Origin of the sequence: Flavobacterium glaciei, assembly GCF_003350545.1 — a bacterium.
Classification (GTDB): domain Bacteria; phylum Bacteroidota; class Bacteroidia; order Flavobacteriales; family Flavobacteriaceae; genus Flavobacterium; species Flavobacterium glaciei.
On the sequence record NZ_QQBA01000004.1, the window covers coordinates 1 to 57671 of the forward strand.

The 57671-nt window shown below is 33.2% G+C and carries 56 protein-coding genes (1 of these 56 running past the window's edge); 14 read left to right on the forward strand and 42 right to left on the reverse strand.

Translation table 11 applies throughout. The annotated features are described in order from the left end of the window. Positions 1–453 precede the first annotated feature (453 nt). Both DFR66_RS04780 and DFR66_RS04785 read left to right on the forward strand, forming a co-directional pair. Entirely contained in the window at positions 454–1221 is a 768-nt protein-coding gene (locus tag DFR66_RS04780) for a DpnI domain-containing protein (RefSeq protein ID WP_114753712.1), read from the forward strand. Next, on the forward strand, positions 1218–1421 hold the full coding sequence (locus DFR66_RS04785) for a hypothetical protein (protein WP_114753713.1): 204 nt from the start codon (positions 1218–1220) through the stop codon (positions 1419–1421). Before DFR66_RS04780 ends, DFR66_RS04785 begins: the two co-directional genes overlap by 4 nt. On the opposite strand, the gene DFR66_RS04790 is transcribed toward DFR66_RS04785, so the two are convergent. Further along, entirely contained in the window at positions 1416–1898 is a 483-nt protein-coding gene (locus DFR66_RS04790; RefSeq protein ID WP_114753714.1) for a DNA N-6-adenine-methyltransferase, read from the reverse strand. The two genes, DFR66_RS04785 and DFR66_RS04790, sit on opposite strands and share 6 nt — an antisense overlap. 400 nt (positions 1899–2298) lie before the next feature. Next, positions 2299–3279: an HNH endonuclease gene (locus tag DFR66_RS04795; protein ID WP_114753715.1), complete on the reverse strand. Its 981-nt coding sequence runs from the start codon at positions 3277–3279 to the stop codon at positions 2299–2301. Between the two features lie 251 nt (positions 3280–3530). Here DFR66_RS04795 and DFR66_RS04800 point away from each other — a divergent pair, with 251 nt between their 5' ends. Both DFR66_RS04800 and DFR66_RS04805 read left to right on the forward strand, forming a co-directional pair. Then, complete coding sequence (locus DFR66_RS04800) at positions 3531–3920, forward strand: Dabb family protein (protein WP_114753716.1); 390 nt, start codon at positions 3531–3533, stop codon at positions 3918–3920. A gap of 262 nt (positions 3921–4182) precedes the next feature. Beyond that, the gene (locus DFR66_RS04805) at positions 4183–7404 is read left to right on the forward strand and encodes a WD40/YVTN/BNR-like repeat-containing protein (protein ID WP_114753717.1); all 3222 of its coding nucleotides are present in this window, start codon (positions 4183–4185) and stop codon (positions 7402–7404) included. 105 nt (positions 7405–7509) lie between these two features. Here DFR66_RS04805 and DFR66_RS04810 read toward each other — a convergent pair whose 3' ends face one another. After that, positions 7510–7923, reverse strand: coding sequence for a DUF2452 domain-containing protein (locus DFR66_RS04810; RefSeq protein ID WP_114753718.1), 414 nt, complete (start codon positions 7921–7923; stop codon positions 7510–7512). Between the two features lie 359 nt (positions 7924–8282). Here DFR66_RS04810 and DFR66_RS04815 point away from each other — a divergent pair, with 359 nt between their 5' ends. The 3 genes from DFR66_RS04815 (at position 8283) to DFR66_RS04825 (ending at position 12394) form a co-directional block, all read left to right on the forward strand. Next, positions 8283–10613 (forward strand): glycoside hydrolase family 3 protein, encoded by a 2331-nt coding sequence (locus DFR66_RS04815; protein WP_114753719.1) that lies wholly within the window; start codon positions 8283–8285, stop codon positions 10611–10613. Positions 10614–10822: 209 nt separating this feature from the next. After that, positions 10823–11947, forward strand: a complete 1125-nt coding sequence (locus DFR66_RS04820) for a PQQ-dependent sugar dehydrogenase (protein WP_114753720.1) — start codon at positions 10823–10825, stop codon at positions 11945–11947. A 3-nt stretch (positions 11948–11950) separates the two neighbouring features. Continuing rightward, complete coding sequence (locus tag DFR66_RS04825) at positions 11951–12394, forward strand: c-type cytochrome (RefSeq protein WP_114753902.1); 444 nt, start codon at positions 11951–11953, stop codon at positions 12392–12394. A gap of 22 nt (positions 12395–12416) precedes the next feature. On the opposite strand, the gene DFR66_RS04830 is transcribed toward DFR66_RS04825, so the two are convergent. After that, positions 12417–14495, reverse strand: coding sequence for a TonB-dependent receptor family protein (locus DFR66_RS04830; RefSeq protein ID WP_242008629.1), 2079 nt, complete (start codon positions 14493–14495; stop codon positions 12417–12419). A 328-nt stretch (positions 14496–14823) separates the two neighbouring features. Between DFR66_RS04830 and DFR66_RS04835 the strand changes: the two genes are divergently transcribed. Together DFR66_RS04835 and DFR66_RS04840 are read left to right on the forward strand one after the other, a co-directional pair. Further along, positions 14824–15852 (forward strand): hypothetical protein, encoded by a 1029-nt coding sequence (locus DFR66_RS04835; RefSeq protein WP_114753722.1) that lies wholly within the window; start codon positions 14824–14826, stop codon positions 15850–15852. Between the two features lie 15 nt (positions 15853–15867). Beyond that, positions 15868–16716 carry a polysaccharide deacetylase family protein gene (locus DFR66_RS04840; RefSeq protein ID WP_114753723.1) on the forward strand — a complete coding sequence of 283 codons (849 nt, stop codon included), beginning with the start codon at positions 15868–15870 and terminating at the stop codon, positions 16714–16716. Positions 16717–16900: 184 nt separating this feature from the next. Here the strand turns inward: DFR66_RS04840 and DFR66_RS04845 are convergent, their stop codons facing one another. The 25 genes from DFR66_RS04845 to DFR66_RS04965 all read right to left on the reverse strand — a co-directional run bounded on the left by DFR66_RS04845 (position 16901) and on the right by DFR66_RS04965 (position 39425). Next, positions 16901–18118, reverse strand: coding sequence for a murein hydrolase activator EnvC family protein (locus tag DFR66_RS04845; protein WP_242008630.1), 1218 nt, complete (start codon positions 18116–18118; stop codon positions 16901–16903). A 59-nt stretch (positions 18119–18177) separates the two neighbouring features. After that, complete coding sequence (locus DFR66_RS04850) at positions 18178–18966, reverse strand: DUF4292 domain-containing protein (RefSeq protein ID WP_114753725.1); 789 nt, start codon at positions 18964–18966, stop codon at positions 18178–18180. Further along, positions 18963–20339, reverse strand: coding sequence for a tetratricopeptide repeat protein (locus DFR66_RS04855; RefSeq protein WP_317048669.1), 1377 nt, complete (start codon positions 20337–20339; stop codon positions 18963–18965). Before DFR66_RS04855 ends, DFR66_RS04850 begins: the two co-directional genes overlap by 4 nt. A 59-nt stretch (positions 20340–20398) precedes the next feature. After that, a complete protein-coding gene (locus DFR66_RS04860; protein WP_114753726.1) occupies positions 20399–21409 on the reverse strand; it encodes a sugar nucleotidyltransferase in 1011 nt (336 codons plus the stop codon). Positions 21410–21664: 255 nt separating this feature from the next. After that, positions 21665–22099, reverse strand: coding sequence for a dUTP diphosphatase (gene dut / locus DFR66_RS04865; RefSeq protein ID WP_114753727.1), 435 nt, complete (start codon positions 22097–22099; stop codon positions 21665–21667). A 219-nt stretch (positions 22100–22318) separates the two neighbouring features. Then, positions 22319–23785, reverse strand: a complete 1467-nt coding sequence (locus tag DFR66_RS04870; RefSeq protein ID WP_114753728.1) for a lipopolysaccharide biosynthesis protein — start codon at positions 23783–23785, stop codon at positions 22319–22321. Positions 23786–23907: 122 nt separating this feature from the next. Next, positions 23908–24369, reverse strand: a complete 462-nt coding sequence (locus DFR66_RS04875) for a hypothetical protein (RefSeq protein ID WP_114753729.1) — start codon at positions 24367–24369, stop codon at positions 23908–23910. A gap of 10 nt (positions 24370–24379) precedes the next feature. After that, positions 24380–24823: a GNAT family N-acetyltransferase gene (locus DFR66_RS04880; RefSeq protein ID WP_114753730.1), complete on the reverse strand. Its 444-nt coding sequence runs from the start codon at positions 24821–24823 to the stop codon at positions 24380–24382. Positions 24824–24912: 89 nt separating this feature from the next. Further along, positions 24913–25773, reverse strand: coding sequence for an ATP synthase F1 subunit gamma (gene atpG, locus DFR66_RS04885; RefSeq protein ID WP_114753731.1), 861 nt, complete (start codon positions 25771–25773; stop codon positions 24913–24915). Positions 25774–25871: 98 nt separating this feature from the next. Continuing rightward, on the reverse strand, positions 25872–27449 hold the full coding sequence (atpA, locus tag DFR66_RS04890; RefSeq protein WP_114753732.1) for a F0F1 ATP synthase subunit alpha: 1578 nt from the start codon (positions 27447–27449) through the stop codon (positions 25872–25874). Between the two features lie 38 nt (positions 27450–27487). Beyond that, entirely contained in the window at positions 27488–28021 is a 534-nt protein-coding gene (atpH, locus tag DFR66_RS04895) for an ATP synthase F1 subunit delta (RefSeq protein ID WP_114753733.1), read from the reverse strand. A gap of 2 nt (positions 28022–28023) precedes the next feature. Then, positions 28024–28515, reverse strand: a complete 492-nt coding sequence (locus DFR66_RS04900; protein WP_113664745.1) for a F0F1 ATP synthase subunit B — start codon at positions 28513–28515, stop codon at positions 28024–28026. A 76-nt stretch (positions 28516–28591) separates the two neighbouring features. Then, a complete protein-coding gene (gene atpE / locus DFR66_RS04905) occupies positions 28592–28792 on the reverse strand; it encodes an ATP synthase F0 subunit C (protein ID WP_031453874.1) in 201 nt (66 codons plus the stop codon). A 41-nt stretch (positions 28793–28833) separates the two neighbouring features. Beyond that, positions 28834–29985, reverse strand: a complete 1152-nt coding sequence (gene atpB / locus DFR66_RS04910; protein ID WP_114753734.1) for a F0F1 ATP synthase subunit A — start codon at positions 29983–29985, stop codon at positions 28834–28836. A 130-nt stretch (positions 29986–30115) separates the two neighbouring features. After that, complete coding sequence (locus DFR66_RS04915; protein WP_114753735.1) at positions 30116–30499, reverse strand: hypothetical protein; 384 nt, start codon at positions 30497–30499, stop codon at positions 30116–30118. Beyond that, complete coding sequence (locus DFR66_RS04920) at positions 30496–30735, reverse strand: AtpZ/AtpI family protein (RefSeq protein ID WP_317048670.1); 240 nt, start codon at positions 30733–30735, stop codon at positions 30496–30498. Before DFR66_RS04920 ends, DFR66_RS04915 begins: the two co-directional genes overlap by 4 nt. Then, entirely contained in the window at positions 30710–31108 is a 399-nt protein-coding gene (locus DFR66_RS04925; RefSeq protein ID WP_114753737.1) for a bactofilin family protein, read from the reverse strand. Before DFR66_RS04925 ends, DFR66_RS04920 begins: the two co-directional genes overlap by 26 nt. Before the next feature lie 2 nt (positions 31109–31110). Beyond that, complete coding sequence (gene porW / locus DFR66_RS04930; protein ID WP_114753738.1) at positions 31111–33738, reverse strand: type IX secretion system periplasmic lipoprotein PorW/SprE; 2628 nt, start codon at positions 33736–33738, stop codon at positions 31111–31113. Between the two features lie 325 nt (positions 33739–34063). After that, positions 34064–34759, reverse strand: a complete 696-nt coding sequence (locus DFR66_RS04935) for an ABC transporter ATP-binding protein (RefSeq protein WP_114753739.1) — start codon at positions 34757–34759, stop codon at positions 34064–34066. Positions 34760–34807: 48 nt separating this feature from the next. Further along, positions 34808–36277, reverse strand: coding sequence for a DUF5687 family protein (locus tag DFR66_RS04940; protein WP_114753740.1), 1470 nt, complete (start codon positions 36275–36277; stop codon positions 34808–34810). Positions 36278–36324: 47 nt separating this feature from the next. Continuing rightward, positions 36325–37032, reverse strand: a complete 708-nt coding sequence (locus tag DFR66_RS04945) for a hypothetical protein (protein ID WP_114753741.1) — start codon at positions 37030–37032, stop codon at positions 36325–36327. Between the two features lie 10 nt (positions 37033–37042). Further along, positions 37043–37717 (reverse strand): hypothetical protein, encoded by a 675-nt coding sequence (locus DFR66_RS04950; RefSeq protein WP_114753742.1) that lies wholly within the window; start codon positions 37715–37717, stop codon positions 37043–37045. A gap of 10 nt (positions 37718–37727) precedes the next feature. After that, positions 37728–38396 (reverse strand): hypothetical protein, encoded by a 669-nt coding sequence (locus DFR66_RS04955; protein WP_114753743.1) that lies wholly within the window; start codon positions 38394–38396, stop codon positions 37728–37730. After that, a complete protein-coding gene (locus DFR66_RS04960; protein WP_114753744.1) occupies positions 38393–39073 on the reverse strand; it encodes a hypothetical protein in 681 nt (226 codons plus the stop codon). The genes DFR66_RS04955 and DFR66_RS04960 overlap by 4 nt, the downstream gene beginning before the upstream one ends. 10 nt (positions 39074–39083) lie before the next feature. Beyond that, positions 39084–39425: a PadR family transcriptional regulator gene (locus DFR66_RS04965; RefSeq protein WP_114753745.1), complete on the reverse strand. Its 342-nt coding sequence runs from the start codon at positions 39423–39425 to the stop codon at positions 39084–39086. Positions 39426–39596: 171 nt separating this feature from the next. Between DFR66_RS04965 and DFR66_RS04970 the strand changes: the two genes are divergently transcribed. Next, entirely contained in the window at positions 39597–40649 is a 1053-nt protein-coding gene (locus DFR66_RS04970; protein ID WP_114753746.1) for a ferredoxin--NADP reductase, read from the forward strand. Positions 40650–40778: 129 nt separating this feature from the next. Here DFR66_RS04970 and DFR66_RS04975 read toward each other — a convergent pair whose 3' ends face one another. Both DFR66_RS04975 and DFR66_RS04980 read right to left on the reverse strand, forming a co-directional pair. Continuing rightward, entirely contained in the window at positions 40779–41795 is a 1017-nt protein-coding gene (locus tag DFR66_RS04975) for a glycosyltransferase family 9 protein (RefSeq protein ID WP_114753747.1), read from the reverse strand. Between the two features lie 118 nt (positions 41796–41913). Further along, a complete protein-coding gene (locus DFR66_RS04980; protein ID WP_114753748.1) occupies positions 41914–42519 on the reverse strand; it encodes a DUF4254 domain-containing protein in 606 nt (201 codons plus the stop codon). An 87-nt stretch (positions 42520–42606) separates the two neighbouring features. On the opposite strand from DFR66_RS04980, the gene upp reads away from it, so the two are divergent. Then, the gene (gene upp, locus DFR66_RS04985) at positions 42607–43260 is read left to right on the forward strand and encodes a uracil phosphoribosyltransferase (RefSeq protein WP_114753749.1); all 654 of its coding nucleotides are present in this window, start codon (positions 42607–42609) and stop codon (positions 43258–43260) included. Here the strand turns inward: upp and DFR66_RS04990 are convergent. After that, positions 43255–44184: a DUF6427 family protein gene (locus tag DFR66_RS04990; RefSeq protein WP_114753750.1), complete on the reverse strand. Its 930-nt coding sequence runs from the start codon at positions 44182–44184 to the stop codon at positions 43255–43257. The genes upp and DFR66_RS04990 overlap by 6 nt on opposite strands. Positions 44185–44316: 132 nt before the next feature. Here DFR66_RS04990 and DFR66_RS04995 point away from each other — a divergent pair, with 132 nt between their 5' ends. Beyond that, on the forward strand, positions 44317–44547 hold the full coding sequence (locus DFR66_RS04995; protein ID WP_114753751.1) for a DUF6341 family protein: 231 nt from the start codon (positions 44317–44319) through the stop codon (positions 44545–44547). A gap of 32 nt (positions 44548–44579) precedes the next feature. Here DFR66_RS04995 and purD read toward each other — a convergent pair whose 3' ends face one another. Further along, complete coding sequence (gene purD, locus DFR66_RS05000; RefSeq protein ID WP_114753752.1) at positions 44580–45854, reverse strand: phosphoribosylamine--glycine ligase; 1275 nt, start codon at positions 45852–45854, stop codon at positions 44580–44582. Between the two features lie 132 nt (positions 45855–45986). Here purD and DFR66_RS05005 point away from each other — a divergent pair, with 132 nt between their 5' ends. Continuing rightward, positions 45987–47297, forward strand: a complete 1311-nt coding sequence (locus DFR66_RS05005; RefSeq protein ID WP_114753753.1) for a phenylacetate--CoA ligase family protein — start codon at positions 45987–45989, stop codon at positions 47295–47297. Here DFR66_RS05005 and DFR66_RS05010 read toward each other — a convergent pair. The 5 genes from DFR66_RS05010 to DFR66_RS05030 all read right to left on the reverse strand — a co-directional run bounded on the left by DFR66_RS05010 (position 47287) and on the right by DFR66_RS05030 (position 52798). Continuing rightward, the gene (locus DFR66_RS05010; RefSeq protein WP_114753754.1) at positions 47287–48054 is read right to left on the reverse strand and encodes a glycosyltransferase family 2 protein; all 768 of its coding nucleotides are present in this window, start codon (positions 48052–48054) and stop codon (positions 47287–47289) included. The two genes, DFR66_RS05005 and DFR66_RS05010, sit on opposite strands and share 11 nt — an antisense overlap. 1 nt (position 48055) lies before the next feature. Next, positions 48056–49423: an undecaprenyl-phosphate glucose phosphotransferase gene (locus DFR66_RS05015; RefSeq protein WP_114753904.1), complete on the reverse strand. Its 1368-nt coding sequence runs from the start codon at positions 49421–49423 to the stop codon at positions 48056–48058. A 342-nt stretch (positions 49424–49765) separates the two neighbouring features. Continuing rightward, a complete protein-coding gene (locus DFR66_RS05020; protein ID WP_114753755.1) occupies positions 49766–50749 on the reverse strand; it encodes a UDP-glucuronic acid decarboxylase family protein in 984 nt (327 codons plus the stop codon). Positions 50750–50937: 188 nt separating this feature from the next. Continuing rightward, a complete protein-coding gene (locus tag DFR66_RS05025) occupies positions 50938–51666 on the reverse strand; it encodes a class I SAM-dependent methyltransferase (protein ID WP_114753756.1) in 729 nt (242 codons plus the stop codon). A 16-nt stretch (positions 51667–51682) separates the two neighbouring features. Then, positions 51683–52798, reverse strand: a complete 1116-nt coding sequence (locus DFR66_RS05030; protein WP_114753757.1) for a glycosyltransferase — start codon at positions 52796–52798, stop codon at positions 51683–51685. Between the two features lie 228 nt (positions 52799–53026). Between DFR66_RS05030 and DFR66_RS05035 the strand changes: the two genes are divergently transcribed. After that, positions 53027–53413: a hypothetical protein gene (locus DFR66_RS05035; RefSeq protein ID WP_114753758.1), complete on the forward strand. Its 387-nt coding sequence runs from the start codon at positions 53027–53029 to the stop codon at positions 53411–53413. Positions 53414–53429: 16 nt separating this feature from the next. Here DFR66_RS05035 and DFR66_RS05040 read toward each other — a convergent pair whose 3' ends face one another. The 4 genes from DFR66_RS05040 to DFR66_RS05055 form a co-directional block, all read right to left on the reverse strand. After that, a complete protein-coding gene (locus DFR66_RS05040) occupies positions 53430–54563 on the reverse strand; it encodes an O-antigen ligase family protein (protein ID WP_242008631.1) in 1134 nt (377 codons plus the stop codon). Positions 54564–54696: 133 nt separating this feature from the next. After that, complete coding sequence (locus DFR66_RS05045; RefSeq protein ID WP_114753760.1) at positions 54697–55767, reverse strand: hypothetical protein; 1071 nt, start codon at positions 55765–55767, stop codon at positions 54697–54699. Positions 55768–55795: 28 nt separating this feature from the next. Continuing rightward, positions 55796–56809 (reverse strand): glycosyltransferase family 2 protein, encoded by a 1014-nt coding sequence (locus DFR66_RS05050; protein WP_114753761.1) that lies wholly within the window; start codon positions 56807–56809, stop codon positions 55796–55798. Then, positions 56810–57671: the 3' portion of an MATE family efflux transporter gene (locus DFR66_RS05055; RefSeq protein ID WP_114753762.1), read on the reverse strand. It continues 443 nt past the right edge of the window; only the last 862 of its 1305 coding nucleotides appear in the window; its start codon lies off the right edge, out of view; it ends in the stop codon at positions 56810–56812. It lies immediately after the preceding gene.

Consider the following 57671-nt stretch of genomic DNA (forward strand, 5'->3'; position numbering starts at 1 on the left):
ATTAAATCATATAACGAAGAATACGGACTGAACTGAATTTTTTGTTGCTGAACTAACATCTAAAAAGCCTTATGGTTACAGTTAAAAATACGAAAAAAGGAGCAAAAAACTATAGTTTTCTACTCCTTTTTTATTATATAATTAATTCTTAAAAAGACTTTTTCAGTGCCCTCCAGTGATGTAAGGTCTTTTTTGTTTTAAAGCGGTAGTGAAAGCGAGGCTTGCAAATAAAAACTAAAAAAATATATTGCAATCCTTTATCATTGTTCCCTTTTACTCCAAAACTAAACTGTAGCTCAGAGCAATATTCCTTGCAAAAAGAAAAACGAAATAAATTATAATAAAACAGTATTTTTGATAAAAGAGAATAGAAGTAAAATCTTTGTTGAATAGACGAATTATAAAAAATATTTTCTGACTCAACTAGCTTTTTTATCCATAAATATCACTTTAATGAACTTGAATTTTAATTTAGATCTAGCTGTAGGATATAAAAGCAATTCACAGATTGCAAGAATTTTAACTGAAAACTGGGTTAAAGAAAATTCATACTGTCCAAACTGCGGTCAATTACCATTAAACGATTTTGAAAACAATATGCCGGTTGCCGATTTCTATTGTTTAGGTTGTAGAGAAGAGTTCGAATTAAAAAGTAAAAGCGGGAAGTTAAGTACCATAATTAATGATGGTGCTTATGAAAGTATGATTAAAAGAATTACTTCAGATACCAATCCTAGTTTCTTCTTTTTGACTTATGACAATAATACGGTTAATAATTTCTTGGTAATACCAAAACATTTTTTCACTCCAGAAATTATTATAAAAAGAAAACCTTTATCTATTACTGCTAAACGAGCAGGTTGGATTGGTTGTAATATTGACATTTCGAAAGTTCCTCAAAGTGGAAGGATTTTTATAGTAGAAGATTCAAAAATAATTGAACAAGAAAAAGTATACATAAAATTAAAAAACACTGATTTTTTAAAAACTAAAAATTTAGAAACAAGAGGTTGGATTTTAGATATTTTAAATTGCGTTGAAGAAATTAAAAAGCAAACATTTACATTAGATGAATTATATGCATTTGAAAATAGATTAAAAATTAAATATCCAAACAATAATCATATCAAAGACAAAATCCGTCAACAATTACAGTTTTTGAGAGATAGAGGATTAATAGAATTTAACGGAAGAGGAAATTATAAAAAAATTGAAATATGAAAAAATATATATTTATTTCACCCGAAGGCTCAACTGAAGCCCCAAACAGTTTATACGAAGTAAATAACATGCAAGTAATAGGAATAGTTGAAAATGTCATCAATGAGGATGAAGCATTAAAAAAACTTCTAATTGAAAACGAATGGATAATTGATGCTGAATTCAATATTGCTGAATTTATTATTTATGAAATCTCATGATTTTAATTCCAAATATCGACCTATAATACCCGAATTTTTTAAAGCCAGCGCATTCTCTTTTCCATATGCAACGAATACACTCGGAGCTCCAGGAGTTCCTGCTTGAATACCTGAAATATGGTAAAATCTTATTCTCCCTTTTACAAATAATATTGCATCTGCATTATTCCAAATATGCTCAAAGAAACATTTTGTCTCTGTTCTTGCAAAAATTAATGCAATACCGTTTCCGTGAAATTTTAATTTTTCAAGCCATAATTCCATTCCCCTTCCATAAGGAGGGTTTAAATAAACTCTACCAAACCAATCTTTTGACAAACCATCATCAATAATTGTAAAATTATTTTTTGCATGTAAGAAAGGAGCATCTATTGGAATACAAGGATCTAAATCAAATTCACCTAATTTTAATACTAAATTGGGTGGAGTTAACCACTCAACTTTTGTGTTTTCGCAACGTTCAAACGATGTATTCATAAAACATTTATTTGCTACAAATATTAGATCAATATTTGGATTTTACAAACGTAATATGATCATTTTCAATAAATTATAAAAAAAAACAAAATCTATTGAATTACAATGTGTTATATTTTTCCTTGTAAGAATGAAATATTATTGTACGATGATAATCGTTATATTTTGATAAAACACTTTTTAAAAACAAACCAGTAAAGGTAGCTTTAAAAGCTTTACAGCAATGTAAGGTCTTTTTTGTTTTAAAGCATTTCGAACTTTGGTTCGAGTCCGCCGCGGCAGAGGAGCTTTTGCAATAATTTATTAATGAAACTTATTGATTTAACATGGTCTTTTCAAGAGACGGTAACCAAAAAAAGCAATAAGTAACAAACAACACATCCAAAAATAATTATAGCATCTAAAACACAAAAACCTCTTTTTTATGCCAAATAAAATTTTCCGGCGAAGGATATTTTTTATTGTCCTCTGGTAACAAAATTCTAACACCTGCAAATTGCGTAATCGAAAAAGGCGAATCGTTTTCTTTGATAGTTGGTGAAACTCTAACAATATAATCTTCATTTATTGTAATCAAACCTCGATCATATGCTCTATGCAAATTTGGCGATAGCGAAATCCCATTTGATACTGTGTCATCATTAGATAAACTAAATGGGATTATATGACAAGCATCTATCATTTGAGCGTTAGTAGTTGTTTCAATTCGCATACCAGAAATACAGCATTGATTTTGATAAATTTTTGGAATTTCACGTTTAAAAATACTCCCTCTGATATATCTTTCTTCCTCTATTTCATTATCCGTTAATTCTAGTGATTTTTCAATCATTAAAGTGCGATATTCCTCTTTAGTGTCGTTGAGTATTTGCTCTTTAATTATGTTTTCTAAATCATATCTGTCAATGATTCCAAATTGATAATTAGCTTTTGTATTTGGAAAATAGAAATCTAAAATTGTATTCTCTAATTCTGTTCGATATATTGGATTTATTATTAATTCAAATAAATCTTTATCTATTTCTGCGAAAGCAATTCTACTCTTTAATTTACCAAGACTACTGATTTTTTCTTTTTTATCTGACAAACCATTTATATAAACTAAACGCCAAAAGGGTTCTGAATTTAAGTGAAAAAAAGGAAGTGAAAAATTCTGAGTATGATTCGTTTCTACGAGGCTAATCCAATTACTTTTAAATGCGATAACCAATTCACCAGTAATAAAAACTTTGTTTATCTGGATTTCCCCTTTATGTATTAACTGTATTATTGAAAGCAACAAAATTGGCTTATGGGGAGCTTTACCCAAATTTGTGTTTGTAGCTCTTTTAAGTGAATGAAACTGCTTCCTATACTTTTCAAAAACTTCATTTGGTACCATGTTCATCTAAATTTTAGTAAATCTAAACAATTATATTTTTTACCAATATATCAGGTCATGATTATTCTTTAATTCAATGCTCAAAAAATTAAGTTTATTCAAATCTGTTTTGAATTAGTTCGACAATTAAATATTAAAAGTAGCTTCCAAATAATCTTTGCTTACATTTTTATACTATCATTTGAACCAGAACAATTTGTGTTTATCTTCCCAATATTTTTCTTAATTTCCCGTACTAAAATTACAGCAACATGTTACGACGAAAATTTATTGGAGCTACTACAGCGATGGGTTTGGCAAGTTTGATGGGATTAAAAACCAAAACAGCATCGCAATCCGTGCTGCACCAAGTTTACTTTTGGTTAAAAAATCCAGATTCTGAGGCAGACAAGAAACAACTCATCGCAGGCTTAAAAACGCTAGAATCAATACCAACGGTGAGACAAATTCACGTAGGCACTTTAGCATCGACTGAAAAACGCGAAGTAGTTGATACCTCTTGGCAGGTATCAGAATTATTGTTTTTTGACAATGAATCCGACCAAAAAATATATCAGGACCATCCCATTCATTTAGAATTCGTAAAAAAACACCAACACCTTTGGGAAAAAGTCCGCGTTTTCGATAGCATTACACAGTAGCTTTTCAAGAATTTTCTTCAAAAGCAAGTTGTTAATAACCTGTTATTTACGAGCAATAAATAGTTGGAAAAGAACGGAATTTCAAAAACAGCTCATCTGCAAACAGTTCACAACCAAACCAATTGATTATTCACTATATTTGAACATTAGTCAAAATACAAAACCACTTTGATCAAGGCTTTTCATTGTAACAACAGTTGAAAATAAAGTTCTAAATTGTGTTTTCATTTTAAAACTATAAACTAACTAAAAACCAAACCATATGAATCGAACGCATTGCAAAAAAGTCTTTCATGGTCTTATCATTGCAGCAGCATTAGTGTGTAACGCACCAAGCGGCTATGCTCAAAAAAAGAATGTAAAAAACAAAACAACTTCAAATTTTGTATCAGATAGCGTATTTAATGCGCTCAAATGGCGCAACATCGGGCCGTTTAGAGCCGGTAGATCGTTGGCTGTTGCGGGTCACGCCAGTCAACCGCTCACATACTACTTTGGGGCAACCGGTGGCGGTGTCTGGAAAACCATTGACGGCGGAAACGAATGGTTTCCTATCTCTGACAGTGTTTTTAAATCGTCTTCCGTTGGTGCTATTACCGTGGCGCCTTCTGATGCTAATGTAATTTATGTAGGAATGGGCGAGGCCGATATGCGCTCTAACATTTCCTTTGGCGATGGCGTTTATAAATCTGTAAACGGCGGAAAAAGCTGGACAAAAGCAGGACTAGATAAGGCAGATGCTATTGGTAATATTGAGGTACATCCTACTGATGCCAACATTGTTTTTGCAGCAGCAATGGGAAATCCTTTTCAATCGAACCCGGAACGTGGTGTTTACCGCTCACAAGATGGAGGAAAAACATGGCAATTAGTTCTTTCTAAAGATGAAAAAACCGGAGCGATGTGCGTACGCATTGATCCTTCTAATCCGCGAATTGTGTATGCTACCTTATGGGAAGCTTATCGTAACGGACACTCGATGTCGTCTGGAGGAAAAGGTTCTGGACTTTACAAATCTACCGATGGTGGCGATACTTGGGTTTCTTTGAACGAAAAACCAGGAATGCCAGTTGGTTTGCTTGGGAAAATAGGAGTTGCTGTGTCTCCTGTAAACTCAAACCGTTTGTATGCTTTAATCGAAAACAACAAAGGTGGTTTGTACCGCTCTGACGATGCTGGTGAACACTGGCAATTGATAAACGAAGACAAAAATCTATGGCAACGCCCATGGTATTACATGAATTTACAAACCGATCCTAAAAACGAAAATGGATTAATTGTTTTGAATGTGGATGCTTGGAAAACTGGCGATGGCGGCAAAAGTTTCAAAAAAATAAATGTAGGTCATGGCGATACACACGATGTTTGGATTAACCCGAACAACCCTGATAATTTTATCATTGGTGATGATGGTGGTGGAGAAGTTACCTATAATGGCGGCGAAACTTTTACTGCCCTTGATGTACCTACGAGTCAGTTTTACCACGTTTCGGTAGACAATGAATTTCCGTATAACATCTACGGCGCACAACAAGACAATTCTTCTGTTCGTATCGCTTCAAGAACCAATGGTTATGGTATCGGTACAGAATCTTGGTATCCGGTTGCGGGTGGCGAAGCGGGTTATATCGAAGCTGATCCAACCAATTCCGACATTACTTTTGGTGGTGAATACGATGGACAATTAAGTACTTTCAACAAGAAAACAGGACAGTCAAAAGATATCTCTCCTTATCCAGAATCGAATATTGGAGCGCCATCTAATGCTAAAAAATACCGTTTTCAATGGACGTACCCGATTGTTTTTTCGCCCCACAATCCAAAGAAAATGTACGTGACCTCACAAGTGGTGCACGTTACCGAAGATCAAGGAAACTCTTTTCAAATCATAAGTCCTGACTTGTCGCGAAATGATCCTAAAACTACTGGCGAAACAGGAGGTCCAATTACTTTAGACCAAACCGGTGCCGAAGCCTATGCTACTATTTTCACCTTATCAGAATCGCCTCTTGAAGAAGGTGTTATCTGGACAGGATCTGATGATGGTTTGATTCACATCACGAAAAACAATGGCGCCAAATGGGATAATATTTCATTGCCAACAACGCTTTTACCTGATTTTTCATTGATTAGTATGATTCATACTTCTGAGCATCAAAAAGGGAAAGCTTACGTAGCGGCCAACAAATACATGTACGGCGATCGCAATCCGTATTTGTTTAAAACGTCTGACTACGGAAAAACATGGACTAAAATAACGAACGGAATTCCGAGTGACGAATATTGTCGTGTATTGCGCGAAGACCCAAACAAACCAGGATTGCTTTACGCTGGTACGGAACGAGGTATTTATGTTTCATTCAATGATGGCGACTCGTGGCAAAAACTCAACTTAAACCTTCCCTTGACACCAATTCGTGATTTGCGTGTTCACAAAAGAGAGAAAGATTTAGTAGTGGCTACACACGGTCGTGCGTTCTGGGTTCTAGATGACATTACTCCATTATACGAAATCAAAGACCAAGCGGTAAAAGCGGACAAACACTTATTCAAACCGCGCCATGCCTACCGTATGTCAGGTGGTCAACGCGATGACACTAGCACCGGAACCAATGCGCCAAATGGTGTAATTGTGCGTTACTACTTTAAAAAGAAACCTACGAACGAGATAAAACTGCAATTTGCTACTCCAAAAGGAGATACCATTATCACCTACTCGTCTACAAAAAACTTGAAAGGCAAAGAAATGACACCTTCAAAAGAGTTTTATACCGATACTAAAAAAGCACAACCAGGAACAATTTCAGCACAAGCTGGTATGAATTCCTTTGTATGGAACATGAGATATCCTAATGTGACCGAAGTAGAAGGTACCAATGTAATGTGGGCTGGTTCTGGAGCTGGCGCAAAAGTAGTTCCTGGTACTTATACCGTTAAACTTTTAGAAGGAAAAAATGTAATTGGTGAAGCAGCCTTCGAAATTAAATTAGACCCAAGAGTTAGTACAAGTGCAGCCGACTTACAAGAACAATTTGATTTGCATCAAAAGGTGAACAAAAAAGTGGACGAAGCGCATAAAGCGATCAACAAACTACGCAAAATTAGATCGCAAATCAATTCTTATATCGGTAGCGTAAAAGATGCTGCGCTGTTAGAAGAAATGAAAAAAATGACAAAAACAACTTTAGAAAGTCTAGACGCTATCGAAGGAACTTTAATGCAACCCAAAGCCAAAGCACCGCAAGATGTATTGGCCTACCCTATTCAATTAAATGATAAAATGGCTGGTTTGGGGTCAAACATTTCTTCATCAGAGACAAAACCTACACGCAATGCCTATGTAGTTTACCAGGATTTAGCTCAAAAAATAGATGCTCAAATCAGTAAATTGCAAGAGCTGATGGATAAAGATGTCAAAGCTTTTAATAGCTATGTGATGCAACAAAAAGTACCCGCTATTATTTTAGATGAGGATAAAAAATAAGTTGTAACGAATACAAATTTTTGTAAAACTAAAAAAGGGACCGTTCATTGTGAGCGGTCCCTTTCTTCTTTTAAAATATTTCTTTTTGAAAAATAAAAGCAATTATTAAAAGCTGGTATAGCCGTCTAAATGCATCCATTTTTTATCACTGTTGAGTTTAAAAGTACCTATGTGTTCTTTGTTCCACTCGTTCGGACCTATTAATGATAGAAAATTCACACCTTCAGCGTCTCTATACAAATGATAGATTTCGCCTATAACGGGTTCAAATGAAAATTTAGCGCTATATACTAATTCATTCCATTCGTATTCCTGCATCAATTTCTCATATTGCAGTTTGAGTTCATTAAATTTATTTCCTAGCTCTTTATTTACATTATCAATCCCTCTACTTTTCCACGAAACCACATCGTCAACTCTAATTACTGGTGCTCCAACGCCAGTTGCGTAAGGCAAAACATTGGCATTATACCCTGCTTCGACTGTATATACAACATTATCTGGTTTTTTATTTTCCATTTACTTTTTTTTATTTTAAGGTAATTAATTAATACTGACTGGTTTCATAGAGGATTTTTTTATGATGAATCCAAAATGATTATTGAATCAATATATTCTAGTTTACCAAATTTTGCTGAATGCAAAAGCGGATTTACAAATTTTAAACAACAATTATTTTGTTTAAATAATTTGTCACAAAGTTAAACAAAAAATACAAATCTTCAACACAATCTAAACTTTAGTGGGCAATATTTAATTTAGTTTTCATCAACTTAATAACACAACTAAAAAATAATTTTTCATTGTGTCGTAATAACACAATTATTTTTTTACATTTGGAAACTATAAAATGCTACTAGACTGATAAATAAACCATCATGAAAACAAAAATTCTATTATTCCCTTCTATATTGTTACTAGCTGTATCATTGAAGGCACAATCTAAATGGACCGAAACCACAAAAGACTCCCACGCTATTATCCAAAATAAAGGTGGGCAAACATTAGGCTACTCCCCAAAATCTGGAATTAAAATCATACAAGTTGATGGTTATGCATTTAAAGACTTAAACAAAAACGGCAAGCTAGATATTTATGAAGATTGGAGAAAACCAGTAGCGGAACGCGCCAAAGATCTTGCTGCTAAAATGACGGTAGAGCAAATGGCCGGATTAATGTTATACAGCAGGCACCAAGCAATTCCTGCCGCGGAAGCCGGAATGTTTACAGGGACATACAATGGAATACCATTTTCTAAAAGTGCTGCAAAATCATCTGATTTATCTGACCAGCAAATTGCATTTTTAACCAAAGATAATTTACGACATGTACTAATGACTTCTGTTGAAAGTCCAATAGTTGCAGCAACATGGAATAATAATATACAAGCATTAGTTGAAGGCATTGGAATGGGAATCCCTTCTAACAACAGTTCTGACCCAAGAAACGGTGCCAATAAAGATGCCGAATACAATGCGGGTTCTGGTGGCGCTATCTCACAATGGCCAGAAGAATTAGGATTAGCGGCTACTTTTGATGCCGCTATCACGGAACAATTTGGCGCTATTGCTGCCAAAGAATACAGAGCGATGGGAATCACCACTGCGCTATCACCTCAGATTGATTTGGCAACAGAACCAAGATGGAATCGTTTTGTGGGTACTTTTGGCGAAGACCCAAAGCTGGCGACAGCTATGGCAAGAGCTTATGTAGATGGATTTCAAACATCACCCAAATCGATTAAATCGTATGAAGGATGGGGCAATCAAAGCGTCAACGCAATGGTTAAGCACTGGCCAAGTGGTGGTCCAGAAGAAGGAGGTCGTGATGGACATTTTGCGTACGGGAAATTTGCAGTATATCCGGGAAATAATTTCGAAACACATTTAAAACCGTTCACAGAGGGTGCTTTTAAATTAAAAGGCGCTACTAAAAAAGCCTCCGCAGTAATGCCATATTATACGATTTCGTTTGATCAGGATAAAAAATATGGGGAGAATGTGGGTAACGGATTCAGTAAATACATAATTACGGATTTATTAAGAAACCAATATGGGTATAATGGAGTAGTTTGTACCGATTGGTTGATTACTGCAGATGAAGGAGCTAAACCAGATATTTTTTCGGGAAAATCTTGGGGTGTTGAAAAACTAAGTGTAGCCGAAAGACATTATAAAGTCCTGATGGCAGGAGTCGATCAATTTGGTGGAAATAATGACATTAATCCTGTGCTTGAAGCATACCAAATGGGAATACAAGAACATGGCGAATCATTTATGCGAAAGCGTTTTGAGCAATCTGCAGTACGTTTGCTTTTGAATATTTTTAGAGTGGGATTATTCGAAAATGCCTATTTAGACCCTAATGAGACCAAAGCTATTGTAGGGAAACCAGAGTTTATGAAAGCTGGATACGATGCGCAATTGAAATCGGTTGTGATGATTAAAAATCAGAATAAGACCTTGCCAATTGTAAAAGGGAAGACGGTTTATATCCCAAAAAGGGTTACTCCGGCAGGAATCAACTTTTTTGGTCAACCATCACCAGAAAAAATTGAATATCCGGTTAATTTAGAATTGATTAAAAAATATTATGACGTAACGGAAGATCCTACTAAAGCTGATTTTGCGATTGTATTTATCAAAAGCCCGATAAGTGGCGGATACAGCAGAGCCGACAGAGAAGCCGGCGGAAATGGATATGTGCCAATCAGTTTACAATTAAAAGATTATACCGCAATTGATGCCAGATCGCAAAGTATTGCTGCCGGTGATCCTGTGATTGACCCAACGATTACCAACCGTTCGTATCTCAATAAAACGTCAAAATCAAATTCGTACCCAGATTTAAATACTATTCTGGAAACGAAAAAAGCCATGAATGGAAAGCCTGTATTGGTATCTATAAATATTTCTAATCCGATGGTTTTTGCGGAATTTGAAAAAGAGGTGGATGCCATCGTGGGCGAATTTGGCGTACAAGTAGAAGCATTGCTAGATATTGTTTCGGGTAAAACAGAACCTTCCGGATTGTTACCTTTACAAATGCCATTGAATATGTCAACCGTTGAAAAACAACTGGAGGACGTTCCTCACGACATGATTCCGTATACAGATTCTTCTGGAAATGTGTATGATTTTGGTTTTGGATTGAACTGGAAAGGGGTAATCAAAGATGCAAGAACTGCAAAATATAAAATCAAAAAATAATTAAATTTGTTACTAAACCACCTAGATTTTTAGGTGGTTTTTTTATTTCCAATTTCAACTTTACTTAAAAACAGGCCTCACAAAAACAGTTCACTAATCGCTCCATTTTGTTAATTCTAAGCAAAAATAAGTTCCTAATTGAATTTTTAAGTCCTCTTTTACTACCTTTAAAAAAGATTTATATCCTAAAAGGATTAAAAACCAAAGTCATGAAAAAAATCACATTAGTTTCACTTACAATTATATCTTTTCTCTCTTTCAGTTGTGATGCTCAGGTAAAATCCAATGACATTCCTATCAAAGACGAAGTAAAAAATTACAAACTCGAAACCGTTGCTTCAGATATTGCTATCCCGTGGGGAATGACTTGGTTGCCAGACGGAGCTCTATTAGTTACCGAAAAAAGCGGAATTTTATATCATGTCAAAAACGGTACAAAAACAGAAATCAAAAATGTTCCTAAAGTATATGCTCGCGGACAAGGTGGATTGTTAGACATAGCTTTACACCCTGAATATGCTAAAAATGGATGGATTTATATAACCTACGCTTCTGATGAAGGTGAAGGAACTGGTGGTAATACTAAACTCATTCGAGCAAAATTATTAGACGGAAGTCTGACACAAATCGAATCGCTTTACAAAGCCACTCCGAATACTACAAAAGGACAGCATTTTGGTTCCCGAATTGTATTTGACAACGACGGCTATTTGTATTTCTCTGTTGGGGAACGCGGGGAACATTATGTAAATCCACAAGACATTCAACGTGATGGCGGGAAAATATATCGATTAAACGACGATGGCACCATTCCTAAAGACAATCCATTTGTAGGTCAGACAGGAGCCAAAGAAGCTATTTACACCTATGGCAATCGCAATCCGCAAGGAATGGCAAAAAACCCAGTAACAGGAGCAATCTGGGCACATGAACACGGTCCTAAAGGTGGAGATGAAATCAATATAATCAAGAAAGCGGCAAATTACGGATGGCCTGTAGTTACTTATGGAATTGATTATGACGGAACAACAATCAGTAAACAAAACGAAAAACCAGGTATTGAAAAACCTATATATTACTGGCTACCTTCTATCGCACCAAGCGGAATGACATTTGTAACCGGTGATAAATATCCAGACTTGAAAGGACATTTATTAGTAGGTTCTTTAAAATTCCAATATCTTGAATTGCTAAAATTGAAAGGCAATGAAGTTGTGGGAAGACAAAAAATTGCAACTGATATTGGGCGTGTGCGTAATGTAGTGCAAGGTCCAGATGGTTATATTTATATGGGCGTGGAAGGAAAAGGAATTGTAAAAATTATACCAAATTAGATGATGTTGACAACGAAATTATTTTTAGGATTTGGAATGTTTGTATTGGGAAACTTCTCTTTCGAAAACCCATTTTCAGCAGAAAACTATAGAGACTTAAATACCGAAATTACTGCAAATTCAAAACTTCAGTCACCCGGAAAAGAAATTTATGCTGATTTTTGCATGCAATGTCATGGTGCAAATGGCAAAGGAGATACTAAAAATTTCCCTCCTCTTGATGGTTCTGACTGGCTGAAAACCAAGAGAAACGAAAGCATCGCTGCAGTAAAATTTGGACAAAGTGGCGAAATTGTTGTCAATAAAATAAAATACAATAGCAGCATGCCAACAATGGGTCTTACAAATCAAGAAGTAGCCGATGTGATGAATTACATCATGACTTCTTGGAGTAATAAACAAACTAAAATCGTTACTGAGGAAGAAGTCGCTGCCATAAAAAAATAAAATGTGGACTTAGGATTTCTATCTAAAAAACATAAGCTACTGAAAAGCCTCCATAATAATTGACAGGATTTCCCGGATAAAAATATCGTGGAGCAGCAGAGCCAAAACCAACAGCATTGGGCAAAATGTTTGCAGCGTATTTGGTGTCCAAAGCGTTGTTAATTCCAGCATTCAGCTCCGTTTTCAAGACTTTAAGAATTGTAAAAACATAAGTCGTTTTAATGTCAAGCAACGAATACCGCTCACTGTATTTAGTATTGGAATCATTCAACGGAATTTTACTCATCGTTCGGAAAGAAGTGTTGACACTAAATCCTTTTTTTGTATTTAAGTCCACCCCAAAGTTGAATTGTTTTTCAGGAACGCCCGTCAATTGGTTTCCCGAAAAATCTGAGTTACCATCCAAGAATTCTTTGAACTTAAAATCATTCACCGCTCCTGAAAAATAAGGTGTGATTTGAAATTGGGTTCGTTCTAAAAGTCTGTAATTAACCAAGAATTCTAATCCTGAATGTGAACTACTACCTGCATTAATACCTACAAACTGATCATTAGCGGTACGTCGTGCCACTAATAAATTTTTGATTTGTGTGGTATAAAACGTTACTTCGGTGTATACTTTATTTTCAAGCCAATTCCCTTTGAAACCCAATTCGTAATTCCAACCTATTTCTGGTTTCAAATCAGTGTTTATTTGACCTTCGGGAGTCAATGTTTCAGCAACTGATGGAACCGAAAATCCTTTACTGACAGATGTAAATATGTTTTTTCCTTTGCTAACTTGATACGACAAACCAACTCTTGGCGACCACACATTTCCAAAAGTAAAAGGCATCTTTTGATCGCTAGAATTATTCTCGAAAACATCTTCTAACGAATATTTTGTTGTGTTTAATGCCATTCCGGTTTCCAGATGCAGTTTTTCTGATATCCAAAATTCCATCTGTAAAAAGTAGTTAGTGTAATTTCTGTTTTGCATAATACTGCTAAATTCGTCACCTTGAATACTGCCCTGACCCGGTTGTGACTGGTATAAATTTCGATACAAGGTATAGTTGTATTTTTCCGTTAATAATTCGGTACCAAAACTCAATTCAAACGGCAAGGAAAACAATCGGTCTTTGTAATTCACATTAGAACGAAAACCCACCGAACTTGTATTATCGTCCAAAATATCAAAAGGTCTGGGTTCATAAGCGTCTTTAAAATTAGAAAAAACACTAGTTTGAATAGACCATTTCTCAGAAAATTGATGATCGTATCCCAACCCTAGCATGTATTTATCATACGACTCAAAACCTTGTGCAGCTGCCCAAGTAGCGGCTGCTTTCTCAGGATTATTTTTAAAATCCGTCTCATTGATAGAACTTGGAATAAATGCTTTCAATCGAGTGAATGTTCCTACAAATGACAAATCACCTTTTGAACTAATTTTTTGATTGCCGTGCAGATTAAATGATTTTCTGTTATAAGAACTGTTGGCTCTAAATCCATCGCTTTCTAAATCTGTATAACTGGTAAATACATTCGTTTTAGAATCGCTGTATCCTGCTGAAAGTCGTTGTTGCAACAATCCAAAACTCCCGAAAGTGACCGTTGATTTCCCGAACGATTCTAATAATGGAGTTTCTCTTGAAAACAGCTGAATTACTCCGCCCAAACCGGAACCAAAACTAGTGGAATTTGGTCCTTTTATGATTTCTATTTTTTCGATTGCTGCTAAATCAATATCGTCAATCGTAGTTTCGCCTTCACCCGAAGTTAGCGGAATCCCATCAAAATAAGCTTTAATTTTATTAGTCCCAAATTGCGATCGGGCGCCAATACCTCGAATTGTAATTCTATTGGTATTCAAAGCGCCTTGTTGCATTGTAACTCCGGGAATTTTATTAAAAACTGGAGTCAAGATAATTCCGTCACTTTTATTGATATCGGCGGTAGTAATCACTGAAACGGATGTCGCAACATTTTGAAGTACATTTTTAATCGGTGAACCCTTCAACGTGATTTCTGAAAGTGTAATAGTGTCTTTTTTTATTTGGCCAAAAACAGCAGCAATACTGCATAAAAAAAGGAGGAAAGAAAGGCGATTTTTGAACAATTGTATACTGTTTAAAGGAGTTAAAAACTTTTTATAAAGTTAGCTTTTTCTTTCTGTTTCCAAAACCATTTTAGAACAAAGAAGGAATCTATATAAATTCTAATATATCTGTAAAAATAAAATTTGTTTACTATTAGTTGTTGTTATGAATTCGATTAAATGTTCTATAAAATTACATAAAACCGTAAATTATATAAAAAATACAGTTCTTAAACACTTCTTAACTTGAAAAGGCGTTCTTTAAAAATCTTACCTTTGTGATTGAAATTAGAATTAAATTATCTTTAGACTTCGATATTCCTTTTAATAAAAATAAAAGTATTTACTTATGAAAAAACTAACACTTGCATGTATCACACTTCCTTTATTGTTGTTGAGTACTTTATCCTGCGACCGTGGAAAAGCAGCCGATACTGTAAACGGAATAACTACAACCGAAACTGAAAAAGCGGATTCAATTGAAAAAAAGGCTGTTCAAACCATTGATACAGTCGATTTCAATAAAAGAATGATTGCTTTAAGCAACAATGACACAACGGGAAGATGGCCTGTAAAAGCGCCTTATCCATTGCCCGGTGCATTATTGCCTTACAATCGAATTATTGCCTATTACGGGAATTTATATTCGACAAGGATGGGAATCTTAGGCGAAATCCCTCGAAAAGAAATGCTGGCTAAACTGCAAGGCGAAGTAGCTAAATGGCAGGCAGCTGATTCCACCGTAAAAGCAATTCCTGCTTTGCACTACATTGCAGTAACGGCTCAAGGCGCACCTGGAAAAAATAATATGCACCGCTTGCGAATGCCTTTTAAACAAATTGATACTGTTATTAGTTGGGCAAAACCCATCAATGCATTAGTGTTTTTAGATATTCAGGTAGGTCACAGTACGGTGAAAGCTGAAGTAGCAGAATTAGAAAAATACCTTTCTATGCCAAATGTACATCTTGGAATTGACCCTGAATTTTCGATGAAAAACGGAGAACGTCCAGGATCTAAAATCGGGCATTTTACGGCAGCGGATATTAATGATGCCATTACTATTTTAGCAGATATTGTCCGCAAAAACAAACTGACTCCAAAAGTGTTAGTAATCCACCGTTTTACACAAGGAATGGTAAAAAATTATAAAGAAATCAAAACCGTTCCTGAGGTACAAATCGTAATGGATATGGATGGTTTTGGGAGTAAGGTATTAAAAAAAGATTCTTACGTAAGTTATATTTATAGAGAACCTGTACAATTTGCCGGTTTTAAATTGTTTTATAAAAACGACAATAAAAAAGATTGGAAAATGTACAGCCCGGAAGAATTAGTAAAATTTACTCCAAAACCGATTTATATTCAGTACCAATAAATTACCATTGAATTCATGAAAAATATTTTTTATTCCGTTTTCGTTGGGCTTTTTGTAGTAGTGGGTTGCCAATCAGAACCCCGTAAAACAGTTCCTGAAGTTCCGCTTGTTGCTGCTCCCACAAAAGTTGTAGCTCCTAAAAAAGTTGCTGCAAATGCCGCGACCATACTTTCAAAAAAAGAAGTGCCTATTTTATGTTATCATAACATCAGGGATTTTAACGCCAGTGCGAGTGGAAATGTGAAAGTATATACCGTAAAACCGCCTGCTTTTGCAGAACAAATGAAAACGCTAGCTGATGAAGGCTACGAAACCATTTTGCCAGAACAATTGTATAATTATTTAGTTTTTGATGGCCCATTACCTGCAAAACCAATCATGATTACCTTTGATGATACTCGGGAAGAACAATTCAGCATTGGCGCAGCTGAGATGAAAAAATACGGTTTCAAAGGAGTGTTTTTTATAATGACAGTATCCATCAACCGTCCTGGATATATGAGCAAAGAACAAATCAAAAGCTTGTCTGACGACGGACATGTGGTAGGCGCGCACACTTGGGATCATCATATGGTTACAAAGTATACTGGCGACGACTGGAATACACAATTAGTCAAACCAAAAGCAAAACTGGAGGAAATTATAGGGAAACCAGTAACTGATTTTGCCTATCCGTTTGGTTTATGGAATACAGCCGCAATTCCTGAAATAAAAAAGAGTGATTATAAAATGGCTTATATTTTAGCAACCAAAAGAGATTCTGTTGATCCATTACACACCATTAGGCGTATTATTGTCTCAGGGACTTGGTCTATAGAAGGTACAATGAAGGCTATAAATTCTTCTTTTATTAAATCAGAATAGTCTAGTTCTGTGTAGTTCATAATAGCTTAATGTTTTTTGTCAGCTCGATTTAATACTAGTTCTCGACTGCGCTCGAACTGACATTGGACAATATATAATATCGAATAGAATAAATCTTAAATTAAAAAAGCACTATCGTATTCTAAGGAATATAATAGTGCTTTTTTTATGAAAATAGTAGACTTTATCTTGGTGACAACCAACCCTCAGGATTGTTATAAGTAGTATTCTGAAGGATTAGGAATTTTATGACTGTCTTACCTGTCTCGCCATTAGTTCTTACTTTTCCCAAAGTTTGCTTTATACTTACTTTATCGCCTTTGCTTACATTCACAGAACTTAAATTTTGATAAACCGTGAAGTAATCTCCGTGTTGTATCATTACTGCTTTGTTTACAGGAGACAATACAATAACGCTGGTTACTTCTCCGCCAAAAACGGCTCTGGCACTTGCGCCTTTGTCAGTAGTGATTTCTACACCGCTATTGTGTACGGTTATCGTATTAAACATTGGATGTGTTTGGTTTCCATATCCAAGTGATACATATCCTTTTTCAACTGGATATGGCAATCTTCCTCTGTTAGCTCTGAAATTATCAGCAATAATTTTAGCTTCCGGCGTTAGTTCAATTTTGGATGACGACACCGCAGCTTTAGAAACTGGTGCACTCGGATTTGCTTTTGCTTTTTCTAAAGCCGCTTTTCTGTTAGCTGCAGCAATTGCTTCTCGAATCAACTTATTGATTTGTCTATCGATTGCTCTGTACTCTTGCTGTTTTTTCTTAATTTCTTGGGCAATCTTATTTTTATCCTTTTTTATTACGCTTACCAACTTTAGTTGTTCTTGTTTCTCTTTTTCAAGTGAAAGTTTTTCTTTTTCGTTTTCAGCAATCAATTTTTGTTTCGCTGTTTTTTGTATGTCTAGTTTTTGGTTGTAATCTGTAAGCTTATCTGTTTTTATTTTTATTTCCTCTCCTTGCATTTTTCGATAGCTCGTATATTGTTTCATATACTGTGCTCTTTTGTATGCCTGTAAAAAGTTTTCAGATGATAACAAGAACATCGCTCTACTTTCTGATGAACGACTTTTATATGATTTTTCAATCATCTTGGCATAATCTTCCTTAAGTTCAGCTAATTCTTTTTTCAATTTATTAATCTGTACTTGATTAATATACATGTCATTGTTAAGCAATTTGGTTTGCTTTTCAGTGGTGTTTATTAATTTTTCTTTCAGTTTTATTTTCGTGCTTTGAATGACAATTACATTCACAACTGATTTTTCTTTTTTCTTTACAGATTGTAATAACTTTTCATTTTCTCTAATTTCTTTTTGAATTTGAGCTTTACGTTCTTCTAATTTTTCTTGTTGAGATTCCTGACTCCACAGTAATGAAGTCATACAGATAAAAATTAGGCTTAGGAGAAATTTTGGCATATCGAAAAAATATTTTTGCTAATTTACTTAATTATAATTCTTTTGTACCCATCTGGGACACTATAAGGAAAAGAAAGTTCTTCATTGAAAGTTACTGAGTTGTATTCCAGATTAATTTCAGTATTCCCTTTCTTCTGAAACGTATTGATTAAAACGCTTGTTGGCAATGTTGCCTGGTTGTATACTTTATTATCTGCATACGCTACTTTGATCATTCGCTCTTCTGCAGTTTGTGTAATTTCTTGTTTTTGAACTAAGAATTTATCTGCATCCAAAAAGAATGATTTTTTCGTGTTTTTATTCGATGTATCATCCAATCGATACGTTTGCTCCATTAACGTTTCTAAATATTTTCCTTTGGTCAAGTCATCAATTGCCTGTCCTAATAACATATTTTGAATTTTTTTATAATCTAAATCTGTACCTAACCATTGGCTTAAACTACTAAAATCACCTTCAAAATACTTTCCATTTATCTTTTCATAATAACTCACAGTATTAGGAGTAATCAATGCCTTTGCCATTGTAATTCCCAGAAAACGAATGCTTACTAAAATTTGCTCGTCCTTTTTGATTTTGATTTCAGCGGTAACATTTTGTGTAAGCTTATCATCTGCATAACGGGCGCTTGACTTAATATATAATGTAGAAAATTCGCTTTTATTGTTATAATGATTTTCTATTATTTTTTTGGCCGACATATTTTCTGCCTCCGCAATAGGCTGATTGCTTGCTGCAACTGCGATGGCTTTCGATTTACAAGACATCATAAAAACAGTAAGTAGTACTAGTATTGAAATTTTTTTGATCATTTTTTTTCTTTTAATAATTGGTTGGCTTTAGCAAAGAACAAGTCTTTTTTCTTGAAATCACCTAGGCCATTGTGCGCTTCTCCAAGCTGGATATTGAAATTTATTTCCAATTCCTTATTCTCTACTACATAATCCATGCCCATTTCTAAAAAATCCTTCGCTTTTTTGAATTGCTGTAACTGATTGTAACCTAAACCAGCATAATAATAAAACTGTGGCTGAGTAGGGAAAGTATCCACCATTACCGATGCTTTTTTTGCTACTAAATCAAATTGCTTCAACTCTGTATACGCTTGAAGCAAAAGCAAATTGGTTTCTATGTCATCTGTAGAACCTTTTTTTAATGCTTGTTCATAATACTTACTCGCATTTACCCATTGCTTTTTTTCATGGTAAAACTTCCCTATTTCCTTGGCTACATTAACTGTTGCATCATTAGCGAAATACGAAATCGCTTTTTCTAAATCAGCTGAGTATTGAGGGTTTTTATCTGTAAAAATCAAAAACTCATTCAGAATACGGTGTTTAATCTTCAAATCTATTTTGGAACTTGCCAAAACAACATTCATGGCGTTTATCGCTTTTGGTGCATCATTAACATCCAAATAATTTTTGAAAAGTGTTACTTGGGCCCATTCGGAATTCGGAATGGCTTTTTCTAATTTTTTAACGATCTCAAAAGCTTTTTCTTCTTCTTTATTCTTAGAATATAATACTATCAGGCTGATGTAATTAGACTCTTCTTGCGGATTTTTATCAATTTGCTCTAACAAATTTGAAGCTTCCATGTTTTGAAATTTCCCTTCAGATAAAATTTGGCTTTTGTACAAATCCCTTCTGTCCGTTTTCCCAAATGTTTCATTTAGCTCGTTAATTAAACTCAATGCCTTGTCAAATTGTTTTGTTCCTATATAAAGCGATGTCAAATCTTCTTTATACTTCTCGTCAAATTCTATCAATTTATTGATAATCATTATCGCCTGATTATAATTACTGGTTTCATAACTCACATCATACATTCCCACCCAGTACCATTTGTTTTTTGGGTCAATTTTTGTGGCTTTTTCAAACGAAGTATAGGCGTTATTATAATCTTTTAAAGCTAAATAATTTTTGCCTAATTCGTAATACACAGCCGCATCATCCGGTTTAATCTTGATGCATTTATCTAAAGCCACGACTGCTTTATCATAATTCTCAATCCCTTTTTGAAGCAACGATTCATAAAAAAGTTCTTGAAACTGATCTGTATCAAGTTTTATTTCTTCTGGCTCCATCTGTGCGCACAGCATAGCTGGAAACAATAAAGTTCCAAGAATAAACAGTAAGAAAGCGTTGTTTTTCATGTTTTTATTTAAACCTAATCTATCCATTTTTAGACTCTCTTCACAAATTAAAACAAATTTAAAATCTATGAATCAGAGGCAGAATTTTATTCCAATACAGAATAATCCCCAATACTTATACTAGTGAAATTCCCATCAAAACTCGCGTGATTACCAATCATGGCATTGTCTAAAACGGCATTTTTTATATGCGAATGCGTTTGTACCAAACTATTTTTTATAGTACTGTCTTTGACGTGACAACCATCTCCCAAGGAAACATTAGGACCAACAGTTGTGTTTACCAAAACTACATTTTTACCAATATAACAAGGCGGTATAATGGTTGCGTTTTCTAGCTGTACACTTTCATCAACTAAAGATTCACCATCTTGATGCAAAAAACCTAGCATTCTAGAATTAGTCTCCACCGTAACGTTTTTATTGCCACAATCCATCCATTCATCGACTTTACCGGGAACGAAAGTCATTCCTTTGGCCATCATCTGTTTGATTCCGTCATTTATTTGGTATTCGCCACCGTGTATAATATTATTGTCTAATACTAATTGTAATTCGTTTTTTAAAACGGCAACATCTTTAAAATAGTAAATTCCAATAACAGCAAGGTCAGAAACAAAAGTTGCTGGTTTCTCTACTAATTCTACTATTTCATTATTAGCATTTAATTTTACAACACCAAAAGCTTCCGGTTCGTCTACTTGTTTTACCCAAATAACGCTATCCGCATTTTGATCTAAATCGAAATCTGCACGAATTAAAGTATCTGCGTAAGCAATTACCGCTGATCCGCTCAAAGAATCTTTAGCACACATAATGGCATGACCAGTTCCTAAAGCTTCATTTTGATAATAAATAGTTCCTTTCGCACCTAGTTTTTTTGCAATAGCTAGTAATTCTTCTTCAACTTTTTTACCAAATGTTTCGTGAATAATAAAGGCTACTTCTTCAATCTCTTGATTTAAAACTCCTGCAATATCCTCGACCAAACGGTGAACGATTGGTTTTCCAGCAATAGGGATTAGCGGTTTAGGAATAGTTAATGTATGTGGGCGAAGGCGTGATCCACGACCAGCCATAGGAACGATTATTTTCATGTTTATTTATTGAAAGATTTAATGATTGAAAAATTTAATGATTATCACAAATCTTTAAATTTTTTAATCTTTGAATTATTAAATTTATTTTACTTTTTAAACGCAAAGATCACGAAGGATTTCGCAAAGATTTTCTATTATATTAAGCCACAGATTAAACGGATTAAACCGATTTTCACTGATTTTTATTTGAAACATTCTGTTTAATCGATTTTCACAACTGTTAACTGCGACTGATTACTGAACACTGAATACTTATTTCACTCCAGTGCTTCCAAAACCACCTTCACCTCTTGAAGTTTCTGATAATTCTTGAACTACAGTCCACTCAGCGCGGTCGTGTTTTGCGATTACTAATTGCGCTATGCGTTCTCCGTTTTGAATGGTAAAATCTTCATTGGATAAATTTACTAAAATAACTCCAATTTCTCCACGATAATCCGCATCAACTGTTCCGGGTGCATTCAGTACGGTTACACCATTTTTTGCAGCTAGTCCGCTGCGTGGTCTTACTTGCGCTTCGTACCCAATAGGCAATTCTATAAAAAGACCTGTTTTTACGATGGTTCTTTCTAGTGGTTTTAAGGTAATTGGGTCTGTGATATTAGCTCGTAAATCCATTCCTGCTGAGGCTGTGGTTTCATAACTAGGCAAGTCGTGTTGCGATTTGTTGATGATGTTGATATTCATAATGTATTTGTTTGAGCTAGATTTCAGGATCAGATTGTCTTTTTTAGGAAGTGCGCTTTTGTAGCCGTGACCGAAGTGGAAAGCCTTTTTCTATAAAATTGTATTTTTTTCGAGAGTGAAAAGAGCGACTGCAAGAAGCTCCTTTTGAGCCGTAGAAAAAAACAATGTTAGGAAAAAGCTTGAAACGAAGGGCGCGATAAGCTCCTAAAAATTTTGACACTACTTTGCTTTACGTTTTAGTATTTGGGTTAATAATTCTTTTTCGTTGTGGTATATAAAATAAAGGAACAGCAGCAATAACGTGATTCCTACAAAATAATTCTCCCGGAATCCGTAAAATGAAATAGCTGAAAAACCGATTGAAATTGTGAGATACATAAAAATTTTACGGCTGTCATACGGTATGGGGTAGTATTTGTTTCCGAAATAATAAGAGATGGACATCATGCTTCCATAGGCCGCAATAGTGGCAATTGCCGAACCGTAATAACTCATGGTTGGGATTAGCAGGTAATTTAAGGCTAATGTAATTATGGCTCCAACAATGGAGATATAGGCGCCTATGTATGTTTTATCTATTAGTTTGTACCAAACGGAAAGATTGGTATAAATTCCTAAGAAAAAATTGGCTAAGATAATCAACGGTACCACATTCATAGCTTCCCAATACGACTCATCCTGAATCATTATGTATTTTAAAACATCCGCAAAAACGATAACGGAGAGTAAAATGAAGGACCCAAAAATAACAAAATATTTAGTAATCGTGGCGTAGGTTTGTGGTGCATCCTTACTTTCAGCATGGCTGAAAAAGAACGGTTCAATTCCTAAAGTGTAGGCCGTACGGTACAAGACCATAAACAAACCAAGTTTATAACACGCGGAATATACTCCTACTTCGGCAGCGGCAATATTGGCTGGCAATAGTTTTCCCAATAAAATTTTATCGAATTGTTCATTGATAGCAAATGCTATTCCAGCGACCATAATAGGCATTCCGTATTGCATCATGCGTTTCCAAAGCTGGTAATCAAAATGCCATTTTAGTTTTAAATAATCAGGTGACAATACTACAAAAGTGAGCAAACTCGCAACGATATTAGACACAAAAATATAGCCTATTTGAAAATCTTCTAAGTAAAAAGAACTTAAAAAACTATCCGGATTTGATTGCGCAATTGCTGGTAAATAACTCAAAAAGAAAAGGTTTAACACCAGATTGATTGTGACATTTCCAATTTTGATTATGGCATATTTTATGGGTTGCTGATTGACCCTCAATTTAGAAAAAGGAACAATTACCAAGGCATCCAGGACTAAAATCCAGATGGTATACGTAATATACTGAGCATCAATTCCAGACCAAATAGCTAATTTATTCCTGAATAATAAGGCAATGAATAAAAACGAAATAGAAGTCCAGAAAATTGAAACAGATGTTGTTTCCACAACCGATTTCTTATCTGTTTCTTTATTATAAAACCTAAAGAAAGCAGTCTCAAATCCATAAGCGAGAATTACATTAAAAAAGATCATCCAGGCAAAAATGATGGAAACCTTTCCGTACTCAGCTTTTGGGAGTAAATCCGTGTATAAAGGCACCAATAAAAAACTGAACATACGCGGTATAACCGTTGCTAATCCGTAAATGGCAGTCTGTTTAAAAAGATTTTTATATAATCCCAAAATGGTGTATTTATTAAAATTAAGGAAGCAAAAATAACTAATTCTTTGGATTATTCCGATGAAGTGAATGTTTGTTTTGAAAGAGAATCCACATCAAAAGAATTGATTTATATTCACTTAAATTATCGCAATGGCTTTTCCAAAACATTGGCTATTTTATAAAAAACAGTTTTATTGTCTTTCTTAAATTGTAACACCGCTTCATTTGATTTTAAATCAAATTTAGATTTTTGAATGACCGGAGCTTTGTTGCCGTATTCCTTCGCAGGATTACTATCCATGATGATGTCTTCCTTTGTGATACTTTGATAAAAATGTGCAGTAAATTCTTTTGGTGTAATTTCTTTTAAGGAAGATTCTTGATTGTGAAAATAGATTTTCTCCAATTTGATGTTTGCCGAAAGCGGTTTTTTGAATTCAATATAAAAATGGGTTACACTACTTTCGCTGTCTTTTTTCTCTTTTTGATAAAATACTGATTGTATTTCTTGAGGAAATTCCGTTTGAAATTCATGTTTCATAGCACAAAAAGTAAGACTGATTGCAGTAATCACCACGAAAATAATTGTTTTATATCCTTTCATAATTTTCTATTTAACTTAGTCCTTCTTCGTTTAAAATTTTAAGAAAGTGAAATCCTTTTGGAACATATCCTTGATTGTAATAGAAACGATGTGCGGTATAATTTCCTGTAAAAGCGTCGAGTACAATCATAGTGCAACCAAGTTCTTTTGCTTTAGCATCGACATAATCCGTCATCATTTTACCAATTCCTTTTTTACGGTGGTCTGGGTGAACGATAAAATTATCAATTTCAAGGTACTTGCCTGACCAAAGCTTTGTTCCAGACCACAAACCAGAAAGTCCTACACAAACATCACCTTCAAAAACAGCAATTTGTTTGTAGTTGTGCGGAATCATATCTGTAAGATACGCATCGTATTTCTCTAAACTGAAATTGGTATATAAATATTGCATTACTGGGTATTGCGCCAGCATTTCTTGTTTAGTGGTAAGTTCTTTGAGTTGTAGTTTCATTCTTCCAAGTATTATTTTAAACTATAAAATTAAACAAAAAAAGAGTCACGCATAGCGTGACTCTTTATATATTTCGAATCAATAATCTTTTACCCATTCAACGCTTCTGCTCCACCAACAATCTCTAAGATTTCATTAGTAATAGAAGCCTGACGTGCTTTATTATAAGTTAACTTCAATTGATTTCTCAATTCCGTTGCATTATCAGTTGCTTTGTGCATTGCTGTCATACGAGCTCCGTGCTCTGAGGCAAACGAATCACGAATCCCTTTATACAATTGTGTTTTTAACGATTTTGGAATCAAAGTCAACACGATTTCTTCTTTTGAAGGTTCAAAAATATAATCTCCTGTCGAAGGTGTAACATCTGATTTAATAGGCGCTAATGGCAGAAATTGTTCCGTTTGAACGATTTGTGTCGCAGCATTTTTAAATTGGTTATAAACCAACTCAATTTTGTCGTACTCACCAGAAACGAATTTACCTGTTAACAAATCAGCAATTTTTGCAACATTGTCAAAAGTCAAATTGTCAAATATAGCGCTTTGATTATCTACAATTGAAAGCGATTTGCTCAAAACGTCATTTCCTTTTTTACCAATAGCAAAAATATCAACTTGTTTTCCAGCATAAAATTCAGCACGGCTTTTTGCTTCTTTGATAACATTTGTATTAAATGCACCGCATAAACCTCTATTTGAAGTTATCGCTACCACTAAAACTTTTTTGATTTCACGTTGTGTTGTAAACTCTCCACCTGCATCACCTTCAAGTGTAGCAGAAAGATTTTGCAATAATTCCGTTAATTTTTCGGCATAAGGTCGCATTGCTGTAATTGCATCTTGTGCTTTCTTTAGCTTTGCTGCAGAAACCATTTTCATCGCCGATGTAATTTGCATCGTAGATGAAACGGAAGTAATTCTATTACGGATTTCCTTTAAATTTGCCATCTTATATTAGTCTAACGTCGTAAGGTCATAAAGTCTAAAGTCCTCGAAAGCAGATTAACTGACTTTAAGACTTTCGACTTTACAACTTTTGACTAGTTTTAGTTATATTTTGCTGATAATTCTTTTGCTACAGTTTCGATTACATCTGTAATTTCATCTGTTAATTTTCCTGCTTTTAAAGCATCAAGAGTTGCTCTGTGTTTGTTATTCAAGAATTCCAAGAAATCTTTCTCAAATTCTCTTACTTTATTAACAGGAACATTTCTCAATAAGTTTTTAGAACCAGCATAGATAATCGCAACTTGATCTTCAACAGTATAAGGATCATTCAAACCTTGTTTCAAGATTTCAACGTTTCTTTTTCCTTTTTCAATTACGTTTAAAGTTACTGCATCTAAATCAGAACCAAATTTAGCAAACGCTTCCAATTCACGGAATTGTGCTTGATCCAGTTTTAATGTACCTGCTACTTTTTTCATTGATTTAATTTGAGCATTTCCTCCAACACGAGATACCGAGATACCTACGTTAATTGCTGGACGAACCCCAGAGTTAAACAAATCTCCATCAAGGAAAATTTGACCATCTGTAATCGAAATTACGTTTGTTGGGATATATGCAGAAACGTCACCAGCTTGTGTTTCAATAATTGGTAAAGCAGTAAGAGAACCACCACCTTTTACAATTGATTTCAATGAATCTGGTAAATCGTTCATGTCTTTAGCAATTCCATCATCTGCAATTACTTTACAAGCACGCTCTAATAAACGGCTGTGTAAGTAGAAAACGTCTCCAGGATATGCTTCGCGTCCCGGTGGCCTTCTTAATAATAGAGAAACCTCACGATACGCTACAGCTTGTTTAGATAAATCATCATAAACAATTAAAGCCGGACGACCTGAATCTCTAAAATATTCTCCAATTGCAGCACCTGCGAAAGGAGCATACACTTGCATTGGAGCTGGATCAGAAGCATTAGCAGCAACAATAATGGTATATGCCATTGCTCCTTTTTCTTCTAACATTTTAGCAATTCCTGCTACAGTTGACGCTTTTTGTCCAATTGCAACATATATACAGAAAACTGGTTTCCCAGCATCGTAAAATTCTTTTTGATTTAAGATAGTATCGATACAAACAGTTGATTTACCAGTTTGACGGTCACCAATAACTAGCTCACGTTGTCCACGACCTACTGGAATCATAGCATCTACTGCTTTGATACCGGTTTGTAATGGTTCAGTAACTGGTTGACGGAAGATAACTCCAGGAGCTTTTCTTTCTAAAGGCATCTCGTATAAATCGCCACCTATTGGTCCTTTTCCATCAATTGGAAAACCAAGTGTGTTTACTACACGACCTACCATTTGTTCTCCTACTTTAAGAGAAGCAATACGTTGTGTTCTTTTTGCAGTTGAACCTTCTTTGATTCCTGTAGATGGTCCTAAAAGTACCACACCTACATTGTCTTCTTCAAGATTCAAAACAATAGCTTCTAATCCATTGTCAAATTCAACTAACTCTCCATATTGAACATTAGAAAGCCCGTAAATACGAGCAATACCATCTCCAACCTGAAGTACGGTTCCTACTTCTTCTAGTGTAGCACCAGATTCAAAACCTTCTACTTGCTTTCTTAATATTGCTGAAATTTCAGCAGGTTTGATTTCCGCCATCTTAATTTATAATTTAAACACTTAAATGTGCAATAAAACTAATTACTTAACTCTCTTTTTAATACTTGTAATCTGTTGGCAACCGAAGCATTGTACTGCTTGTCCCCTATTCTCAAAATAAAACCTCCAATAATTGTAGGATCTACTATGTTCTCAATTGTTATCTTCTTATCTGAAAGTGTTGCTACTTTCGCTAAAACTTGTGCTTCTAAAGCTGCATCCATAGGAATAGCAGTAGTCACTTGTGCCAACTCAATACCATTTGCTAAGTCAGATAATTTACCATATTCAGTAGCAATTGCACCTAATATTTCGAATCTTTTGTTTTCAAATAACAAATGAAACAACCCTTGAGTTACGCCATTGATACCTGCAAAAACTTCTAACAATGCATTTTCTTTTACTGCAACTTTAATAGTGGGATTTTGAATAAACGTACTCAATTCTAAATTCCCATTAATAGTGGTAGCAATAGTTTTCATATCACTGCTTACTGCTTCGGCAACATTTTTTGAGTTTGCTAAGTCCAAAATTGCTTTTGCATAACGAATTGCTGCTCTTGTACTTGCCATAATTAGTTCAATTTAACGTCACCTAACATATTCTCAATCAATTTAGTTTGAGCTTCTTTGTTAGATAATTCATCTTTTAATACTTTTTCAGCAATACTCAATGACAATGAAGAAACTTGTGATTTCAATTCTGCCATAGCTGCATTTTTTTCTGCTAAAATAGCTGTTTTAGCTTGCTCAATCATTCTTGCGCCTTCTGCTTGTGCATCAGCTTTAGAATCAGCGATCATTTTTTCTCTCATTTCACGCGCTTCTTTCAATAAAGAGTCACGCTCTAATCTTGCTTCTTGAAGAATACGTTCGTTTTCTGCAGTAAGATTTTGCATTTCTCTACGAGCAGTTTCTGCTGAAGATAATGCTTCATTGATTGAATCTTCTCTACCTTTTACTGCGCCAAGAATTGGTTTCCAAGCAAATTTTCTTAAAAGGATGAAGAAAACTAAAAAGATAATAGAGGTCCAAAAAATTAAACTCTCCGGTGCTGTAAAATTCATATTTTTATATTTAAAAGTTTGTTTTAGAAATAAAAACTCCCTGATACCAACCGTATCAGGAAGTTTTAAGCTTTAATTATTTTGCGATCAACGCAACAACTACTGCAAAAAGTGCAACACCTTCAATAAGTGCAGCAGCAATAATCATAGCAGTCTGGATTTTTCCAGCAGCCTCAGGTTGACGAGCAATAGCGTCCATTGCAGAACCACCAATTTTTCCAATACCTAGACCTGCACCAATAACAGCTAATCCAGCTCCGATTCCAGCTAATACCATAATACTAAATTTAATATAGTTAATAATTAATAAAACACAAATTAATGGTGATCATGCTCTGCTACAGCCTGACCAATAAACAATGCTGTCAACAACGTGAAGACATAAGCCTGCAACGCCGCAACCAACATTTCAAGTACACTCATGAACAGTACGAAAGCTCCAGAAATAGGCGCAACGGCTACTGTTTTGAATATAAAAATCAATGAGACTAAACTCAAGATGATAATATGCCCTGCAGTAATGTTTGCGAATAAACGAATCATTAATGCAAAAGGTTTTGTCAACATTCCGATAATTTCTACAGGAATCATAATAGGATATAATGCTTTAGGTACTGGAGGCATAAAAATATGTTTCCAATAATCTTTGTTGGCACTGAAAGAAGTTACAATAAAAGTAATCAATGCTAATACAAATGTAAAGAAGATATTTCCGGTAAGGTTTGAACTGAAAGGGAAAAAGGGAATCAATCCAATAAGGTTATTAATCCAAATAAAGAAAAATATAGTCAATAAATACGGCATGTATTTCGCGTATTTTTTGGTTCCAATATTAGGTATAGCGATTTCATCTCTAACGAATATCACTAACGGCTCTAGAAATCCAGCGATTCCTTTTGGCGCTAATTTGTTTTTGTTGTAAGAACGTGCAACTGCAAGGAACAAAAAGAACAATATAAGAGCTGACATCAACATCGAGAATACATTCTTAGTGATTGAAAAATCAAGTGGTCTAGCGTCAAACGCGAAAGCACCGTTTTTTCTTTCATCTTCCGTTAAGTTTTCAAATTTATCAGCGTAAAAAACAACTTCGTTAAAACGAACTAATTTTTGACCGTTCACATCAACAACATGGTGTCCTTCATTATCATGGTGAAATTGTTCCGAAGAAAAAATTTCCAATCCGTTGTTTGTCCACAAAATTACAGGAAGGTAAAACGTAATAGGATGACCATCATAATCCGCAATGTGAAATTCATGAGAATCACCAATGTGATCATTAATCAATTCCGTGGCATTGAATTCTTTTTCAGCAGAATGACCTGTTTCTCCGTGTGCTTCTGCAACAGGAGCAGCATTTTCAGTGTGATTTTGAAGACTATCCGCGGTTGGATTTGCGAAAGTAACCAACGGCATACACGCTAGAAAAGTAACTAACAGGAATTGAAGTGATTTTTTTGAAATTACCATTATTAATTGTGTATCTGATTTTACGTTTTAAAATTTTTTGCAAAGGTACATATTTAATTGAAAATTGAAAATTATAATGATGATTTTAAAAAATGAATTTTACAATCCTATTGCATTATTTTCAAGCAACTTATCTTTTATTTATTAATCGCACTGCAAAAATGGTTTCAAAAAGCAAAAATAGGAAATAAGGGATGAAAAAAGCTGCTATATCCAAATTAGTTTCTCGCCCTTCTGATTGTATCAATGGAATCAAAAAAACCACTGATGCCATCATTTTCACGAAAGTGGTTCCCAGAAACGCAAAACCAGTAAAATCAGGAAAATTTAAATTTACAAACAGTAGCAATACATATATTAAAAGTGTGGAAACAAACAGGAAAAGATAAATACTCCAAGTAGCGTAAAAAAATTCATGATGTTCACTATAGGCTGCAGTCCCGTAATACTGCGCAGTAAATAAAAGTAATGTAAAGGGTATTAAGTACTTCAAAAAAGATAAAACTTTAATCATTCGTTATTTTTATTAATATTTTTGACTTGCCGAATTACGTTATAAAGGGCTATAAAAACTGATAATAAGGACAATATAATAGTGTAAAAGGAAGACGATTCTCCCGAATATTTTTCATCCAGCCACATACCTAGATAAGTGAACGCGAAAATGACAATTCCCATTTGAAAAGGAATTCCCATAAATACCAACCATTTATTAAAATTGTTTTTATTTGGTGTTTCGTTGGTCATCATTTTGAAGGATATTTTTTGCATTAGTCTTCATTGTGCAAGAAGCGCTGAAATCAGCTCCTGGCTCCACAGATAATTTTCCAGTGGTAACTTCTCCATGAATGCTAGCCTTTGATTTTATATTCAACACCTCGGTTACTTGAATTTTCCCTTCAAATTTTCCTTCGATATCAGCGTTTTTACACACAATATCACCAGTAACGCTTCCGGCTGGACCAATGACAATTTTGCCGCCAGACTGAAAATTACCTATCAAGTTTCCGTCTAATCTAAAATCAGCATGCGAAATAATATCACCTTTTATTGTAGTTCCTTCAACAATTCTATTGGTTTTACCTAAAAGATCGGTGTATGATTTTTGTTTTTTATCAAACATATTTATGGATTTTTTAGCGCTAAATAAGTGTCTATATTTTTCTTGATTTGAATTACTTTGTAGTTATCTCCCGAAACCACTATGGCAGGTTCGACTAGTTTATATTTTACATTTTCTTTCAAAACTGATACAATGTCGTTAGCATAAAGTTTTGATCCTATTCCATGAATCGTGATGAAATTTTCTTTTTCTGTGTAAATGTCATACGAATAATATATTTTTTGATAGCTTTCTGCAGCAACAAACATTTTGATTTTTTCTTCTAATGCTTTAGTATTTTTATCGTCACGAGAACCCACTCGGTATAGAATTTTCCAATTATTTGAATCGATTGTATTCAACTCCAATTTCTCCAAAAACGGAACTTGAATCGTCAGGATCTCTAGTGCATTTTTCCCCTCTTCACTACTAGGATAATTATCTGCTACTCCTTGCAATGCATTTTTATAAGCGGTTACTCCTTTCAGTTTTCCAATAGTGTTTGCTTTTAGCAATTCAAATTTTGATACAATTTCATCTCCGGAAAATTGATTAATCAAAGCATTAGAGTTTTCTAAAACTGAAACAAATTGTTCTTGTTGGTATAATTTATACCATTTCGTATAAACACTTTCCGGTGTTTCATTTGCTGAAACCGCATTAGGGCTTGTGTTGTTGATGATTTGTGCATAACGAGAATCCGGGTATTGAGCTGATATTCTTTTCTTCATCGCTTCTGCCTTGTTTGCATCAGTGATTTGGTACAATTTATATAAATTATACATCGATGGTAGCAATAGTTTTTCCTCAGGATTATTGTTTAATAATTGTTCCAGTTTAGCGATGGCTAAATTATTTTCTTTAAATTTTTCTTTATAAATAATCCCTAACTGATAATATGCAAAATTACGTTCCTTGCTTATGCTATCTATTTCTGTTTGTGCTACTGGAAGTTGTTTTAAATAAAAATCAGTGGTGTATTGCTCCACAATTTTGTCAGCCTTAGATATGTCCTCAAGATTTTCTTTGTCATAATTCAACGGATCTTCCGAAGTTAGATTTTTAGTACTGGATGAGATTCTCCAATTGCCATTTGGAATTCTCTCGCCCCATACTTTTTTGAATTCTATTTTTCCAAAAGCTACTGTTGAAGGGTTATAAAAATAGAAAATACTGGTCGTTTGTTGTGAGGAAACATTGGGAATAGCCGGCGGCATCAATGTCGATTTTTTGGTTGGTTTTCCAAGTTCTTGATTAGAAGCTGGATCAATAGAACTAATTGTACTATTCCTTTCTATATTTTCTAGTTTTTCTTTTCGTTTTTCATCTAAAACTCGCTTGATTTCATCTTGTTCTTTTAATTTGGCGATGTACTTTTCAAAATAGGCAATTTTATCGCTCTCATTTAATGAAACTACATTCAAAATACTGTCATTTCTTTTGGCAAGAGCCTCATACAAAATCACTTCATCCAGATTAGTTCTAACTTTTTTAATTTTACTATGCTCTCTGGTTTTATCATTAAGTTTAACTAATGTACTATCATAATATTTTGCAGCAGCTGGATATTCCGCATTTCTAAAATACATATTCCCTAAATTTCTATAATTTGAAGCTACCAAATAGGAATCTCTTGAATCTGCTTTTAAGGATAAGTTATAAAAATCTAAGGCTTTTTTCTGGTCGTTTTTTTGATCATAAAAAACTGCCATATGATGAAAAATTAAATCTTTATACGGTCTGTTTTCTCTGTCTTGTGCCAGTTTATCAAATGTTTTTGTAAAAGAATTGAAATCTCCATTTTGATAATCAAACAATTCTGCTTTTTTAGCATGTGCCTGAATGACAAATTTCCTGTCTGCTTTTCGGTTCATGTCAATCACAGATTGATACGAATTGACAGCACTGTCCTTGTACCCTAATTGCTGATACAATTGTCCTAAAATGAAACGGTAACGAGCTCTTTCCTGGTTTACTTTTGTAAACGCTATGGCGAGTTTTAGTTTAGCAACCGCACTGTCTTTTTCTTCTAAATTTAAAAAAGACTCTGATAAAAGTGCATTTGCATCTGCAAAAACCTGTTTTTTTAATTTGTGGTCTTTTAGTAATTTATTTAAATTTTTAATTGCCAAAGCATCGTTTCCTAAACGCATATTTGTTTTTTCACGCCAAATCTTGGCCTCATAAATCTTGCTGCTGTTGGGGTATTTGTATAAAATATAATTAAACGCGTCGAGTGCAGGAACAAATCTTTGATCGTAATAACGGGATTTACCAAGCATCAAATAGGCTTCGTCAATTTGAGAATTTTTCTCTCTTCCGCCAATATTCATAGAATGTTTTTGAATGGCTTTTGTCGCCTTAGCTTCTGCCAATTCGAAATTTGTGTTTTTGGGTTTTGTTGTGGAAGTGAAGTCTTCTACAATTTGCATTTTTTCTATGGGTAGACGTTTCCAGAAATCGTCATCACTATTAGAATTTAATTCATTAACTCCTTTTTCTAAACCTACTTGACCGTTATACAAAATATTGTACTTTGTACTCAAGGCATGGGAATTTCTAGCTATAAAAGTATCTTTCTTAGTAGAACAAGCTACCAAAAAAGCAAAAAATAACAAGAAGGATAACGGTTTAAATATATTGATTTTCAATGGAAAACGTTTTTATCAATTAACTTTTAAAAATGCATTTTAGTATACTGACTTGTAAAAATACGTTTCTTTTTGATATCGTGAAAATTATCGGGGTTTATTTGAGTCCCAGAAGTGCGTGAGGGATGTAACGGAAATCCTTTTTAATTCTTTTTTAATAGAATTAAAAAGATTGAGAGTGAAAGCCCGACCCGGATTTTTATTCCGGGTCACGCCCAAATTAAACTTTATAGATTTAGAGACTAAAAATAAACCGCAAACTCGCTAATTACATAGACTCATTAGAATACATAATTAGCGAATTTGCGGTTGAGTCATTTTATTTTTAAACGGCAAAAAACAGCTCTAATTCCTTTAATGTTTCCTCAGAAGTTTGAATGTCTTTGACCACTTCGCCTTTGTGCAACGCGACAATCCTGTCACTTACCTCAACGGTGTGCAGTAAATCATGGCTGGAAACCAGTACGGTTACTTCCGGATTATCAGCTAAATCCTTAATGATTTTTTTTAATCGGAATTGTGTGGTTGGGTCTAAATTAGCAAACGGTTCATCCAGAATAATAACCTCCGGATTTCCGATTAAGGTAGCGATGATACCCACTTTTTTCTGGTTTCCTTTGGATAAATCGCGTAAATATTTCTTGTTTTTAAGTATTTCTCCGTTGAAAAATTCTTCGTGTGTGGCCAATAAAGCATCGACATCGGCTTTGTTTTGTCCGCGTAAATCGCCAATGAAATAGAAATATTCTTCCGGAGTTAAGTAGCCAATTAAGAAACTTTCATCCAAGAAAGAAGCGGTGAACGGTTTCCAGTTTTCACTGGTGTTTACCTGAATGTCATTATTCACAATATTTCCTGTTGACGGCTGGATTAAATCCAATAAAAGGCTAAAAAAAGTGGTTTTTCCGGCGCCGTTATTACCTACTAATCCAAAGCTTTCGCCTTTTTTTATTTCTAAATTATCTATTTTTAATACGGTTGTTCCGTTGTATGTTTTCGAAAGGTTATTTACTTGTATCATTTTTGAAAAAGTTTATTCGGTTATTTGTTGATTTCGTTAATCGCTGGATTATCCTTTTTGTTTGTAAGCCGCAATGGTCGCGTATTTCTCTGATTTATAGATTTTTTCAATCACGGAAAATGCTTTCTCTTTGAAGGCAAATCCAATTATTCCTACCCCTGCTACTAGCGCTAAGCCTATATTTGGGTTTCCAAATTTTGAACCAAACCAATACAATAAAACCGGTAATCCTAATTGCGGAATTGAGATAAGCATTGTTTTTACATTGAATGCTTTTTTGTCACCAAAAGCACCTTTGCCAGAACTCAAATCGATAGGTGTTTTGGTGTAAGCACCACCCAGTAAAACCAAATGAGAATTGACTCCGATATTATAAATCGCACCCACAACTATGGTTAAATACACATGAATTCCAAAGTAAAGATAGAACGACGCAATGGTTGTGGTTACAATTGTAGCAATCACCATTAGCCACCACTTCGAACTCAAATAACCTTTGTACGGAATGTTTTGCGTCATCATTAACTGGTAATACGCGCTGTCCCAACTCGGTACAAATTGTCCGAAAGTAATTAAGAATCCACCTGAAACGAAAATCCCTGCAAAAATATGCATGACAGGATTATTGTAAGCTTCAATACTATTAGTAAAAAAAAGAAAGCCATAAAAAAGGAACATGACGCTCAATCCCACAGTGGTTTTAGAACGTTTGTTTCTTTTGATTAATTTGATATCGTTTTTTAAGAAGGTTCCTATGGTTCCAAATTGGTTTAACCAAGTCAGCTCCTCCGTTTTGGCTACATCATGTTTGTTAGACAATCCCGCATCCAGATATAAATTCTTTTTGAAATACTGGAACGTGACATAATATAAAGCGATTAATGCTAATACTGGAATGGCAAAAGCCCAATACGTATTGAAAATGGCATTAAAAAATGGCGCTGTAATTTCCGTGATATTAAAGAGTCCATAATAGTGTAATCCTCCCAAAACGGCAGCTATTGCTAAGAAGATGGCAAATAAATTATCCTTGTTACTCAGTAGAATATTCAGAAAATTGTTGATAAATAGCAAAGAAAAGATGGCAGTGTACCAAAGCACTACGGAAAGTACATCATAGCCTTCAATGATTAAAACAACACAAAACGGAATCAGGAAAAAGGCGTGTACCAAATTGAAGAAGGACAAAACCGTTTTTCCTAGTGAGAAATGTACAATTGTCGATTTTTTTATGGGGAAAATTAACATCGGGCGAATGTTCATCACCGGGATTTTTTGCAACAGCAATCGGATAATTAAATCCATCAATACATAATAAATCATGAATTGATTCACGGTAACAATTGGGTCCAGATTCATTTTCTTCAGAATATAAAAGGCCCCGACACCTACTGCTAAGAAAATTAAAATGAAATAAACAGCGACAAAACCCATCAGGATTTTCAAAGCTAAATTAGTAGCGAAGGAAGCTGACCTAAAAAATGCTTTCCATTCGAGATAAAGGAATTTTTGAATCATAGTTTGGTTATTTTGGTTTTGTAATAGGTAGTCAAAATAAGAAAACGTTACAAATTTTCTAATTTATATTCCGGGTAGGTTTGTTCTAGGTAGGTTTGTGCTTTGGAAGGGATTATTTTGAACAAAATATAATTTAAAATCCCGAAAAGCACTATCAGAAAACTTATAGAGAAAATCCAATAATCATTTAAAAAATATTTTTCTGCATAGAGGATTATTTGCATTAAAATATGAAATATTCCGATAAAAGCTGGAGAAGAAGCAACATTTTGATTGATAATTTCTTCAAGGAGCCATTTCTTTTTATTAGTGTTTTTTTGTGCTTTTTTAATTTTCTTACTTTCGTAAAATTTATAACAAATAAATCCAAAATAAATAACAGTGATAGCCCTTAAAAAATAGTCGCTATAAATGCTGGTTTTAAAAATTAAAAAAACTGTAAAAGTCATTACTATTAAAAACAAAATTTTTGGCACTTTAAAAAACGTTTTAAAATGTTGAAAAATTAACCGATTGTACTTTTTCCCTAAAGCAGCTTGTCGTTTTTGGACCACATCTACAAACCCAAAAACCCCAAATTTCTTAAATTCTTCGTTTAACACTTCGTCAAAAGTAAGTTTGGGATTTTGCTGCCATTCGGATTCAATAGCGTTTGCCAAATGATCGACTAATTCCGTTTGCAAATCATAATATTCCACATAATGCTGGCGGGTAAAAAGGTAGAGTTGGTCTATTTGTTGAGTGGTTAGTTTCATCTTCTAAAGATTAATTTAGTTGGTACTGTTTTTTAACTTTTGCTATATGTTTTATATCAAGATAGACTCCAGTTGCACAAAACAAAAGTCCAACGACCCAAAAACAAATAAGCGATATAATCAAGAGATGATTCTGCTGGATTTCATCTTGAAAAACTCCAGTTAAATTTAATCCTATATTCGGAAACAACAATAAACATGTTACAGTCAAAGAATAATAACTTACTGCTAAAAAACGTTTTCCTTCAATATTATAATTTCTAGTCAAGTTATATATTGTCGGAATAGCAAATAACCATAATAACGCAAACAATACTATTAAATATTTACTAGGTTTCTCAAAGAAAAAAGAACCTTGGTAGGCGAGAATTCCTAACAGAATGCTTCCAATAATTTTGGGGAATTTTAAAAATTCCGCAATCATTTTTCGTTGACTTCTATTGTATTCCTTTTGCAAAATACGTTTTCTCTCCTCTTGAATCGATTTAAAACTAGAATCCCCTACAAACTTATTTGCAGCATTCTGTTTCACTTGGTCAAATGTAAGTCCCGGATCTTTCTCCCAAATTTCCTCCATACTAGTAACCATGTGATCTGTAAATTCCACTTGCAATTCATACCATTTGATGTCTAAGGATTTGATGTAATTGGTTACATATTCTATTTGTTCGGTGGTTAGTTTCATCTTCGAAAAATTAGTTCAGTTGGTATTGTTTTTTGATGGTATTGATTGATTGCTTTTGAAGATAAGTGGCACTAGCAACAAATAAAATCCCGAGTGTCCAAATCATACAAAAAACCAGAACTACTGCTGGGTATTGATTAATTTCCTCTTTAAATGGTGGTACAAGACAAGCACATAATTGGGGAACTCCCATTAAAGTAAACCAAGGATGCACCGTTTCGGTAGCCAAAAAACGTTTGCCCTGAATCTTACGGTTTTTGTAAAATAAACAAAGCATTGGGATGGCAAAAATGTATAAAGAACCAACTAATACTGCTACATAATTAAAAGGATTATCGAAAAAGAACGATAACGTAAAACTTGTAAAAAAAAGTAAAATACAGCCCATAATTTTAGGGAAACTTAAGTATGTTTTAATCTTCTTTCGTTGTTCGTTATGGAATTGTTCAATAAGAATTTGTTTACGCTCCTTTTCTATGGATTTTAATTCTGAATTTGTGAATTTTTTAAACGTATTCTCTTTTACTTGCTCAAAAGTCAACATAGGATTTTGATTCCAAATCTCCTCCATACTAGTAACCATGTGATCTGTGAATTCCACTTGCAATTCATACCATTTGATATCAAACGATTTGATGTAATTAGAGACGTATTCTGTTTGTTGATTGGTTAATTTCATGGTTTGGTAAAGGATAATTTTTTTTCAAATTGAAAATGTTTGTAAAAAAGTTTTAAATTCCCAAAAATTAAGAACAAATAAGCTAAAGTTACAATCAAGGAACCGACTTTTATGTCTACATTTTTATTCGTAGGAAGGACAGGAAAAAAACCAAACCCAATGAGCAAACCGTAGAGCAGAATCAAATAAAAACTTTTCTTAAACCAGAATAAATATGTTGTTTTTGTTTTAGAATTTAAAGCAAATAATCTTGCGCTTGCCATCAATAATGCACCTAGTACGGATGTCGTTTGTAAAACAAAAACAATGCTCAATAAAATCGAAGGGCTCTGTGATTTATTGTTAATCAATAAAATTAAAACCGTAAGCGTACAGACAATAATTCCTGCGACAAAAAGTTCCTTTTTCTTGTCATCGGCAAATTTATCTGAAATAATCTTTGGGGCTAAAAACCCATAACCAAGTAATAAATTATGTGAAGTTGGTTTTAATTGCGGCTTCCACATATCAAACACCTCTTTTAAAATAATCTCAAAAGGTTTCGCTTCACTCATGGCTTCCGCCTCAATTTCTGAAGCAATGTGATCAATCAATTCTATTTTAATATCGTCATAAACAACGCCGTTCAAAACTAGTGTTTCTTCAACGATCGTTAGTTGTTGGTTGGTTAGTTTCATCTTCAAAAAATTAAAATTCTAAACTAGGCTTTGGGTTCACTAAACTCTGCATGTTTCTAATGAAATCTTCAAGTTCTGAGAGTCGGTTTACGGTTTCTTTATGACCGGTTTCCGTGAGTTTGTAATATTTTCGCATGCGGTTATCCACTTTTTCAATTTCTACGTCCAGCAAACCTTCGGCTTCCAGCTTGTGCAAGGCCGGATACAAAGCGCCTTCGGTGATGTTGAGTTCGCCTTGGGTAATGAGCTTAACTTTCTGGGTAATTTCATAACCGTACATCTTACCGTTCTCCTCCAGCAATTTCATGATAATCGTATTCAGACTTCCTTTGTATAATTGTGAGTTTTTCATTTTATGTCCTTTCAAGTAGCCTGCACAGAGCGAAGTCGAAGTGAGGCAATCTCATTTTGAAAAACAAATATACATAAGTTTCTTATACATAATAGTTTTAGGTATGTAAATTTTTCAAACGCTTTGATTTAAGAAACCTATTCTGTTTAGTATATTTGCAAAAAAAATATCATGTCATCCTTTCTAAAATTAATCATAAAAGAAGTAAAACGCGAAACCAAAGACGCTGTTTCCATACTTTTTAACGTACCTGAGGAATTAAAAGCGAATTATGCTTTTGTTGCCGGTCAATATATCAATCTAAAATTAACGTTGGATGGTGAAGAAATTCGCCGTGCGTATTCTATATGCTCAGCTCCTGATAGTGGGGAATTGCGCATTGCTGTGAAAGCGGTTGCAAACGGTGCTTTCTCTCAATTTGCCAACACGAAACTCAAAGCGGGCGATGTTCTTGAAGTGGGAAACCCGGAAGGGAAATTTACTTTTGAACCACAAGCGGACCGACAAAAAAACTACGCAGGTTTTGCAGCTGGTAGCGGAATCACACCCGTGATGTCTATCTTAAAATCAGTATTGAAAAACGAACCGAAGAGTACTTTTGTATTGGTTTACGGAAACAAAACACCTGAAGAAACCATCTTTCACCAAGAATTACATGATTTGCAATTGCAATATGTAGGACGCCTATTTGTTCATTATGTTTACAGTCAAGCCAAAGTGGAGCCTGCTTTGTTTGGGCGAATTGAAAAATCGACAGTGAATTTTGTTCTGAATAACAAACACAAGGAATTAGAATTTGATAAGTTCTATTTGTGTGGTCCCGAAGAAATGATCAATATTGTTTCCGGAGTTTTAAAAGAACATAATGTAAAAGAATCTAATATTAAATTCGAATTATTTGCTTCTTCAACCAAAGAAAATAAAATAGAAAAATCGTTAGGCGGCCATTCAAAAATCACCATCATGGTGGATGACGAGGAAACAACTTTCGAAATGTCACAAAAACAAACCGTTCTTGATGCCGCTTTAAAGCAAGGTATTGATGCTCCGTATTCGTGCCAAGGCGGAATCTGCAGCAGCTGTCTGGCTCGCGTTACCTCAGGAACTGCCGAAATGACTAAAAATTCTATCCTTACCGATAAAGAAATAGCCGATGGACTTATTCTAACCTGTCAGGCACATCCAACATCAGAAACTATCTATGTAGATTATGATGATGTTTAGGAAACTGTTCTCCGTAAAATAGCGGTATTCAATTAAAAAAAAGAGTTTGCAATGTGCAAACTCTTTTTTTTAACTAAATTTTGAAAACATCTTGTGATTTGTAATTAAAACTTAATTTTTCTTAATGCCTTAATGGTTCAACAGAACATTTTTAATTTTCGCAACTACCGTTTCCGGCAAAATCGTTCGCATGACATCTTCATAACCAGCTACTTTTTTATTTCCATACACCGAAGTGGGTAGTTTAGGAAACTGATTTCTATCAGAAACTAAAGCGTTTTCTAATGGCTGATTAAACGGTGAAAATCCAGCATACGGATGTGTCGCACCCCAAAGTGAAATGACTTTAACGCCCAACATAGCCGCAATATGCGCATTTCCGGAATCCATGGAAAGCATGACATCTAGATTACTGATAAGCTGCAATTCTTGTTGCAATTTGAGTTGACCCGCCATATTGAGGACGTTTTCTTTATTAGCGGAAAGTGAATCTAAGAGTTCAATTTCCTTTTTTCCACCGCCAAAAAGCAGAATGGTATGGGTTGTATCCAAAGCCAATTTATCAATCACTTCCTGCATTAAATCCAACGGATACACTTTAGACTCATATTGCGCAAAAGGAGCGATTCCAATTAATTTCTGATGATTTGTTCCAATTAATACTAAAATTTCCGGGCTCAAAACTGCTTTTTCAGGGAATTCGGGATGAGATATATCAACTGTAAAACCGAGTTGTTCAAATACTTTTACATGTCTTTCAAACATGGTAGGCAATTGCTGAAATACTTTGTTTTCGGCACGAGTGAGTTCTTTTTTGCCTTGGCGGCCTTTATCCACCGAAGCTGTTTTTTTTCCGCTTATCGCAAAAAGGTTTCGGACAATTTTAGAGCGCAAAACGTTGTGTAAGTCGGCAAAAACATCGATGTTTAAACCTTTCAAATCTTGGAACAAACGCAACAATCCAAGAAATCCTTTGTGCCTATCTTTTTCATCGAAAGCAAAAAAAGAAAGATTGGGTATTCCTTCAAAAAAAGGTTTGAAAAACGGTCTGGAAATAACCGTGATTTTAACTTGTGGATACTGGCTTACAAAAGCCCGTAAAACAGGAACCGTCATGGCGACATCTCCCATTGCGGAGAGTCTCATGACGGCGATATGTTTGATAGTAGTTGACAATTAAATAGTTTTTAAAACAATTAAGGTATTAAGGTTTATTAAGTTTTACTTAATTTTCTTAATATCTTAATGGTTCAAAATATCTTTGTTATTTTTTGTTTTGGTACAAAACAGGATTCAAATCATCATCGTTGTACATTTTCATTTGTTTGTACACTTTCATGAATTTATCACCATTTTCGATGTCTGCTAATAAATCATCGATAGCCAAAGACAAATCTGTTCTTTGTTCCAATAAAATATTCAGTTTATCCTGACATTTATCCCTGTGCTCTTGTGTAGCTTCGACACGAGTAGCTTCTTCTTGCATGTGATAAATTTTCAATGCAAGTATAGACAATCTGTCAAAAGCCCAAGCCGGACTTTCTGAATTGATTTTTGCATGGTCTTTTACTACAACATGACTGTATTTCTGAAGAAAATAACTGTCAATATATTCCACCATATCAGTACGTTCTTGATTAGAAGCATCGATTCTTCTTTTTAAAGTCAAAGCAGCAACAGAATCAATATTTGGGTCACGAATAATATCCTCATAATGCCATTGAACGGTATCAATCCAGTTTTTATGATACAACAAATGTTCAAATTTATCTTTTGGAAAAGGATTATTAATGGGTTGGTCAACATTATCAAACTGATGATAATCTTTAATACTTTGTTCGAATACTGAATAAGCTAATTTTGAAAACATATCTTTATATTTTAAAGGACAAAGATACTTTTTTATACATTTATAGATTATAAAAATATTTATAAGTTTAATAGCAAAAATACAACCATGCAAATTCATTATTTATCAGAAGACAATAGCATCCTAAATCATTTTTTGGGACAAATACGAAATGTAAATGTTCACAATGACAGCATGCGTTTCCGAAGAAATATTGAACGTATTGGCGAAATAATGGCCTATGAATTAAGTAAAAAATTACAATACAAAACTGTCGAAATCCAAACGCCCTTAGGCATAAAAACAACCTCTGAAATCAAGGATAAATTGGTTTTATGTTCTGTTTTAAGAGCTGGATTGCCGTTACATTTGGGTTTTTTGAATTATTTTGACAATGCCGAAAATGGTTTCGTATCTGCTTACCGTCACCATCCTAATAATGATGATTACTTTGAAATTTTAGTGCAATACCAAGCTATTGCTGCTATAAATGAAAAATACCTGATATTAGTTGATCCGATGCTTGCCACAGGTCAGTCTATTGTAGCCGTATTTAATAAATTGATGGAAAGAGGAACGCCCAAAGAAATACATATTGCCGTTGTGATTGCCGCTCCAGAGGGAATTGCTTATCTTGAAGAACATTTGCCTGAAAACTGCCATCTTTGGATTGCTGCTTTAGACGAAAAACTAAATGAGCATAGCTATATTGTACCTGGACTGGGAGATGCAGGAGATTTAGCGTATGGTGAAAAATTATAATTGGGAGAAAAAAGCAAAAAGACTGCAGGCTATTAATACATACATCACTAATTCCTGATTTAATTTTTCTTGAGGAATTTCTATATGGCTAGTTGCCATAATGGCTAAAGGTGCAAATGTAAACACTAACAAATCGTTACTTTTATTGGCCGAAATCAGAAAAATTACTACTCCAATGAAGAAAGAAGCGATGATTTTTTTGAAAGAAGTATGCAACAATTGTGGTCTATTTGAAAATGTGGCAAACAATGAAACTACAAAAAACAAAGCGACTGTAGCATAAATTGACAAAGCCCCATTTTGATAATTATTAGTAAAATAATCAATTTCAAAATTGATTTGTACACTTTTTTTGATGTATTCCAGAACATCCAAATCGAAAACAGTTGCATAAATCATGAACAGAATTCCAACAATAAAAAATGCTATAAAAGGTAGTATCCAGTTTCTGTAATCTCTGGAAACGTGAAAAATTATGGAAATAAAAACCAATACTATGAATATTATACTCCAGAAATGAAATAATGTCGCTAAAAACACCCATAAAGAAGCGTCAAATATTTTTTCTTTAGAGGCTTTCATAGATTGTAATGAAATCAATCGGCGGAGCGCCAATAAAATAAATAAATTAGACAATAAGAGGTTTAAATTATCTAATACTGAAGGAAAAAAAAGGAAAAACAACAAGGAAAAAAAAATCGTGAAACTACTGTCTTTACTCAATCCGTTTTTCTTAGCAACAAAGTTCGTGATAAAAACAGTTGCCAATAAAACACAAAACAACATTCCTTTTTTTGAAACTAATAAAAGGGAATTCGTCCAGGATAAATCTTGAAATTGATACAGTAAAAAGAAAACCAGCATTAAAATTACGACCAATGAAAAATTTAATGGTGTAGATTTTTTAAAAACACTTGTTATCATAAGGATATTTTATACTTTTGTGGTTGTAAATATAATACTTGTTTAAAAAGGAAACTGTCCAAGTTCAAAAAAGATTGTTTTTTTTAAAATACCAAGTTACTTAAGACAATTAATAAATTAATTTTATACAATATGAAAGCATTTTTCGAAGGAATACAATACTTATTTGTAGATATTTTATTTGCTCCTCTAGACTTTTTACGTTCTTTAGAGCTTACCTCATGGTTTGCTGCTAACACAATCAATTGGATTTTCATGATTATATGTGCTTCGGCAATGGTATACTGGATCAAACAATTGAAAATTTTTGAAGATGCAGGAACAGAGAAACAAGATACTACCGCTCACTCTTTCCTAAAATAATATTTTAAGAAAAAGTGAACAATAATTGGAAACTATTTTAAGTCGTTTCCAATATCTTTTCTAAAATACATCTTATCAAAATTTAGTTTATCTATGTTTTGGTAAGATTTTTTTATGGCCTCTTCAAAATCATTTCCATACGAAGTTACTGTTAAAACTCTTCCACCATTAGAAACAACTTTTCCACTTTCTAATTTTGTTCCTGCGTGAAAAACAATCGAATCTTCAATAGTTTCTAATCCTGAAATTACTTTTCCTTTTTCAAAATCTTCGGGATATCCGCCAGAAACAACCATAATTGTAGTGGCACTTCTTTCGTCAATTTCCAGATTTATTTCGTCCAGTTTTTCATTGGCAACAGCCAAAAATAATTCCACTAAATCCGTTTTCAGTCTCGGAATAACCACTTCGGTTTCCGGATCACCCATTCTCACATTATATTCAATTACGATTGGCTCGTTTTTCACATTAATCAATCCAATGAAAACAAATCCTTTGTACGGAATTCCGTCTTTTTGAAAACCATTAATGGTAGGTTTTACAATGCGTGTTTCTATTTTTTCCATCAAAACAGCATCTACATAAGGAACTGGAGAAACAGCTCCCATTCCGCCTGTATTTAAACCTGTATCGCCTTCGCCTATGCGTTTGTAATCTTTGGCTGTTGGTAATATTTTATAATTTTTTCCATCAGTAAGAACAAAACAGCTTAATTCTATTCCGTCAAGAAATTCTTCAATAACGACTTTAGAACTCGCATCACCAAATTTTTGATGCACCAGCATATTTCTTAATTCTTCTTTGGCTTCTGCCAAATCCTGAATAATCAAAACTCCTTTTCCTGCGGCTAAACCATCCGCTTTCAAAACATACGGCGGTTGCAGTGTTTCCAGAAATTCACATCCTTTATCTACTGTTTCAGCAGTAAAACTATCGTAAGCAGCGGTTGGAATGTTATGTTTGATTAGAAATTCTTTTGCAAATTCTTTACTTCCTTCTAACTGAGCACCAATTTTTGATGGACCAATAACAGGGATATGAGTTAACGCAGCATCGTTTAGAAAGAAATCATAAATCCCTTTTACCAATGGATCTTCAGGTCCTACCACTACCATTGTTACATTTTCTTGAATTACGAATGCTTTTATAGCTTCAAAATCAGTTGGACTCATCGCAACATTAGTGGCTATTGTAGCAGTTCCCGCATTTCCAGGCGCTACAAAAAGTGTGTCACAAAGCGGACTTTGAATCATTTTCCATGCAAAAGCATGTTCTCTTCCGCCAGAACCCAGTAGTAAAATTGTCATGTGTAGTTGTGTTTAGTTGTGGTGCAAAAATAATTGCTTTTGAACTTAAAAAATAATTAATTTTCAAAAAGTTGTAGGTTCTCCTTCATTAGTAGTTTGTAAATATTATTTTTGGTGAAATATACCTTTAAAATGTTTCCACTATTCGACTTATCGTTACGGATAAATGGCTTCCAGATGAAGGAAGCTAAAGCCGAATTGCGTAAAATTGTTGCTTTTTCTGAAAAAGAACATGAAGTTTTTGTTGCAAATAAAAAACTGGAAATTGTCGATTTTCATTTACAAAACAATCCTTTTTATCAAGAACTAGTCGGTTCAAATAATTATAAAAATTGGGGAGACTTACCCGTTTTAAACAAGCAAAATTTACAAAAACCTTTACAGGAAAGACTTTCTAAAGAGTACTCAACAAAAAATAGTTATGTAAACAAAACATCAGGTTCGAGCGGAACTCCGTTTATTTTTGCTAAAGACAAATACTGTCATGCATTAACTTGGGCTTCAAATATGTACCGATTTGGTTGGTATGGAATTGATTTTAATACTTCCTACCAAGCGCGATTTTATGGTATTCCAATGGATTTTATTGGAAACAAAAAAGAACGTTTCAAGGATTTCTTGAGCCATCGATTTCGGTTCTCTATTTTTGATTTATCCGATAGTGTTTTAGAAGAATTTTTGCATCATTTTCGAACTAAAAAATTCGATTACATCAATGGATATACTAGTTCAATTGTTTTGTTTGCAAAGTTTTTACAACAGAAAAACATCGTTTTGTCAACAATTTGTCCGAGTTTAAAAGTGTGCATGGTAACTTCTGAAATGCTTTTTGAAGACGACAAACTACTTTTAGAAATGCAATTTGGCGTTCCAATCGTCAATGAATACGGCGCTTCGGAATTAGATTTGATTGCTTTTCAAAATAAGGAAGGAGAATGGCAAGTGAATTCAGAAACATTATTTGTAGAAATTTTAGACGAAAATAATCAGCCTGTTCCAAATGGTACTTCGGGCCGTATCGTGATTACTTCGTTGTTTAATAAAGCGCATCCTTTTATCCGTTATGACATAGGTGATATTGGAATTCTAGATGAAAAAAGCACGTTACAAAACCCCATTCTCAAGAAATTAATAGGACGAACCAATGATGTTGCGGTTTTGCCAAGTGGGAAAAAATCACCTGGACTTACGTTTTATTATGTGACAAAAAGCATCATCGAAGACGACGGAAACGTAAAAGAATTTGTTATCAAACAAACCAAAATAGATACTTTTGAAATTGAATATGTGAGCGAAATAGCATTAAATTTAGCACAGATAAACAAAATTGAAAAGGCAATTGCTTTGTATTTAGAACCTAATTTAAATTTTAGCTTTACCCGAAAAAAATCTTTAGAAAGGAACAACAGAGGAAAATTGAAGCAATTTAAATCTATGTTTTAACGTAACGTGGTTTTATGACTAATTGCGTAAATAAAAATCCTACCATACAAAGTATCGAAAGAATAGTATTAAACCCATGGAAACTCTTGTAAACAGCAAAATTGTGTTTTAAAAGTTCATACTTAGAGGCCGAAATTGAGTTTTCTCTAATTCTATATAAAGCTAAACTTTCCGGAACAGGTTGTGCGGTTTTTATTTTCTTGAGAATTGTAAGCCAGTGAATCCAATCCTGACGTTTTCGAAAAGAAGAAATAGCAATTTTTCCGAAGTAATTTACATCATATATTCCTGTAAGATTCCCTATATAATTACAAAAAAACAATTGACGATAAGAGAGATTTCTTGGTGATTCTATTCTTCTGTTAAGCGATTCTCCAGCTTCATTAATGCATTCGTAAAAGGAAAAAGTAAAAGGCAAGTTGTTTTTTTTGAGAAAATCAATTTGTAGTTCCAGCTTAAGTGGGTTCCACAAATCGTCTGCGTCTAAAAAGGCAATATATTTACCTCTTGCTTTAGCCAATGCAAAATTTCTGGCAATTCCAGTTCCAGAATTTGCATCAAGTTGAAAAAGTTGAATTCTATTATCCTGTTTGGCAATTTCTTTTATTATAGAAACCGTTTGGTCAGAAGAGCAATCATCTACAATAATCATTTCCCAGTTTAGGTAGCTTTGATTCTGAACGGACAATATTGTTTTTGCAATAAATCGTTCACAGTTAAAGGATGGCGTTATTATGGATACAAGTGATTTCTCCATACTAATACGCTTTTTCTTCTCCTTTAAAAATATTGATAACTGTTTGGAAAATTATTTTTAAATCTAAAATTAAAGACCAATTTTCAATGTAAAAAACATCAAATTTTATTCTATTAACCATATCATCATCAGTCTCAATTTCACCACGGAAACCACTCACCTGCGCTAATCCGGTAATTCCTGGTTTAACATAATGGCGTACCATATACTTTTTAACTTTATTCCCATAGGCTTTATTTTGAGCCCAAAGATGCGGACGCGGACCTACAACCGACATGTCACCCATTAATACATTTAAAAATTGGGGCATTTCGTCTAAACTTGTTTTTCTCATAAACTTCCCTATTTTAGTAACACGAGGGTCGTTTTTTGAGGCTTCTTTTTCTGTTGTCTTGTTGATTTTCATTGAACGAAACTTATAACAGAAAAATTCATTTTCATCTATTCCAGGTCTTCCTTGTTTGAAAAAAACTGGACCTCTGGATTCTAACTTTATCAGAATTGCCAATAATGGGATGAGCCAAGACAAGAGAACTATAATAATTATACTAGAGAAAACAATGTCAAAAACCCTTTTAAATATCATTGTAGCGGGCTCATGAAGCATGGTTTTTTTTAAAGACAGTACTGGGAAAAATTCGTAGTAGTCAATTTTTAAATTTTTAGAAAAAATCTCTTTTGTATCTGGTATAAATTTTATCGTTTTATTGTTTTCATCGGCAAAATCAATTATATCTTTCAAGTCTTCATTAGAAATTTCGTTTAATGAGCAATAAATTTCATCAACGCAATTTTCAATTACAAAAGGTTTCAAATCTGACAAATTTCCTTTAATATTTTGATTTGTTGTCTTATCTGAAAAATAACCCACAAAACGATACCCATAATCTTTTCTGGCTTCGAAAAGATTTTTTAATTCTATTGCCTCAGGAGTATATCCTATGATGACAGCGCTCCTATAATTACTTCCAGTTATTATCCTATATTCTTTTAAATAGTAAAACAATAGAAATTTTGAAATAGTAATCACTAGCATTGCAAAGGAGATAAACATTGCAATCACCATTCCGTTAAAAACAACTTGCTTTAAGAATGGGAAAAAAGCAATGGTTATTAAAAGAAACAAAACCCCTTGTTTTAATAGTTTTGATATTATTTCAAGTGGTGTGGTAAAGCGATATATTCCGTAGAATCTTATAAAAAAAGCAACTATACTCCATCCCACTAGCAGGTAAGTAATAAATAGCTCAATCTTAAAATTAAGATTTTTGAAAAAGAAAAAACCAAGAATCAAAATAACAATTAGATCTATTGAAATACTAATGGGTCTAATGTATTTTGAATATCTTCCTGTTTGAGATGTACTCATAATTAACGAATATAACCTGTTTGGTTTTTTATCGGTTTTAAAAAAATCCCTGTTATTATTGAATTGAAATAGTTGTAGATAATACCTATCATTTCTTATGGTTTTACTTTCGTTTGCCAACATATGATCTATTTTTACTTTTTGTAGCAAATGAAAATTGTAAAATACAACGAACAGAAAAATGGAAAGAATTTACTTTATTGGTTCTTATGTTCATTTGTTATTTTATTCTCCGAAATAGCTACGCAAAATTTAGAATAGTAAATATGTTACTATTTTTTTATTTTCAATTACATTCAAAGTATATATAAACTATACAATACAAAGATTATATAATTTCATTTACTTTATATAACTGGAAAAATCTTTATGCTCTTCTTTAGAAAGTTCCTCTTTAGATAAGGATTTAAAATATTCATAAGTGATTTTCATTCCTTCAGCACGACCTATTCTGGCTTCCCATCCAAGAAGATCTTTTGCCTTAGTAATATCTGGCTGACGTTGTAAAGGGTCATTTATTGGCAAAGGATGGTATACTACTTTTTGATTTGTGCCTGTCAATTTTATAATTTCTTCAGCAAAATCTTTGATGGTAATTTCGTCCGGATTACCAATATTTACTGGATAAACATAATCAGAATGTAACAATCTAAAAATACCTTCTACCTGATCATCCACATAACAAAACGAACGGGTTTGCATTCCGTCTCCAAAGATGGTTAAGTCTTCCCCACGTATTGCCTGACCTATAAAAGCGGGAATTACTCGGCCATCATTAAGACGCATTCTTGGACCATAAGTATTAAAGATTCTAACAATTCTGGTTTCTACACCATGAAACGTATGATACGCCATAGTTATGGATTCCTGAAAACGTTTTGCTTCGTCATATACGCCTCTTGGACCTATGGTATTTACATTTCCATAGTATTCTTCCGTTTGCGGATGAACCAATGGATCACCATACACTTCAGAAGTAGATGCAATAAGGATTCTCGCCTTTTTTACACGTGCCAAACCTAAGAGATTGTGCGTTCCTAGAGAACCCACTTTCAAGGTTTGTATTGGGATTTTCAAATAATCTATTGGACTTGCAGGCGAAGCAAAATGAAGAATATAATCTAATTGACCTGGAACATGTACAAATTTTGTTATATCATGATGATAAAATTCAAAATTCTCCAATTTGAACAAATGTTCTATATTCTTTAAATCTCCTGTAATGAGATTGTCCATTCCAATAACAAAATAACCTTCTTTGATAAAACGGTCACAAAGATGTGATCCTAAAAATCCAGCTGCACCGGTAATAAGTATTCTTTTCATATTGTTTTATAGTTTGTATATCATAGAAATAATTAAAAGCAAATAATTACTTCTATCATACTACTCTCTTTAACATCACAGAGAGGATTCTGTCAAAAATAAACTTATCATTAGTATTGTGAAAGAAATATAAACAAAATCTTTTATTCATAACCATTTATGTCCAATTATTGGCGAAGCAAAATAAATCATTCGATTTTTTCTAAAACAAATACATTATTGAAATATGCTGTTCTATCAATTGGCATTACTAAACTGAAAAGCAATCCAAAAAAATTAAAAAAAATGATAAAAGGAGTTAAAAAAACTTGTCTTAAGTACTTATTTTCAGGAAGTATATTCTTTATATAATTTAAATTAAACTGGAAAATAACTTCAATATAATTTCCTGTTTTGAAATTATCAACCACTTTGAAACCATTTTTTTGATACAAATATTTTAAAGCAGGTGTTGTATACCTCGCAAAATCATATGGCATTTCGTGTTCCTCCCACATAAATGGAGTCGTTATTAGAGCTGTCCCATTTATCTTTAATACTCTATTAAATTCCTTTAATAATTCATCGATATTAAATACATGCTCTAAAACCTCAGTACACAAAAGAGAATCAAACCGCTCATTTTCAAATGGAATTTCTTTTCCATCATAAAATTCATCTACCTCATTGTAATTTTGTTCCCTTCCTTCAATTTTATAATCTACTCCAATATATTCCTTTACGTTTACAAACAATTTTTTGTAAGGCTTCGTTCCGCAACCAAAATCCAATAAAGAGCCATTAAGTTTATTAGCATTATTTTTTATAGCGTTTCGAATTGATTTTCGAATCAGAAAATTGTAATTAATGAAAAAACCAATAATTCCGGGATGAAATTTTTCTTTCTTAATTTTTTGTATGATGAACTCTTTGTACATTAAATTTTTTTTAATACTATTTCAAATAAATAGATTCTAGTTCATAAATATTTTTTTTAATATTATAGTTTTCAGAATAGGAATTAAAAGCATTTTTTGATAATTTATGTAATAATTCTTTATCAGTCAATAATTTTAAAATTTTGCTTTTAAAACCCTTTACATCCTCATTTTCAATGACAAATCCATTATAATTATCTATAATTAAATCTTTATTTCCATCACAATTAGTAACTATACAAGCTTTAGATAATGCCAAACTTTCAATAATAGAATATGGCATTCCTTCGTATCTGGAGGTTGAAATATAAAACTTAGATTGATTAATTATATGAAAAACGTCTGTTCTAGCTGTCCAATCTAAAAGTGTTACCTCATTGCCCATGTTTAGCTCCACAATCAAATTTTTAACTGATTCTAACTGATTCGATACTGGACCCACTCCCATTACGATTAAATGAATTTTAGCCTCTTTATTCACTTCGTATAAAACCCGTATCATTTTCTCGATGTTTTTTTGATACGACGGGCGTCCAACAGTACAAATATATTCATCCGGCCACGTCTTTTGAATTGTTAGAAGATTCATTTTAATTATTGGTTCAATACAATTGTTGAATACTATTGCATTTTCTTCTTTATAACCAACCTCATCTATAGCACGCTTTTTTTCGGAGTTTGATGTAGCTAAGAGAAGACTATTCCCATTGGCAAGAAACTTTTCAATACTCATGAAAAATTTTCTTTTTAGACTACTATCCGTACTTAAATAAGAGAAAGCATGTGGGGTATAAATTACTTTTATTCCTAATAATTTTCCTGTAATTCGGCCTACAATTCCTCCTTTAGCGCTGTGTGCGTGTATTAGATTTGGCTTTTCTTTTTTTAGAATTTTATACGTTTGAAATAATGATTTAATATCATAGAATATTGAAATATCTCTAAAAATAGAAACTCTATATTCTTTTACTTTATTCCCTTTTTCATCAAAAAAAGGTTTTTCCGTGTCTTTTGTTCCGTGAATAACAATGTTTTCAAACGAATCAGTTTTTATATTTTCTAAAATAAGTCTCAAATACACATCGACTCCACCTATAGAATGCAATAAATGAACTATCTTTTTCTTTGCCATTTTTTTGATGTAAAAGAATAATAATCATTTATTATTCTTAGATCATTTAATAATATAAATCAAATGTATCACAAATTTAATAATTACAAAGTATTGATGTAAATTATCTCATTAGTATCTATTTTAAAATATATTCCTACTAAATATAACTACCATTAAATTTCTTTGAATAAAAAAAATAACGATATTTGCAAAAATTTTGATTGCTATCATTTAAAATAAATTCAGATGAAAAAAACGTTTATGATTGCGACTATAGTTGCTTTATTTTCATTGTCTTGTGGAAACAAGAAAGAGGAAAAGACACAGCAAGATGCCATAGAAGATGTTGCGCCAAAAGCGTCTAATGAAGTGAAAGTTGAACTAACTGACTTTGACCGTTACGAAGGGAAAATAGTTCACGCATCAACTGGGCAATGGTATTTAATAAAAGAAGGTGCACGTTGGAGAACAAATTCAATTCCTGCGACTGATGACTATCTTAAAACACTGCCTCCAGGTCCTGACTATGTAGTGGAGAATGTGCCAATAGAAACCCTAAAACAGTTTCCTGAGGTTGGAGAAATTCTTCCAAAACTGGAATTCAAAAAAGATGTAATTAAGACCGCTAAATAAGCGGTTTTTTTTGTTTTTATAAAAAAATATTATCCCCAACCTGGTTGCTTTTTTGTTGAAGCCAATAACTGGCAAATATAGAAATCCAAAATCCGCTAAAAACAATTCCATCAAAACGAAGTAGAAAATCATCGGTAAGGTTTGAAATGAAAAACAAAAAAAAGAATGAAAGTACAACTGCATTTTTTGTCTTAATTCCCAAATAAGCAATAAATCCGATATAAAATAAGGCTACAATTGGTCCAAATATTCCAAATTTCAATAAATAATCTAAAAATTGATTGTGTGTTGGGAACTCATATTCAGCCAAAAATATTTGATTTGTTTCTTTAAAATACTTTACTAATTCTAATTTTCCATCAGAAGCTCCCACGCCAAAAGGAAGATTTTTAAGAGACAATTCCCAAGCTGATTTCCAGATGGACAATCGAGTTACAAAAGAACTGTAAACGGCGATTTCGGGATGATCTATCTCGTCTAATTTTCCTACTTTATCCATATTCGAAAAAATCTGCGTCGAATACTTTTCTTTCATGTATGGATTCTTTTGTAAAAACAAAAATAAAACGGAACCAACCAAAACAATTGTAAGAATCGCTCTTTTGAAAATAATTTTAGAACTATTGTTTTTGGAAATTTGAAAATACACAACTGTCACAAAGCCAAACAAAGTGGCTAATAATGCAATTCTGGTATTCACGTACAAAACAAAAAAGAAAGAAAGAACAAAAAGCGATAAATTTTTAATTTTGGACCATTTGTTATAATTTATTTTTGAAGTTTCAAACAAAAAATAAAGATTAGAAAAAGCGACAAAAGCCAGATGCATATTAAGCGCTGGGGCATGAATACCTATGCTATCGGAAAAAACATAGCCCATTTCCCAAAGATGAATTCCATTGAGATATTTAAAAAAATGTTCGGGATACAACACTATAAAACGCACAAAAAAGAATGCCATAATCAGGGTTGTACCAATACAATAGGCTTTCAGTATTATAAAAAATTGAATTCGTTTATAATTTCCAATTAAAAATAGTGGTAAAAAAAGTAATGAAATACTTTTTTCGAGGGATTTGAAACCTAGAGCATAAGAATCATTATTTCCAAAAAACAATATTTCCATCAAAAACGGAGCGGCTATTAACAAAATAACAGGAAGTTGGCTTTTTGAAATTTTTGTTTTTTTTAAAAAAAATAAGTTGAAAACCACAAAAAATATCAAAAAAACAGTACACAGTTTTCTGAAAATTAGAATAATAGCAATTAAAAATAAAAATAAATTAAATACTTTGTCGAACGTCTTTTCTGAAATTTTCATAATACAATGCAAAATATATTAAAGGAAAAATGCCAATTTTATGTCGGATTGAAGTGCCTAAATCGGGTTCAAATATCCCTTGTACAATAAAATAAGCAAATAAAATTAATAAGGTCCACAACTCAAATTGATATTGTTTTCTATTTTTTAAACATCTAGAAAAGCGGACAAATAAAATATAAAAAATCAATAATTGCCATATTACAAAAGCCAATACTTGAGGGGATAAAATATGTTTAATAGCTTCAACTATAGGTACATTTACAGCCATGAAACCATAGATAATACCAAACGCCTCTCCGTACCACGTATCTTGTGAAATTGGCGATACTATTGCCGTATTTATATTGTGCTTATTTATATTTTCAACGATATAATTTTCTCTTGTTTGTTTCGAAATATAAGCTCCTTTAATAACTCCATGACTAAGCGATAAAAAAATGGCAATCAATAATCCATAAAAAATCGTAGAAAATGTTTTGTTATCAAATTTGATAAACGATACTACATACATTCCTACTGCAAATATTGGCATCAATAGATAATACGGTCTGAAAAACGAAAAACAAGCAATTAAAACCAGTGAAAAAATAATTTTAAATCTAGGTTTTCTATTGGATTGAAATATAAATGGAATGGTACAAAACATTAAAAAAGTAATAAATTCCTTAGTGGGCATTGACATATAGATTCCGGAAAGCAGCAGTGCAATATAAACTAAAATATTTTTTACGTTCAGCTTGTGGAAGTTTGAAGGAATCCCTATTTTATATAAAATATAAGTCACTAAAGGAAATTGAATCAGAGCAATAACAAAAAAAGAAAGATGCCGTAAACCGGTAAGTTTATAAAACATAATCGCAAACGGATAACTGCCTAACCACCCTATTTCATGACCTCTATCGTATATTATTGTTATTGTATCATTAAAATATCTTTCAGGTAAAATATAAGGCGTCAAGAATGCTACAATTAAATTACAAAAAAACAACCCTATAAATATAGCTTTATTACTTTTAATTTTTGTTTTCATGTAAATGATAGTTCGGTTTAAATGTAAATCATAATTTCGTTTTTTTATAAAACAAATTCATCTTTGCATATATACTCATGAATTTTGGTAAAAGAGAAAACGGTAAAATTTTATAAAATAAATTTACTTTATCTACTGTAAGGTTTCTTCCTGAAGAAATTAAATTTTTCCATGAAGATAGCTCTTTAATAAGCGCTTTTTTATTGTTTGAAGAGAGTTTATCAAAATGCATTAATATTACAACATAATAAAAAGACCAATAATTTTTCAAGGCCAATTGCAGCGTCTCTTTGTTGTTTTCAATTTGAATTAATCCCTTTTTTACTGAAAGATAAATATCTAAAACGGCTTGTTCATTCATAGAGTAAACCTCAGACCCCACCCTTAATTGTCTATACATATAAAATGATTTGGAATAAATACAGTAAGTATTTATGTGGTTCATCAAATTTGCACACCACTCCATATCTTCATATTTTAAGTGCAATGGAAAAAACAAATCATTGCTAATTAAAATCGATCTTTTAATTATTTTATCCCAAGGACTTGAGGCATATAAATGATAATAAATCAAGTCTAGAGCATCATTTTCAAAGTTTCCTGACTTTTGTTTTAGTTTGTTTTGATTGTATTTACATTTTATGTTGTTTGAGGAAAAATACCGGCTTTCTTCATGAATAATTATATCAAAATCATTGTTCTTTATTAAAAGCGCCATTTCATTTAATACAAAATCTCCACTCCAAAAATCATCACCATCTACAAATATAACATATTGTCCAAGAGCTTTTGAAAGTCCATGATTTCTAGAATCCGCAGCCCCACCATTTTTCTTATCCACTAATTGTATTCTTTCATCTCTACTTTTATATTCCGAACAAATAGCTAATGAGCCATCCGTAGATCCATCATTAACCAAAATCAATTCAAAATTAGAAAATGATTGTATTAAAATACTGTCAATACATTGATTCAAATACCCTTCTACATTATAAACTGGCACAATTATGCTAAAAATAATGTTTTTATTTATCTTATCCATTTAATGCAGTGTAATTAATAATTTGTCTTTTTTATAAACAATAAATGCGGTGATAATATTCCAAAAAAGTAAGCTGGAAACAAAAGCAATTGCCGCTCCATCAAGAGAATATTTGGGAATTAGTATTGAATTAAGAATAAAATTTAGGAATACCGCAGAAATTAATACCACTTGAAAAATACGTTGCCGTCCAGTCATATTCAAATAAATAGTCGTTATTCCAAATAAGGAAGCAAATAGCTGACCCACCATTAATATTATAAGTGCCTGTTTGGCTTGTACATAATTAGGTCCAAAGAAATGTAGAATACTTTCAGCATAAAAACAAACTACCGCAACAATAGGCAGTGTAAGAACAAAAATAATTCTAGCGCTTTGTTTCATTGTGTTTAAAAGAGCAGTCTTATTATTATCCGTAAATTGTTGTGCAATCTTTAAAGAAACAGAAATAAATACAGCGTTATTAATCAAAAATAAAATAGATACTAATTTCATCGCAATTGAATAATAAGCAACCATTTCGTCTCCTTTAAATTTTTTTAAAAACACCAAATCAAAAGTCATCATCAAGAAAATAGCTAAATTACTTACTGCCATCGGGTAAGATTTTAAAACAATAAACGAATAGGTGAAAAAACTTTTATCTCTTTTATTTGAGGAAATAAATCCTTCTTTTTTAAAAATCCAAAATATAATTCCCGTTGTTATCAGAGACAGCACTATAAATCCTATCAAAAAAGTATCGACGAGATAGATTTCCTGATGAGAATAAAGTAAAACTATAGCTCCAACTATGACAGATACATACTTAAAGATGTTTCTAAAAAATTCCGCCATATAAACCCTTCCTAACGCTCTTAGT

Excerpts from the sequence above, each read along its gene's own strand:
- DFR66_RS04780 (WP_114753712.1), top strand. The coding sequence starts at position 454 with ATGAACTTGAATTTTAATTTAGATCTAGCTGTAGGATATAAAAGCAAT.
- DFR66_RS04785 (WP_114753713.1), top strand. The coding sequence starts at position 1,218 with ATGAAAAAATATATATTTATTTCACCCGAAGGCTCAACTGAAGCCCCA.
- DFR66_RS04790 (WP_114753714.1), bottom strand. The coding sequence starts at position 1,898 with ATGAATACATCGTTTGAACGTTGCGAAAACACAAAAGTTGAGTGGTTA.
- DFR66_RS04795 (WP_114753715.1), bottom strand. The coding sequence starts at position 3,279 with ATGGTACCAAATGAAGTTTTTGAAAAGTATAGGAAGCAGTTTCATTCA.
- DFR66_RS04800 (WP_114753716.1), top strand. The coding sequence starts at position 3,531 with ATGTTACGACGAAAATTTATTGGAGCTACTACAGCGATGGGTTTGGCA.
- DFR66_RS04805 (WP_114753717.1), top strand. The coding sequence starts at position 4,183 with ATGAATCGAACGCATTGCAAAAAAGTCTTTCATGGTCTTATCATTGCA.
- DFR66_RS04810 (WP_114753718.1), bottom strand. The coding sequence starts at position 7,923 with ATGGAAAATAAAAAACCAGATAATGTTGTATATACAGTCGAAGCAGGG.
- DFR66_RS04815 (WP_114753719.1), top strand. The coding sequence starts at position 8,283 with ATGAAAACAAAAATTCTATTATTCCCTTCTATATTGTTACTAGCTGTA.
- DFR66_RS04820 (WP_114753720.1), top strand. The coding sequence starts at position 10,823 with ATGAAAAAAATCACATTAGTTTCACTTACAATTATATCTTTTCTCTCT.
- DFR66_RS04825 (WP_114753902.1), top strand. The coding sequence starts at position 11,951 with ATGTTGACAACGAAATTATTTTTAGGATTTGGAATGTTTGTATTGGGA.
- DFR66_RS04835 (WP_114753722.1), top strand. The coding sequence starts at position 14,824 with ATGAAAAAACTAACACTTGCATGTATCACACTTCCTTTATTGTTGTTG.
- DFR66_RS04840 (WP_114753723.1), top strand. The coding sequence starts at position 15,868 with ATGAAAAATATTTTTTATTCCGTTTTCGTTGGGCTTTTTGTAGTAGTG.
- DFR66_RS04845 (WP_242008630.1), bottom strand. The coding sequence starts at position 18,118 with ATGACTTCATTACTGTGGAGTCAGGAATCTCAACAAGAAAAATTAGAA.
- DFR66_RS04850 (WP_114753725.1), bottom strand. The coding sequence starts at position 18,966 with ATGATCAAAAAAATTTCAATACTAGTACTACTTACTGTTTTTATGATG.
- DFR66_RS04855 (WP_317048669.1), bottom strand. The coding sequence starts at position 20,339 with ATGGATAGATTAGGTTTAAATAAAAACATGAAAAACAACGCTTTCTTA.
- DFR66_RS04860 (WP_114753726.1), bottom strand. The coding sequence starts at position 21,409 with ATGAAAATAATCGTTCCTATGGCTGGTCGTGGATCACGCCTTCGCCCA.
- dut (WP_114753727.1), bottom strand. The coding sequence starts at position 22,099 with ATGAATATCAACATCATCAACAAATCGCAACACGACTTGCCTAGTTAT.
- DFR66_RS04875 (WP_114753729.1), bottom strand. The coding sequence starts at position 24,369 with ATGAAAGGATATAAAACAATTATTTTCGTGGTGATTACTGCAATCAGT.
- DFR66_RS04880 (WP_114753730.1), bottom strand. The coding sequence starts at position 24,823 with ATGAAACTACAACTCAAAGAACTTACCACTAAACAAGAAATGCTGGCG.
- atpG (WP_114753731.1), bottom strand. The coding sequence starts at position 25,773 with ATGGCAAATTTAAAGGAAATCCGTAATAGAATTACTTCCGTTTCATCT.
- atpA (WP_114753732.1), bottom strand. The coding sequence starts at position 27,449 with ATGGCGGAAATCAAACCTGCTGAAATTTCAGCAATATTAAGAAAGCAA.
- atpH (WP_114753733.1), bottom strand. The coding sequence starts at position 28,021 with ATGGCAAGTACAAGAGCAGCAATTCGTTATGCAAAAGCAATTTTGGAC.
- DFR66_RS04900 (WP_113664745.1), bottom strand. The coding sequence starts at position 28,515 with ATGAATTTTACAGCACCGGAGAGTTTAATTTTTTGGACCTCTATTATC.
- atpE (WP_031453874.1), bottom strand. The coding sequence starts at position 28,792 with ATGGTATTAGCTGGAATCGGAGCTGGATTAGCTGTTATTGGTGCAGGT.
- atpB (WP_114753734.1), bottom strand. The coding sequence starts at position 29,985 with ATGGTAATTTCAAAAAAATCACTTCAATTCCTGTTAGTTACTTTTCTA.
- DFR66_RS04915 (WP_114753735.1), bottom strand. The coding sequence starts at position 30,499 with ATGATTAAAGTTTTATCTTTTTTGAAGTACTTAATACCCTTTACATTA.
- DFR66_RS04920 (WP_317048670.1), bottom strand. The coding sequence starts at position 30,735 with ATGATGACCAACGAAACACCAAATAAAAACAATTTTAATAAATGGTTG.
- DFR66_RS04925 (WP_114753737.1), bottom strand. The coding sequence starts at position 31,108 with ATGTTTGATAAAAAACAAAAATCATACACCGATCTTTTAGGTAAAACC.
- DFR66_RS04935 (WP_114753739.1), bottom strand. The coding sequence starts at position 34,759 with ATGATACAAGTAAATAACCTTTCGAAAACATACAACGGAACAACCGTA.
- DFR66_RS04940 (WP_114753740.1), bottom strand. The coding sequence starts at position 36,277 with ATGATTCAAAAATTCCTTTATCTCGAATGGAAAGCATTTTTTAGGTCA.
- DFR66_RS04945 (WP_114753741.1), bottom strand. The coding sequence starts at position 37,032 with ATGAAACTAACCACTCAACAAATAGACCAACTCTACCTTTTTACCCGC.
- DFR66_RS04950 (WP_114753742.1), bottom strand. The coding sequence starts at position 37,717 with ATGAAACTAACCACCGAACAAATAGAATATGTAACCAATTACATCAAA.
- DFR66_RS04955 (WP_114753743.1), bottom strand. The coding sequence starts at position 38,396 with ATGAAATTAACCAATCAACAAACAGAATACGTCTCTAATTACATCAAA.
- DFR66_RS04960 (WP_114753744.1), bottom strand. The coding sequence starts at position 39,073 with ATGAAACTAACCAACCAACAACTAACGATCGTTGAAGAAACACTAGTT.
- DFR66_RS04965 (WP_114753745.1), bottom strand. The coding sequence starts at position 39,425 with ATGAAAAACTCACAATTATACAAAGGAAGTCTGAATACGATTATCATG.
- DFR66_RS04970 (WP_114753746.1), top strand. The coding sequence starts at position 39,597 with ATGTCATCCTTTCTAAAATTAATCATAAAAGAAGTAAAACGCGAAACC.
- DFR66_RS04975 (WP_114753747.1), bottom strand. The coding sequence starts at position 41,795 with ATGAGACTCTCCGCAATGGGAGATGTCGCCATGACGGTTCCTGTTTTA.
- DFR66_RS04980 (WP_114753748.1), bottom strand. The coding sequence starts at position 42,519 with ATGTTTTCAAAATTAGCTTATTCAGTATTCGAACAAAGTATTAAAGAT.
- upp (WP_114753749.1), top strand. The coding sequence starts at position 42,607 with ATGCAAATTCATTATTTATCAGAAGACAATAGCATCCTAAATCATTTT.
- DFR66_RS04990 (WP_114753750.1), bottom strand. The coding sequence starts at position 44,184 with ATGATAACAAGTGTTTTTAAAAAATCTACACCATTAAATTTTTCATTG.
- DFR66_RS04995 (WP_114753751.1), top strand. The coding sequence starts at position 44,317 with ATGAAAGCATTTTTCGAAGGAATACAATACTTATTTGTAGATATTTTA.
- purD (WP_114753752.1), bottom strand. The coding sequence starts at position 45,854 with ATGACAATTTTACTACTGGGTTCTGGCGGAAGAGAACATGCTTTTGCA.
- DFR66_RS05005 (WP_114753753.1), top strand. The coding sequence starts at position 45,987 with ATGTTTCCACTATTCGACTTATCGTTACGGATAAATGGCTTCCAGATG.
- DFR66_RS05010 (WP_114753754.1), bottom strand. The coding sequence starts at position 48,054 with ATGGAGAAATCACTTGTATCCATAATAACGCCATCCTTTAACTGTGAA.
- DFR66_RS05015 (WP_114753904.1), bottom strand. The coding sequence starts at position 49,423 with ATGAGTACATCTCAAACAGGAAGATATTCAAAATACATTAGACCCATT.
- DFR66_RS05020 (WP_114753755.1), bottom strand. The coding sequence starts at position 50,749 with ATGAAAAGAATACTTATTACCGGTGCAGCTGGATTTTTAGGATCACAT.
- DFR66_RS05025 (WP_114753756.1), bottom strand. The coding sequence starts at position 51,666 with ATGTACAAAGAGTTCATCATACAAAAAATTAAGAAAGAAAAATTTCAT.
- DFR66_RS05030 (WP_114753757.1), bottom strand. The coding sequence starts at position 52,798 with ATGGCAAAGAAAAAGATAGTTCATTTATTGCATTCTATAGGTGGAGTC.
- DFR66_RS05035 (WP_114753758.1), top strand. The coding sequence starts at position 53,027 with ATGAAAAAAACGTTTATGATTGCGACTATAGTTGCTTTATTTTCATTG.
- DFR66_RS05045 (WP_114753760.1), bottom strand. The coding sequence starts at position 55,767 with ATGAAAACAAAAATTAAAAGTAATAAAGCTATATTTATAGGGTTGTTT.
- DFR66_RS05050 (WP_114753761.1), bottom strand. The coding sequence starts at position 56,809 with ATGGATAAGATAAATAAAAACATTATTTTTAGCATAATTGTGCCAGTT.